Annotated in this window: 46 protein-coding genes, 1 riboswitch and 1 other annotated feature (1 of these 48 running past the window's edge); of the genes, 15 read left to right on the plus strand and 31 right to left on the minus strand. The window is 41.5% G+C overall.

Annotation, left to right across the window (positions count from 1 at the left end; genetic code table 11):
• Positions 1 to 420: 420 nt before the first annotated feature.
• Both R2B72_RS13995 and R2B72_RS14000 read left to right on the plus strand, forming a co-directional pair.
• Positions 421 to 1494 (plus strand): glycosyltransferase family 2 protein, encoded by a 1074-nt coding sequence (locus R2B72_RS13995; RefSeq protein ID WP_318617253.1) that lies wholly within the window; start codon positions 421 to 423, stop codon positions 1492 to 1494.
• Positions 1495 to 1736: 242 nt separating this feature from the next.
• A complete protein-coding gene (locus R2B72_RS14000; RefSeq protein ID WP_318617255.1) occupies positions 1737 to 4493 on the plus strand; it encodes an exosporium glycoprotein BclB-related protein in 2757 nt (918 codons plus the stop codon).
• A gap of 52 nt (positions 4494 to 4545) precedes the next feature.
• On the opposite strand, the gene leuD is transcribed toward R2B72_RS14000, so the two are convergent.
• The 14 genes from leuD to R2B72_RS14070 form a co-directional block, all read right to left on the minus strand.
• Positions 4546 to 5139, minus strand: coding sequence for a 3-isopropylmalate dehydratase small subunit (gene leuD, locus R2B72_RS14005; RefSeq protein WP_318617256.1), 594 nt, complete (start codon positions 5137 to 5139; stop codon positions 4546 to 4548).
• A 17-nt stretch (positions 5140 to 5156) separates the two neighbouring features.
• Positions 5157 to 6566, minus strand: a complete 1410-nt coding sequence (gene leuC, locus R2B72_RS14010) for a 3-isopropylmalate dehydratase large subunit (RefSeq protein WP_318617258.1) — start codon at positions 6564 to 6566, stop codon at positions 5157 to 5159.
• A gap of 231 nt (positions 6567 to 6797) precedes the next feature.
• On the minus strand, positions 6798 to 7898 hold the full coding sequence (gene leuB / locus R2B72_RS14015; protein WP_318617259.1) for a 3-isopropylmalate dehydrogenase: 1101 nt from the start codon (positions 7896 to 7898) through the stop codon (positions 6798 to 6800).
• Positions 7899 to 7917: 19 nt separating this feature from the next.
• Positions 7918 to 9471 (minus strand): 2-isopropylmalate synthase, encoded by a 1554-nt coding sequence (locus tag R2B72_RS14020; protein WP_318617260.1) that lies wholly within the window; start codon positions 9469 to 9471, stop codon positions 7918 to 7920.
• Entirely contained in the window at positions 9458 to 10492 is a 1035-nt protein-coding gene (gene ilvC / locus R2B72_RS14025) for a ketol-acid reductoisomerase (RefSeq protein WP_318617261.1), read from the minus strand. The genes R2B72_RS14020 and ilvC overlap by 14 nt, the downstream gene beginning before the upstream one ends.
• Before the next feature lie 241 nt (positions 10493 to 10733).
• Positions 10734 to 11252, minus strand: a complete 519-nt coding sequence (gene ilvN / locus R2B72_RS14030) for an acetolactate synthase small subunit (protein WP_318617262.1) — start codon at positions 11250 to 11252, stop codon at positions 10734 to 10736.
• Positions 11249 to 12970 (minus strand): acetolactate synthase large subunit, encoded by a 1722-nt coding sequence (gene ilvB, locus R2B72_RS14035; protein WP_318617308.1) that lies wholly within the window; start codon positions 12968 to 12970, stop codon positions 11249 to 11251. The genes ilvN and ilvB overlap by 4 nt, the downstream gene beginning before the upstream one ends.
• A 289-nt stretch (positions 12971 to 13259) precedes the next feature.
• Positions 13260 to 13507 (minus strand) — a binding site (T-box leader).
• A gap of 52 nt (positions 13508 to 13559) precedes the next feature.
• Positions 13560 to 15227, minus strand: a complete 1668-nt coding sequence (gene ilvD, locus R2B72_RS14040; RefSeq protein WP_318617263.1) for a dihydroxy-acid dehydratase — start codon at positions 15225 to 15227, stop codon at positions 13560 to 13562.
• A gap of 405 nt (positions 15228 to 15632) precedes the next feature.
• Positions 15633 to 16403 (minus strand): ABC transporter ATP-binding protein, encoded by a 771-nt coding sequence (locus R2B72_RS14045; protein ID WP_318617264.1) that lies wholly within the window; start codon positions 16401 to 16403, stop codon positions 15633 to 15635.
• A complete protein-coding gene (locus R2B72_RS14050) occupies positions 16393 to 17385 on the minus strand; it encodes an iron ABC transporter permease (RefSeq protein ID WP_318617265.1) in 993 nt (330 codons plus the stop codon). The genes R2B72_RS14045 and R2B72_RS14050 overlap by 11 nt, the downstream gene beginning before the upstream one ends.
• 19 nt (positions 17386 to 17404) lie before the next feature.
• Positions 17405 to 18268, minus strand: a complete 864-nt coding sequence (isdE, locus tag R2B72_RS14055) for a heme ABC transporter substrate-binding protein IsdE (protein ID WP_318617266.1) — start codon at positions 18266 to 18268, stop codon at positions 17405 to 17407.
• Positions 18269 to 18324: 56 nt separating this feature from the next.
• Positions 18325 to 19236 carry an NEAT domain-containing protein gene (locus tag R2B72_RS14060; protein ID WP_318617267.1) on the minus strand — a complete coding sequence of 304 codons (912 nt, stop codon included), beginning with the start codon at positions 19234 to 19236 and terminating at the stop codon, positions 18325 to 18327.
• 194 nt (positions 19237 to 19430) lie between these two features.
• Positions 19431 to 21296, minus strand: a complete 1866-nt coding sequence (locus tag R2B72_RS14065) for an NEAT domain-containing protein (protein WP_318617268.1) — start codon at positions 21294 to 21296, stop codon at positions 19431 to 19433.
• 23 nt (positions 21297 to 21319) lie between these two features.
• The gene (locus tag R2B72_RS14070; RefSeq protein WP_318617269.1) at positions 21320 to 21961 is read right to left on the minus strand and encodes an NEAT domain-containing protein; all 642 of its coding nucleotides are present in this window, start codon (positions 21959 to 21961) and stop codon (positions 21320 to 21322) included.
• A gap of 225 nt (positions 21962 to 22186) precedes the next feature.
• On the opposite strand from R2B72_RS14070, the gene R2B72_RS18695 reads away from it, so the two are divergent.
• Positions 22187 to 22417, plus strand: coding sequence for a DUF6612 family protein (locus R2B72_RS18695; protein ID WP_412177859.1), 231 nt, complete (start codon positions 22187 to 22189; stop codon positions 22415 to 22417).
• Between the two features lie 54 nt (positions 22418 to 22471).
• Here R2B72_RS18695 and R2B72_RS14075 read toward each other — a convergent pair whose 3' ends face one another.
• From R2B72_RS14075 to R2B72_RS14090, 4 genes are all read right to left on the minus strand, one after another.
• On the minus strand, positions 22472 to 25309 hold the full coding sequence (locus R2B72_RS14075; RefSeq protein WP_318617270.1) for an S-layer homology domain-containing protein: 2838 nt from the start codon (positions 25307 to 25309) through the stop codon (positions 22472 to 22474).
• 775 nt (positions 25310 to 26084) lie between these two features.
• The gene (gene ptsP, locus R2B72_RS14080; protein ID WP_318617271.1) at positions 26085 to 27800 is read right to left on the minus strand and encodes a phosphoenolpyruvate--protein phosphotransferase; all 1716 of its coding nucleotides are present in this window, start codon (positions 27798 to 27800) and stop codon (positions 26085 to 26087) included.
• Positions 27800 to 28066 (minus strand): phosphocarrier protein HPr, encoded by a 267-nt coding sequence (locus R2B72_RS14085; RefSeq protein ID WP_318617272.1) that lies wholly within the window; start codon positions 28064 to 28066, stop codon positions 27800 to 27802. Before R2B72_RS14085 ends, ptsP begins: the two co-directional genes overlap by 1 nt.
• A 78-nt stretch (positions 28067 to 28144) precedes the next feature.
• On the minus strand, positions 28145 to 29731 hold the full coding sequence (locus R2B72_RS14090; RefSeq protein ID WP_318617273.1) for a transcription antiterminator: 1587 nt from the start codon (positions 29729 to 29731) through the stop codon (positions 28145 to 28147).
• A 187-nt stretch (positions 29732 to 29918) separates the two neighbouring features.
• Here R2B72_RS14090 and R2B72_RS14095 point away from each other — a divergent pair, with 187 nt between their 5' ends.
• Complete coding sequence (locus R2B72_RS14095) at positions 29919 to 31067, plus strand: polysaccharide deacetylase family protein (protein ID WP_318617274.1); 1149 nt, start codon at positions 29919 to 29921, stop codon at positions 31065 to 31067.
• A 44-nt stretch (positions 31068 to 31111) separates the two neighbouring features.
• Here R2B72_RS14095 and R2B72_RS14100 read toward each other — a convergent pair whose 3' ends face one another.
• On the minus strand, positions 31112 to 31798 hold the full coding sequence (locus R2B72_RS14100; protein ID WP_318617275.1) for a hypothetical protein: 687 nt from the start codon (positions 31796 to 31798) through the stop codon (positions 31112 to 31114).
• 293 nt (positions 31799 to 32091) lie between these two features.
• Here R2B72_RS14100 and R2B72_RS14105 point away from each other — a divergent pair, with 293 nt between their 5' ends.
• A complete protein-coding gene (locus R2B72_RS14105; RefSeq protein WP_318617276.1) occupies positions 32092 to 32220 on the plus strand; it encodes a sporulation histidine kinase inhibitor Sda in 129 nt (42 codons plus the stop codon).
• Between the two features lie 55 nt (positions 32221 to 32275).
• On the opposite strand, the gene R2B72_RS14110 is transcribed toward R2B72_RS14105, so the two are convergent.
• The 5 genes from R2B72_RS14110 to R2B72_RS14130 form a co-directional block, all read right to left on the minus strand.
• Entirely contained in the window at positions 32276 to 33667 is a 1392-nt protein-coding gene (locus tag R2B72_RS14110) for a S41 family peptidase (RefSeq protein WP_318617278.1), read from the minus strand.
• A gap of 602 nt (positions 33668 to 34269) precedes the next feature.
• Positions 34270 to 35598 carry an MATE family efflux transporter gene (locus R2B72_RS14115; RefSeq protein ID WP_318617309.1) on the minus strand — a complete coding sequence of 443 codons (1329 nt, stop codon included), beginning with the start codon at positions 35596 to 35598 and terminating at the stop codon, positions 34270 to 34272.
• A 260-nt stretch (positions 35599 to 35858) separates the two neighbouring features.
• Positions 35859 to 36413: a TetR/AcrR family transcriptional regulator gene (locus tag R2B72_RS14120; protein ID WP_318617279.1), complete on the minus strand. Its 555-nt coding sequence runs from the start codon at positions 36411 to 36413 to the stop codon at positions 35859 to 35861.
• Positions 36414 to 36530: 117 nt separating this feature from the next.
• The gene (locus R2B72_RS14125) at positions 36531 to 37409 is read right to left on the minus strand and encodes an ROK family protein (protein WP_318617281.1); all 879 of its coding nucleotides are present in this window, start codon (positions 37407 to 37409) and stop codon (positions 36531 to 36533) included.
• Between the two features lie 118 nt (positions 37410 to 37527).
• A complete protein-coding gene (locus R2B72_RS14130; protein ID WP_318617282.1) occupies positions 37528 to 38025 on the minus strand; it encodes a competence protein ComK in 498 nt (165 codons plus the stop codon).
• Between the two features lie 251 nt (positions 38026 to 38276).
• Here R2B72_RS14130 and R2B72_RS14135 point away from each other — a divergent pair, with 251 nt between their 5' ends.
• From R2B72_RS14135 to R2B72_RS14150, 4 genes are all read left to right on the plus strand, one after another.
• On the plus strand, positions 38277 to 38771 hold the full coding sequence (locus R2B72_RS14135) for a sigma-70 family RNA polymerase sigma factor (RefSeq protein ID WP_318617310.1): 495 nt from the start codon (positions 38277 to 38279) through the stop codon (positions 38769 to 38771).
• A 72-nt stretch (positions 38772 to 38843) separates the two neighbouring features.
• Positions 38844 to 39707 carry a YitT family protein gene (locus R2B72_RS14140; protein WP_318617283.1) on the plus strand — a complete coding sequence of 288 codons (864 nt, stop codon included), beginning with the start codon at positions 38844 to 38846 and terminating at the stop codon, positions 39705 to 39707.
• 939 nt (positions 39708 to 40646) lie between these two features.
• Complete coding sequence (locus tag R2B72_RS14145) at positions 40647 to 40865, plus strand: DUF1659 domain-containing protein (RefSeq protein WP_318617285.1); 219 nt, start codon at positions 40647 to 40649, stop codon at positions 40863 to 40865.
• Positions 40866 to 40905: 40 nt separating this feature from the next.
• Complete coding sequence (locus tag R2B72_RS14150; protein WP_318617286.1) at positions 40906 to 41124, plus strand: DUF2922 domain-containing protein; 219 nt, start codon at positions 40906 to 40908, stop codon at positions 41122 to 41124.
• Positions 41125 to 41682: 558 nt separating this feature from the next.
• A riboswitch (cyclic di-GMP riboswitch) is annotated at positions 41683 to 41766 on the minus strand.
• 446 nt (positions 41767 to 42212) lie between these two features.
• On the opposite strand, the gene R2B72_RS14160 is transcribed toward R2B72_RS14150, so the two are convergent.
• From R2B72_RS14160 to R2B72_RS14180, 5 genes are all read right to left on the minus strand, one after another.
• A complete protein-coding gene (locus tag R2B72_RS14160; RefSeq protein WP_318617288.1) occupies positions 42213 to 43784 on the minus strand; it encodes a BCCT family transporter in 1572 nt (523 codons plus the stop codon).
• A 92-nt stretch (positions 43785 to 43876) separates the two neighbouring features.
• Complete coding sequence (locus R2B72_RS14165; RefSeq protein WP_318617289.1) at positions 43877 to 44992, minus strand: mandelate racemase/muconate lactonizing enzyme family protein; 1116 nt, start codon at positions 44990 to 44992, stop codon at positions 43877 to 43879.
• A 158-nt stretch (positions 44993 to 45150) separates the two neighbouring features.
• Entirely contained in the window at positions 45151 to 46296 is a 1146-nt protein-coding gene (locus R2B72_RS14170) for a mandelate racemase/muconate lactonizing enzyme family protein (RefSeq protein ID WP_318617291.1), read from the minus strand.
• Positions 46297 to 46365: 69 nt separating this feature from the next.
• A complete protein-coding gene (locus R2B72_RS14175; RefSeq protein WP_318617292.1) occupies positions 46366 to 47022 on the minus strand; it encodes a GntR family transcriptional regulator in 657 nt (218 codons plus the stop codon).
• Positions 47023 to 47487: 465 nt separating this feature from the next.
• Positions 47488 to 48396 (minus strand): GNAT family N-acetyltransferase, encoded by a 909-nt coding sequence (locus R2B72_RS14180; RefSeq protein ID WP_318617294.1) that lies wholly within the window; start codon positions 48394 to 48396, stop codon positions 47488 to 47490.
• Positions 48397 to 48867: 471 nt separating this feature from the next.
• Between R2B72_RS14180 and R2B72_RS14185 the strand changes: the two genes are divergently transcribed.
• Together R2B72_RS14185 and R2B72_RS14190 are read left to right on the plus strand one after the other, a co-directional pair.
• Complete coding sequence (locus R2B72_RS14185) at positions 48868 to 49086, plus strand: DUF1659 domain-containing protein (protein ID WP_318617296.1); 219 nt, start codon at positions 48868 to 48870, stop codon at positions 49084 to 49086.
• A gap of 40 nt (positions 49087 to 49126) precedes the next feature.
• Entirely contained in the window at positions 49127 to 49345 is a 219-nt protein-coding gene (locus tag R2B72_RS14190; protein WP_318617297.1) for a DUF2922 domain-containing protein, read from the plus strand.
• Between the two features lie 276 nt (positions 49346 to 49621).
• Here the strand turns inward: R2B72_RS14190 and R2B72_RS14195 are convergent, their stop codons facing one another.
• Positions 49622 to 51112: a CAP domain-containing protein gene (locus R2B72_RS14195; RefSeq protein WP_318617298.1), complete on the minus strand. Its 1491-nt coding sequence runs from the start codon at positions 51110 to 51112 to the stop codon at positions 49622 to 49624.
• A gap of 763 nt (positions 51113 to 51875) precedes the next feature.
• Positions 51876 to 52517 carry an SH3 domain-containing protein gene (locus R2B72_RS14200; RefSeq protein ID WP_318617299.1) on the minus strand — a complete coding sequence of 214 codons (642 nt, stop codon included), beginning with the start codon at positions 52515 to 52517 and terminating at the stop codon, positions 51876 to 51878.
• 606 nt (positions 52518 to 53123) lie between these two features.
• Here R2B72_RS14200 and R2B72_RS14205 point away from each other — a divergent pair.
• The 4 genes in view from R2B72_RS14205 to R2B72_RS14220 are tightly spaced (at most 45 nt apart) and all read left to right on the plus strand, a layout consistent with a single transcriptional unit that may run on beyond the window.
• Positions 53124 to 53714, plus strand: coding sequence for a TetR/AcrR family transcriptional regulator (locus R2B72_RS14205; protein ID WP_318617300.1), 591 nt, complete (start codon positions 53124 to 53126; stop codon positions 53712 to 53714).
• A gap of 45 nt (positions 53715 to 53759) precedes the next feature.
• Complete coding sequence (locus tag R2B72_RS14210) at positions 53760 to 55097, plus strand: cytosine permease (RefSeq protein ID WP_318617301.1); 1338 nt, start codon at positions 53760 to 53762, stop codon at positions 55095 to 55097.
• Positions 55094 to 56185: a DUF917 domain-containing protein gene (locus R2B72_RS14215; protein ID WP_318617302.1), complete on the plus strand. Its 1092-nt coding sequence runs from the start codon at positions 55094 to 55096 to the stop codon at positions 56183 to 56185. Before R2B72_RS14210 ends, R2B72_RS14215 begins: the two co-directional genes overlap by 4 nt.
• 1 nt (position 56186) lies before the next feature.
• Positions 56187 to 57671, plus strand: partial view of a hydantoinase/oxoprolinase family protein gene (locus R2B72_RS14220; protein ID WP_318617303.1) — the 5' portion only. It continues 78 nt past the right edge of the window; only the first 1485 of its 1563 coding nucleotides appear in the window; the start codon lies at positions 56187 to 56189; its stop codon lies off the right edge, out of view.

A 57671-nucleotide genomic window follows, 5' to 3' on the forward strand; every position in this document is an offset into this window, starting at 1 on the left:
CATATACGATATCGTTTCATCAACATCACCTCCGTACAAATCCTTTACCCTTTGCACGGAAAAATAGGCATGCTATCAATAGACTTTTAACTATTTTCATAGTTTTTTATATGCAGTCCTAGTGCCCCTTTTTGACATTATAGTTGTAACCGTTTTCACAGATGTTACGAACATAATAAATTTCAACTTTACCTAAGATAACATCTTTCAAACACCAAGTAAACTTTACGGACAACTCCGAATTGCTTAGTGAATTCACAATAGACGACTAATAGTGATTCCTTTTAAAACGGCAAAAACACTCTTTTTTCCCCTCATCCCAGTCCCATTATTTTTTTATAAAATAATATATACATTCATAACGGCTAACATACTATCCCTTCTTGCATATATATAGTGTGAATGCTCGGAGGGATAAAAATGATAACAATAAGTTTATGCATGATTGTTAAAAATGAAGAAGAGGTCATCGGAAGATGCTTAGAGTCGGTTAGTGGGCTAGTCGATGAGATTGTTATTGTAGATACGGGATCCAATGACAGAACAAAAGAAATTGTAAAAAACTATACGGACCGTATTGTTGACTTTCAGTGGATTGATGATTTTGCAGCAGCACGCAATTTTTCATTTCAACAAGCTACGAAGGACTACATTCTTTGGTTGGATGCTGATGACATTTTTACAAAGGAAGATCAGCAGAAGTTCACATTGCTGAAACAGTCATTGTCGCCTTCAACCGATGCGGTTTCATTTAACTATCATTTAAGTTTTGACGATATGGGAAATGTAACTTCCCGCTTGAGACGATATCGCTTAGTTAAAAAAGAAAGCAATTTCCAATGGATTGGCGCAGTTCATGAGTTTCTTTCAGTATCTGGAAATCTAGTGGATAGTGATGTCGCCGTCACCCACCTCCCTTTAAGTCATGATCAGGAACGCAATCTTAGAATTTATCGTAAGTTAATCGAATCCGGAGAAACACTCTCCCCGCGAGATACATTCTATTACGCTAATGAATTGACGGATCATGGTCTTTTTGAAGAAGCTAGCAATTATTATAGAAAATTTCTAGATTCAAAATTAGGCTGGGTGGAGGATAATGTTCGGGCATGTTTGAAGCTTGCCGATTGCTATTATGAATTAAATGACAAAGACAGTGCTCTACTCGCAATTTTACAAACTCTTATTTATGATGTTCCGCGCCCCGAGACTTGTTGTCGACTTGGCTATTATTTTATGGAACAGGGCAAAAATGAAGCAGCTATTTACTGGTATCATCAAGCGTTGCTGTATGAAGAACAACAGCAGTTAAGTTTTCAAAACACTGCATTTTCGACTTGGCTACCCCATCTTCAATTATGTGTCCTCTATGATAGATTGAAACATTACGATAAAGCCTATCACCATAACGAGTTAGCCCGGAAGTATAAACCGATGGATGACAGAATAACGGGTAATAAGAAATATTTGGAAACAATTATTAAACTAGATTGATTACTGTTTCTGACGGACGCGGGATTGGTTGCACACTCGGCGCGTTTCGTTGCAAACTACGAAAACAAAACATCACATTCATGAATATTCAAATAAATAATTATATCATCATCCGCCTTTTTAATTGAAACGGGTAATTTTAGAATTGATTGATTTGATATAAGTATTTTGAAGACAAGTAGTTGATTGCCCCTCACTTCATACATCACCAGAATAGGATGTTACAGATAGGAGGTGAAAAAATGGAGTTTTATAGTTATGCAAGACATGGTTTTAATCACTGTAATGAACGTAAGAAATGCGAGGGTTGTTATAGCTGCAGTATTTGCTGCCAAAGTTGTCAAGGAGCCACTGGAGCGACTGGCGCACAAGGACCTCAAGGACTCCAGGGTATTCAAGGCGTTACTGGCGATACGGGACCTCAAGGAATCCAAGGCGTTACCGGCGATACAGGACCGCAAGGAATACAAGGTATTCAAGGAGTGACCGGTGATACGGGACCGCAAGGAATTCAGGGTATACAAGGAATCCAAGGCGTTACTGGCGATACGGGGCCTCAAGGGCTTCAGGGTATTCAAGGAATACAAGGCGTTACTGGTGATACGGGGCCTCAAGGGCTTCAGGGTATTCAAGGTATCCAAGGCGTAACCGGTGATACGGGGCCGCAAGGAATTCAGGGTATTCAAGGAATCCAAGGCGTTACTGGTGATACGGGACCGCAAGGAATTCAGGGTATTCAAGGAATCCAAGGCGTTACTGGCGATACGGGACCTCAAGGTATTCAGGGTATACAAGGAATTCAAGGCGTTACTGGTGATACGGGACCTCAAGGTATTCAGGGTATCCAAGGAATCCAAGGCGTTACTGGTGATACGGGACCTCAAGGGCTTCAGGGTATTCAAGGAATCCAAGGCGTTACTGGTGATACAGGATCGCAAGGACTTCAAGGTATACAAGGAATCCAAGGCGTTACTGGTGATACGGGACCTCAAGGGCTTCAGGGTATTCAAGGCGTTACTGGCGATACAGGACCTCAAGGAATTCAGGGTATACAAGGAATCCAAGGCGTTACCGGTGATACGGGACCGCAAGGAATTCAGGGTATACAAGGAATCCAAGGCGTTACTGGTGATACAGGACCGCAAGGACTTCAAGGAATTCAAGGGGTAACTGGTGATACGGGGCCTCAAGGGCTTCAAGGTATTCAAGGAATCCAAGGCGTTACTGGTGATACGGGACCGCAAGGAATTCAGGGTATACAAGGAATCCAAGGCGTTACTGGTGATACGGGACCTCAAGGGCTTCAGGGTATTCAAGGAATTCAAGGCGTTACTGGTGATACGGGACCGCAAGGAATTCAGGGTATACAAGGAATCCAAGGTGTTACCGGTGATACGGGGCCTCAAGGGCTTCAGGGTATTCAAGGCATCCAAGGCGTTACCGGTGATACGGGGCCGCAAGGAATTCAGGGTATTCAAGGCGTTACTGGTGATACAGGACCGCAAGGAATTCAAGGTATTCAAGGGATCCAAGGCGGTACTGGTGATACGGGGCCTCAAGGAATTCAGGGTATTCAAGGTGTTACTGGTGATACAGGACCGCAAGGAATTCAAGGTATTCAAGGAATCCAAGGCGTTACTGGCGATACGGGACCTCAAGGTATTCAGGGTATACAAGGAATTCAAGGGGTAACTGGTGATACGGGACCTCAAGGGCTTCAGGGTATTCAAGGAATCCAAGGTGTTACTGGTGATACAGGACCGCAAGGAATTCAGGGTATTCAAGGTGTTACTGGTGATACGGGACCGCAAGGAATTCAAGGTATTCAAGGCGTTACTGGTGATACGGGACCTCAAGGGCTTCAGGGTATTCAAGGAATACAAGGCGTTACTGGTGATACAGGACCTCAAGGAATTCCGGGTATTCAAGGCGTTACTGGCGATACAGGACCTCAAGGAATTCAGGGTATTCAAGGCGTTACTGGCGATACAGGACCTCAAGGAATTCAGGGAATTCAGGGTATCCAAGGAATTCAAGGGGTAACTGGTGATACGGGACCTCAAGGGCTTCAGGGTATTCAAGGCGTTACCGGTGATACGGGGCCGCAAGGACTTCAGGGTATTCAAGGCGTTACTGGTGATACGGGGCCTCAAGGGCTTCAGGGTATTCAAGGAATTCAAGGCGTTACTGGTGATACGGGACCTCAAGGAATTCAGGGTATTCAAGGAATCCAAGGCGTTACTGGTGATACGGGACCTCAAGGAATTCAGGGTATACAAGGAATTCAAGGCGTTACTGGAGCTACGGGACTTCAAGGGCTTCAGGGTATCCAAGGTATAACTGGAGCTACAGGAGCTACAGGAGCTCAAGGGCTTCAAGGCATTCAAGGTATTCGGGGAGCAACTGGTGTAACTGGAGCTACAGGGTCAACTGGAGCGAAAGGAGAAGATGGAGAGAAAGGTCAAACCGGGGCCCAGGGAATTCAAGGCATACCAGGCGCCAGTTCGATCATACCATTTGCATCAGGAACTACAGTCGTCACATTGAATACAATAGCCCTAGGATTAGTTGGCACCCCAGCTCTTGTAGGATTCGGGACTTCTATGGCAGGCGTCTCAATTGCCAGTGGTTCATTCACTCTACCGGCTCTTAGTAACTTTGGATTTATGGTCCCTCGAAATGGAACGTTGACAAATATATCTGCATTCTTCATCAGCACCGTAGGACTAAACCTTCCATTGTCTACACTAACAGTTCATGCAGAGGTCTATCGAGCAACCGGAAACAGTAATGTCTTTAACGCAACCGGAGTGACTGTCAGTCTAGCTTTCCCAAGTACCATCTCAATCGGTACCATAGTGACTAACACCGCAAGTTCTTCTCCATTCAATGTCAGTGCGGGCGACCGTTTACTGATGGTGTTTTCTGCAACTGCTAGCGGCGTGAATCTAGTAAATACGTTAACAGGCGCAGCAAGTGCGGGACTAACCATCAATTAGGACAAACACATAAAAAGCCCCTTTCATCTCGATAAATGAAAGGGGCCCTCTATTATACTGATTGTTTCACTCGTTCTTCATACTTCGCAATATGCTCTTCATATTGGAATGTCAACGAGATTTCATCCCAACCGTTTAACAACATCTGTTTATAATATGGATCAATGTCAAACGAATACGTCTTACCATCCTGCCCTGTCACCGTCTGCTTTTCCAAATTAACCTCCACTGAATAAGGCTGCTGTTGACCATTCGCCAATAGCTCTTCTACTTCAGAAACAGTTAATTTAATAGGCAGCAAGCCGTTCTTCATACAGTTGTTGTGAAAAATATCCGCAAAACTCGGGGCGATGACGACATTGAATCCATAATCCAAAATGGACCATGGCGCATGTTCCCTAGAAGAACCGCAACCAAAGTTTTCATGAGCAACCAAAATTTTAGAGCCTTTGAATCGCTCATCGTTGAGGACGAAATCTTTCACTTCACTACCATCCTCATGAAAGCGCCAATGATAAAATACATACTTACCGAATCCAGTACGTTCAATCCGTTTCAGGAATTCTTTCGAGATTATCTGGTCTGTGTCAACATTTTTACGATCAAGTGGCGTCACGACACTGACGACTTTATTAATGGGTTCCATACTCTCATCTCCCTCCGTTATGCTTTTGTAGCTTGCAATTCTCTGACGTCAACGAAATGACCCGCAATTGCAGAAGCCGCAGCCATTGCTGGACTCATCAAATGTGTACGCGCACCGGCACCTTGACGCCCTTCGAAGTTACGATTTGATGTCGAAGCACAGCGTTCTCCAGTTGGTACAACATCATCATTCATTGCCAGACACATACTGCATCCCGACTCGCGCCACTCAAATCCAGCTTCCAGGAAAATAGCATCCAGCCCTTCCTCTTCCGCCTGTTTTTTAACAGTACGTGAACCAGGGACGACAATCGCAGTAACAGAGGAATGGACTTTCTTGCCTTCAATCACTTTGGCAGCAGCGCGCAAGTCACTTAATCTCGCATTTGTGCATGAGCCTATGAAAACATGTTGAATGTCAATCGAAGTCAAAGGTGCGCCTTCTTCAAGGCCCATATAAGCAAGTGCCTGTTTCAAAGCCTCTTTATCCGACTCAGATTCAAAATCCTTCGCATAAGGAACATGTGATGTAATACCCGATCCCATAGCAGGGTTCGTTCCCCATGTCACAAATGGCTCGATTTCATCCGCGTCAATTTCAACAACTGTGTCATACGTCGCGCCTTCGTCTGATGCAAGGGCTAGCCACGTTGCTGCCGCCTTATCGAATGCGTCACCTTCTGGTACATGCTTGCGACCTTTTAAGTAAGCGATCGTCGTTTCATCCGGGCTGATTAAACCAGCTTTTGCACCCGCTTCAATCGACATATTACAAATCGTCATCCGTTCCTCCATCGTCAGATTGCGGATGGCTTCGCCTGTATATTCAGCGATATGACCTGTTCCCATATCAATGCCAAACTTTGCGATAATCGCTAAAATAATATCTTTCGCTGTCACACCGAAACCAAGTTTGCCATTGACACGAATTTCCATCGTTTTCGGCTTAGTTTGCCACAACGTTTGCGTTGATAACACGTGCTCGACTTCACTCGTTCCAATACCAAATGCAATGGCTCCAAACGCTCCGTGTGTGGACGTGTGGCTATCTCCACAGACGATTGTTTTTCCAGGCTGTGTCAGTCCAAGTTCTGGCCCAATAATATGGACAATCCCTTGATCTGGATGATCCATATTGGCAAGCTCAACGCCGAATTCATCACAGTTGGATTGCAAGGTATTAATTTGCTTGCGGGCAATCGGATCTTTAATGGCATCCCTGTTACGCGTTGGCACGTTATGATCCATCGTTGCAAAGCACAAATCAGGTCGACGCACAGTCCGATTCGCTAATCTTAACCCCTCAAAAGCCTGTGGAGAAGTCACTTCATGCAATAAATGAAGGTCGATGTAGAGCAAATCCGGCTTCCCCTGTTCTTCATAGACGATATGCTGATCCCAAATCTTTTCAATAATATTTTTAGCCATGTGTGCTTCTCCTTTCTATAATCAATCACGCCTTGGCGTGATTGCGTCCGGATTTTTTTCGAGCTTGCTCGAAAAGTTTCCCTAGAAATCCGTGACATCCGCCGGAGGCTTTATCAGTGGGGAATTGAACTTCATTCCTCACTGATAAAATATCTAAGAGGGAAAACAGGTGTAATACCCTTCCCCTCTCCGATTCAATGTACTTATCAATTCCGCCTCTGCGGAACTAAATCAAACATATGAAAACATAATACTATTGGAAACGGATTGTGTATCTAATTCATCCACAACTTTGTCCGTCCATTCTTTTGTCGATAATACCCGTTGGCCCTCCGCCGCAAGATCCGCTGTGAAGAATCCATCCTCGAATACCGTATTGACCGCAGCTTCAATGGCTGCCGCCTCCGTTTTCAAGTCAAAGGAATACTTCAACATCATTGCTACCGACAAAATCGTTGCAGCGGGGTTAGCAATCCCTTGACCCGCAATTTCAGGCGCAGAGCCATGTACCGGCTCATACAGTCCGAAATTGTCACCATTAATACTGGCAGATGGCAGTACACCAAGTGAACCTGTAATAACAGATGCTTCATCACTCAAAATATCACCAAACATGTTTTCCGTAACGACAACATCGAATGTTGCTGGATTCGTAATCAATTTCATCGCACAAGAGTCAACCAATGCGTGCTCCACTTCGATATCTGGATACGCTTTTTTCTTCTCTTCCACTACTTCGCGCCATAGCTTGCTCGACTCCAGTACGTTCGCTTTATCAACTGACGTCACTTTACCTCGACGCAATCTAGCTAATTCAAAGGCTTTTTCCACGATACGTTCAATCTCTTCTCGTGTATAAACCAATGTATCCACAGCTGATTTCTCTGTCCGCCTGCTCGGTTGGCCAAAATAGATGCCGCCCGTTAATTCACGCACAATCATCATATTGACATCTCTAGCTACTTCTTCTTTTAGAGGAGAGGCATGGAGCAAAGATGGTACAGCTGCTACTGGACGAAGATTAGCAAATAGGTCAAAATGTTTTCGAATCGCAAGCAGCCCTTTTTCTGGCCGTAGCTCCGATGGATTTTGATCCCATTTTGGTCCACCTACTGCTCCAAGGAGGACAGCATCACTCTCTTCGCAAAGTTTAATTGTTTCAGCCGGAAGTGGATTGTTAAATTGGTCAATCGCATTGCCGCCGATTGCCCCGTATTCAATATGAAATGTATGATTAAAGCGTCTTCCAATCGTTTCTAGCACCTTCACTGCCGCTGCTGTCACTTCTGGACCGATTCCATCGCCTGGTAATACTGCTACTCTCTTTTCCATAGGAACTCTCCTCCTTGTTTTAATTTGATTCCGTCACAACAGCTGCTCTCACTGGCGACGCTGTTTTCATCAAATGTCTGTTAATAGCATTCAAATAAGCTTTCGCAGATGCCTCCAACACGTCCTGGGCAACATCGCGGCCAATCGATACTTCGCCGTCAATGCTTAAATTGACAACCGCTTCCCCAAGTGCATCGCGCCCTTTTCCAATAGAAGTTACGCGATAATCGAGAATATGGACTTCCCCTGTGACAAGCTGTTCCAATGTATTGAAAATGGCTTCCACCGACCCTGCACCCGTCGCGGCGACAGTGATTACTTCACCACTTGGTTCAACTGCTGATACAGTCGCCGTTGGAATATTAGCCGTGCCGTATTGCACTTGGACATTCTTCAATTCATAGACAGGTGTATCTTTATATTTAATTTGCTGATCTGTGAATAAAACGAACAGATCATCTTCAGTAATTTCTTTTTTACGGTCTGCCAGTTTTTTAAACTCTGCAAACGCTTGATTTAATTTCTCATCATTTAATTCAAAGCCCATTGTAATGGCGCGGTCTTTGAAGGCATGGCGCCCAGAGTGCTTACCGAGTGCCAGTGGCTCTGTTTTATCACCGATTAATTCTGGTGTAATAATTTCATACGTTTGACGATTTTTTAGGTAACCATCTTGGTGAATTCCTGATTCATGTGCAAAAGCATTTTTCCCGACGATTGCTTTGTTCGGTTGGATCACAACACCCGTCAATTGGCTAACGAGCTGACTTGTGCGTTTAATTTCCTGTAAATTGATGCCTGTTTCAAAACCATAAAAATCTTTGCGGATATGTAGTGCAACTGCAATTTCTTCGAGTGCTGCGTTACCCGCTCGCTCACCGATACCATTGATGGTTCCTTCAACCTGTTCTGCACCGTTTTCAATCGCAGCAATCGAATTGGCAACGGCCATTCCTAGGTCATTATGGCAATGTGCCGATAGCTTAACCTTGTCGATTCCTGTCACATTTTCTTTCAAAAATTTGAATAGGGCACCGTATTCCTTAGGCGTGGCATAGCCGACTGTATCGGGAATATTAATAACTGTTGCGCCCGCTACAATGACTTGATTGATAATACGGACGAGGAATTCCCAGTCTGAGCGGAATGCATCTTCTGCCGACCATTGCACTGTCGGGAAAAATTTACGTGCATATTTCACAGCTTCTACTGCAATATCCACTACTTGATCAGGCGTTTTTTGCAGCTTGTATTCCATATGAATGGGTGATGTTGCTAAAAAGACGTGTAGATGAGGTTGTTCCGCACCACGAAGTGCTTCCCACGACGTTTCAATATCGCTTTTCATCGCCCGAGCAAGACCTGTCACTGTCGAATTCTTTACCGTATTCGCAATGCGTTGAACCGCTTCAAAATCACCCGGGGATGAAGCAGGAAACCCTGCTTCAATAATCGTTGCCCCGAATCGTTCAAGCTGTTTTGCAATTTCTAACTTCTCAGCCGTATTTAGATTAATGCCGGCTGATTGTTCACCGTCCCGAAGTGTTGTATCAAATATGTCAATTCGTCGCACTACCCACCACTTCTTCCTCTTTTGATTTTGCACCTTCATTCACAAACGGCATCATCGCACGAAGTTTTTGACCGACTTCTTCAATTTGGTGTTTCGCTTCTTCTTGTTCAATGCGATTGAAGTTTGGACGACCATTTTCGTTTTCCGCAATCCATTCTGTTGCAAATTTACCTGATTGAATGTCTGTCAAAATATCTTTCATGCGTGCTTTTGTATCTGCATCGACAACGCGTGGGCCTGATACGAAGTCGCCCCACTCAGCTGTATCCGAGATTGAGTAGCGCATGCCTGCCATTCCGCCTTCATACATCAAGTCAACGATCAGTTTTGTTTCGTGCAATGTTTCAAAATAAGCAAGTTCTGGTTGGTATCCTGCTTCTACAAGCGTTTCAAATCCTGCTTTCACGAGTGATGTTAAGCCACCACAAAGGACTGCTTGCTCACCGAATAGATCCGTAACTGTTTCTTCTTCAAATGTTGTTTCAAGAACACCACCGCGCGCAGAACCAATCCCTTTTGCGTATGCAAGTGCAACGTCTTTCGCATTACCAGATACGTCTTGATAAATTGCGAACAATGCAGGTACACCTGCGCCAGCTTCAAATGTTCTACGAACGAGATGTCCTGGTCCTTTTGGTGCTACTAGGAATACATCAACATCCGCTGGTGGTTTAATTTGACCGAAGTGAACGTTGAAACCGTGTGCGAATACAAGTGATTTCCCTGCTGAAAGAGCTGGAAGAATTTCTTCTTCATAGACTTGTTTTTGTCTTTCATCTGGCAATAGAATCATGATAAAGTCCGCTTGTTCTGAAGCTTCTTTGACAGTTGTTACTTGCAATCCATCTTGTTTCGCTTGGTCGAAAGATTTACCTGGACGTACGCCAACAACTACATTAAATCCTGAATCTTGCAAGTTGCGAGCATGTGCATGACCTTGTGAACCGTAGCCGATAATTGCAATTTTCTTATCTTGTAGAACTGCCTCGTTGATATCTTGGTTATAATACATTTTTGTCATAATAATTTCCTCCTAGTGGGTTGTTTGTTTTTTATTTTTATATGGTGTTGCAATGAATCACTTTTATCTGTGCCAGATAAAGCCTCCGGCGGATGTCACGGATTTTTAGGGGTGCTTAGAAGGCAGTCTAAATGCGCGACGTCCTGTCGCAACGACTGCATGACCTACTTCCTGTAGGCCCCAAGCTCGAAAAAAATCCGGACGCAATTACGCCAAGGCGTAATTGATTATTTGTAATTGATTATTGTTTCAAAATAGAAAGCTGTGGCGATTGGATTTTTTGCATATCGCGCGTCATCGCTGTTGCACCTGTTCGCGTCAATTCCTTGATGCCGTATGGTTTCAGCAGTTCAATGAACGCTTCAATTTTCTCCGGATGACCGACAACTTGGTAGGTAACAACACTCTTACTTGAATCCAAAATTCTCGCCCGGAATGGCTCGATGATGCTGTTCATTTCACTTCTAACATGTGGCGGTGAAATGACTTTCACGAGCGCTAGCTCCCGCATCACAATGGAGTTATCCGTAATGTCATTGACCTTGAGCACATCAATCTGTTTGGACAGCTGTTTGACGAGCTGCTCGATTTTCTGCTCATCTTCCACATGGACGATGAATGTCATTTTCGACATGCCAGGCTGTTCGGTGTGACCGACAGTAATACTTTCAATATTGAACTGTCTTTTCATCAGTAGACCCGTCACCCGATTCAATACACCACTTTGATTGATCACCGTTACTGTAATGACTCTTCTCATTTCCGGCTCACTCCAATCATTTCATGTACGCCTTTACCTGGCGCCACCATCGGATAGACGTTTTCCAACTGCTTCACGCGACAATCAATAAGAACCGGTTCATCCGATAATAGTGCTTCTTGGAACACTGTTTCAGCTTCTTCCAAAGTTTCAATGCGGTATCCTTTGATGTCATACGCTTCTGCCAGTTTGACAAAATCCGGTTGTACAGGAATCAATGATTGTGAGAAGCGTTCTTCATAGAACGTTTCCTGCCATTGACGAACCATACCGAGCGCTTGATTGTTCAAAATAACGACTTTGACAGGAATACGAAGTTCTTGTAGTAAAGACAATTCCTGTGCAGTCATTTGGAAGCCTGCATCGCCAACAATGGCTACGACTCGTTTGTCTGGTTTTGCCAGTTGAGCGCCAATTGCTGCTGGGAAGCCGAATCCCATTGTTCCAAGCCCTCCGGAAGTGACCCAGTGATCTGGATTGTTGAGCGGGTAATATTGCGCCGCCCACATCTGATGCTGCCCAACGTCTGTCGTTACAATGGCATCACCATTCGTTACTCGATGGATAATCTCAACTGCTTGTTGCGGAAGTACCGCCTCATCATCCGTGTTATACCATAAAGGATACTCGTTTTGAGATTCTTCCAAGTATGTCATCCACTCTTCTGTTTCCGTCAGCGTAATTTCTTGCTGTAACAATGCTTGCAGTGCTTCTTTAGCATCTGCCACAATCGGAATGTCTGTTGGTACATTTTTGCCGATTTCAGCTGGATCGATGTCGATATGAATGACTTTGGCATTTGGCGCGAATTTCTCTAGATTGCCCGTTAGCCTGTCATCAAATCGTGCACCAATATTGATGAGAACATCACATTGATAAAGAGCCATATTGGCAGTAACCGTTCCGTGCATGCCTGCCATTCCAAGGAACATGTTGTGAGCACCGTGGATACTACCTAATCCAAGAAGTGTATTCGTTACTGGGATTTGATGTTTTTCCACAAACTCTTTCAATTCGTCCATTGCCTGTGCATGAAGAATACCTGCGCCTGCAAGGATAAGCGGTTTTTTCGCTTGAGAAATCGCTTGTGCTGCTTTTTGTATTTGTAAAAAATTCGGCGTCGTCGTCGGCTGATAACCTGGTAAATTAACCGGCGCATTCATGTCATCCGTCGATAAAAACAAGCTCGTTGCAATATTTTTCGGGATATCCACAAGAACTGGACCTCTTCGTCCTGTTGAAGCAATATGGAATGCTTCTTTGATAATTCTTGGTAAATCCGACACGTCATTCACCTGGTAATTATGCTTTGTGATGGGTTGTGTAATACCAATAATATCCGCTTCCTGGAAAGCATCCGTTCCAATAACTGATGTCGCAACTTGGCCTGTGAAAACAACAAGTGGTAGTGAATCCATCATGGCATCCGTAATGCCTGTCACTAAGTTTGTTGCTCCAGGACCGGATGTGGCAATGACAACACCAGGTTTTCCAGAAACACGTGCATACCCTTCAGCCGCATGAATCGCACCTTGTTCGTGGCGGGCAAGTACATGGGAAATTGGGTTTTGATACAAAGCATCATAAATCGGTAAAACAGCCCCTCCAGGATAACCGAAGACAACTTCGACACCTTGGTCCTTCAATGCTTGAATAAGAACAGCTGACCCATCTTTCGGTTGGCTTGTTTGTTGTTCTGTCACAGTCTCTAGGGCCATTTCGTTGGTTACTTGCTTCGCTTGAACGCCTGCATTCATCTACAAACTCCTCCTTACTGTTTTATGGTTATGAATAATCAATCAATTCTTCTTGTAATCAATTATGCCTTGGCATAATTGCGTCCAGATTTTGAATCGAGCTTGAGGCCTACAGGATGTAGGTCATGCAACCATTGCCGCAGGACGCGGCGAACTTAGGTTGCCTTCCTTTATATTCATCCAGCAGGAACTTTCTGCTGGGTGAATATAAAAAAGTCTTTTCACCCACGCAAAGAAATAGTCTTCTTTACATAGGGATGAAAAAACTTTTCATGGTACCACCCTTGTTCGTAGCAAATTCGCTACCTTATGAATAGACGAGTCTATTCGTTGCTAACGAGCACAGATTTCTCTACGCCCGAGATTGCCTATTGTTACACGAGTTTCAGCAATCCACTCCGAGGGGATGTCGCAGTTGGTTGTATTACCGGCTTCCAGCACGACCGGCTCTCTGTGAATACGAAGTTCCAACTACTTTTACCTCATCAACGAGTTGTTATATTCAATTTGATCATTGCGTCGGAGGATAACTTAATTTGACAGAATTAAGTTAAATTTTCATAACGCCGCCAGTACTTGCAGAAGTCACAAGTGCTGAATATCTAGCTAACCAGCCTTTTTTAATCTTCGGTTCGAACGGTTGTAATTTCGATTGACGCTCTGCTAACACTTCATCAGTAACTTCAAGCTCAATTGTTCTATTTATCAAATCAATAGCGATAATATCGCCATTTTCAACAAGTGCAATTGGTCCGCCATCAGCAGCTTCTGGAGAGATATGTCCGATTGAAATACCTCGGGAAGCCCCTGAGAAACGTCCGTCAGTAATGAGGGCTACCTTCGTGCCTAAACCACGTCCTTGAATCGCGGATGTCGGCGCAAGCATTTCCGGCATTCCTGGTCCACCTTTTGGTCCTTCGTAACGAATCACAACGACATGGCCTTCGCGTACAGTACCATTATCGATATTCTCTTGTGCATCATCTTGCGATTCAAAGACGATTGCTTCACCACGGAATTCTTTAATCGATGGATCGACAGCTCCCACTTTAATAACTCCACCGTCCGGCGCAATGTTACCGAATAATACGGATAAGCCGCCGACCGGACTATGTGGATTATCTTTTGTACGAATGACTTTGTCATTGAGAATCGGATAATCTGCGACATCTTCAGCAATCGTTTGGCCGGTTACGGTAATACGATTGGGGTGAATGGCACCTGGTATTTTTGTCAATTCATTAATAATTGAACTGACGCCGCCCGCTTTAAAAATATCATCCATTGACACGTCTGAAGCTGGCATAATTTTCGCTAAATAAGGAACGCGCTCTGCCACCACATTAATATCATGAACGTTATAATCAATTTCTGCTTCATGTGCAAGGGCTAACGTGTGCAATACTGTATTAGTTGAACCACCCATTGCCATATCTAAAGCAAACGCATCGTCAATCGCTTCTTTTGTCACGATGTCACGAGGTTTTACATCGTCTTTTATCATACGAATTAAATGCTTTGCAGCTTCTTTAATCAATCTATGTCGTTCATCTGAAGTGGCTACGATTGTACCGTTACCAGGCAACGCCAGACCGACCATTTCCATCAAACAGTTCATGGAGTTTGCGGTGAACATTCCTGAACAAGAGCCACATGTTGGACAAGCGTTGTTTTCAATGTCTAGCAATTCTTCAGCTGACATTTTGCCTGCCTTATAGGCGCCAACTCCTTCAAATACTGAAGTGAGTGACAGTGGCTTACCTTCTGCAGATACGCCCGCTTCCATTGGACCACCTGAAACAAATATGGAAGGTACATTCGTACGAACCGCTGCCATTAACATACCGGGTGTAATTTTGTCACAGTTCGGTATGTAGAACACGCCGTCAAACCAGTGCGCGTTAATAACAGTTTCTGCCGAATCGGCAATGAGTTCACGGCTTGGCAATGAATAGCGCATGCCGATATGTCCCATCGCAATTCCATCGTCAACACCAATGGTATTGAACTCGAACGGTACTCCACCAGCTTCCCAAATCGCTTCTTTAACGATTTCCGCAAATTTGTTCAAGTGTTTATGCCCCGGAATAATATCAATATATGAGTTACATACGCCGATGAACGGCTTTTCTAAATCTCTTGTTTTAATGCCAGTCGCGTAAAGCAAACTTCTGTGAGGTGCGCGATCCACACCTTTTTTGATCATGTCACTTCTCATAGCACTCTCTCCTAATCAAATCACTCACACAATAAGGAAGAATGTAGTTCAATTCTTCATTGCTCGCTTATTTTGTCATCTTGCACGTTTACGTTTTGCAGTTTGTGATTTGAATCACGAACTAATATTGGATTGATGTCATCATATCTTGGATTTCTACTAGAGTCAACTGTCTTTTTTAAATAATTAGCCAATTACAAATAGTCCATTTTAATGAATCCGCTTACAAATCGCAATGTAGCGCGATATATTGCATACACAAAATTTATTTACAAATTTAAATTTTTTTTTGTGAGTCTATTTTTCTACACGCACGGGTTGTGCTACGCACCACCCTTTGCGCGCAGGGCGCGCAAAAAAAAAGACACCATCTCGATAATTGAAATGGTGTCTACCTATTTAACTTCATATGCCTACAGGAACAATATACATCCCCGCTTGCTCATCTGTTTTCACAACAACATTGACGCCGTAAATCTCTTTAACCGTTTGCGTGGTAATCACTTTGCTTGGCGCACCTTTGACAACGATTTCGCCGTTTTTCATCGCAATGATTGTATCGCTATAACGAATTGCTTGGTTAATGTCGTGCAATACCATAACAATCGACATGCCATGCGTGCGATTTAAGCTCTTGATTAATTCCAATAGCTCAAATTGATAATAGATATCAAGATAAGTCGTTGGTTCATCCAAAAATAAATACGGTGTTTTTTGCGCTAACGCCATTGCAATCCACACACGTTGCATTTGTCCGCCCGACAATTCGTCGATCGGTACTTTTCTTTTATCCAGTAAATTCGTGCATGCAAGTGCCCACTCTACGGCCTGCTCATCTTCATCAGTTGTTGAAGAAAATAGGTTTTTATAGGGGATTCTTCCATAGCCCGTCAGCTTTTCAACGGTCATGTCTGAAGGCGCGTTATTTTGCTGATGCACGACAGCTAATTTCTTCGCCAGTTCCTTCGGTTTGAAATCAGTAAGTGCTTTGCCATCTAATAAAACATGTCCACTTTGCGCAACATTATTATTCGACATCACGCTGAGCAACGTCGATTTCCCACAGCCGTTTGGTCCAATAATCGTTGTGATTTTCCCACTTTCAATCGTACTCGTGACACCATGCAGCGTATTGACTTTTTTATCGTACGAAAAAGTAATATCCTTAATGTCCATAAATACGATCACTCTTTCTCAGTAAGAATATGAGGAAAGGTCCTCCGATGACAGCCATGATAATAGAAGCAGGTAGTTCATTCGGCGCGATAATCGTTCTGCCCAGCGTGTCTGCAGTTAAAATCAGCAACGCCCCCGCCAATGCCGAAAATGGAATGAGGACTTTATGATCCGTACCGACTAGCGAACGTCCAATATGCGGGATCAGTAAGCCAACAAATGCAAATAACCCGGCAACGGATGTTGCAACAGATGCCAGCAACACTGCAATTAGCGAAATGGCAAAGCGTGCCAAATTGACATTGACGCCTAAATTTTTCGCTGTTCGATCTTCCAACGCTAAATAATTACACCATGCATACACACCAAACGACAACAGAAGTCCAATCGTGCCATATAAAACAATGACATCGACATCACTCCACTTTTTCATCGTTAACGTCGAAGTCATCGTCTGGCTCATTGATTGCGTTAATGCGCTGCCACTGAACCCGAGTCCTTGACTCAGCCCCGTGAACAAGGCATTAACCGCAATCCCGATTAAAATCATACGCAGTGGGTCGAGTCCCGATTTCCAGGATAATGAGTAGACAAGGAAAAACGCCAATGCCCCGCCTAAAAATGCAAATAAAGGCACAAAGAAATACAGCGTTGGGAATAAAGCCACAAACACTATCGACATAAACCCTGCACCCGCAGAAACACCGATAATTCCTGGATCTGCCAAAGGATTACGCATAACAGCTTGCAGTAGCACCCCCGCCACCGATAATGTTGCACCCGCAAACAAAGCAATGATAATGCGCGGTAATCGCAAATCTTTAATGATTGCTACGTTATCATTCGTTCCTGTGAAGAGCCCTTGAATTAATTCAAACGGCGTAACTTTTATGCTACCCGTAATGGCTGATTGAATAATAACAACTACAAGTAGTACAATCACGCTGACAAAACTAAGCATTTTTTTATTTTTTGCAAACATCCTATTCCCTACCTTTTACTTATGGATACAACATTTTCTGCAATTCATCCAACGCTTCCACAGCCGCTAGATTACCTGTTGTTCCAAATAGAAGTTCGTCTAAATCATAGACGCGATCATTTTTCACGGCTTCAAAATGCTTCCACACATCGTTTGTTCGGAATTCATCATCAAACATTTTCACAACTTCATCAGGCATGCCATGTGCTGCCCTTAAAATGATATCTGGTTTAGCTTGCTGTAAATATTCTGTATTGGATGATAAAAACTCGACATCTTCCCCAGTGATGACATTTTTCCCACCACTGCGCTTCACAAGGTCACCGATATAAGAATGCTCGGTTGCAACAAGATAACTGCCTGGTATCCCCATCAAAATTAGAACGGACGGTTGCTCTTTTCCTTCCACCGTCTGTTCAATCTCCACTACTTTTTCTTCAAATTGATCAACAATCGCTTGTGCTTGCGCCTGTCGATCGTATTTTTCACCTAACTTCAAAATTTCACTGTGCATTGCGTCGATACTTTCCAAATCGACATAAGTCATATCGATATTACGCTCATCAAACATCTCTTGCAAATCGTATTGTAATGTTGTGACGGATAGTATTTCCGTTGGTTTCAACGATAACAGCATTTCCATATCAGGGCTCATCGGATTGCCCACTTCTTTTGCGCCTTCATAGCGCTTCGGTAAATCTTTGTAGCTGGATGGTATGCCGACTAAATCGAGTTCAAGTGCATCCATAATTTCCGTCAAAGCGACTGTCGTCGCGACAATCCGATCTTCCGTTGGATCAATTACTTCAGCCTCATCTTGTGATGAACAACCCGCCATTATGACGACTATCAACAGGCACAACATATAGTTAAATTTCCGCATTTTTTAGGACAACTCCTTAAAGAAGGGTCTTGATGTCGAATCAAGGCCCTCGTTAGTTATGATTTTCGTTTTCTAGTGAATAGTAATACCCCGCCGGCAAGAACAATTGCAACAATAATAAAGATCCATATTGGACTAGATTTCGATGTTGAATCTGCCTCAACTTCTTCAACCGCCTGTTCTTCTATCACTTCAGGCTCTTCTTCAATTTCTATATCTTCCTCTTTGGCATCATCTTCATTTGCTGTTGCTTCAGAATCTTCTTTAATGGTTGAAGCTTCGGCATCTACAGGTTCAGTTTGTTCGACTGTTTCAGTTGGTGCTTGCCCTTTTTCCACGGCAGCTACTTCTGTTTTCTGACTAACTGCTTCATCTTTAGCTGATGCCGGTTTTTCTTCTACTTTGGGCGTTACTTCTTGTTTCTTCTCATCTTTCGTAGATGGTTTTTGCATTGGTGTAGAGGTCGCTTTTTCTGTTTCGGCAGGTTTAGTTGTTGGAGTAGGTGCCGGTTTTTCAACAACCGGTGCTAAAGGAATATTCGTGCTGTTAAATTTGAAGCGAATATCGTATTTATTGTCATAAGTAAATCCGGGAATCCCCGTAACAATGATATGAATTTTAGCACTGACCAATTGATCGAGGTCTTTCACTTCAAACTTCACAACGCGCTTGTCATTAGCCTCGTCTTCACTTACCACTTGTACCTCAGTGCCGTTCACTTTAAAATACTGCCACCATGAGCTGTTATTCAACGTCATGATTACATGCATATTACCATTTTGGACAATCAATTTTGCTGGATTAACAACATATTCTGCAGTTGCAGAAGGTTCACTACCTGTGTCTTTTAACACACTAAACGGCACTGTGTACTCGCCGTCGGCATAAGGTGAAGCTGCCTGTGGGGCTACTGCAGGGACTATTAGCATGAATAGCATAGCTACTATAATAATAACATTCTTCTTCAAATCAAAATCTCTCCTCTAATAAGGAATATATTCATGGGCAATCGCTACAACGCCGGCGTCACTACGTATAGTGACGCCGGCATTGGGATTACTATTATTGTCGATTAAAGCGTTGAGGTCACAGGACCAACTGCCTTAATTTCCGCAAAGAACGCAGAAATTAAGGCAAATCGAACACTTCGCTGTTCGATTAATTATTGAATTTTTTCTAATAGGAAATAAACCATTTTAACAGCATGCGCACGTGTTGCGTTTGCTTTTGGTTCAAATACCTTTTGACCTTTTACTTCTTTACCGCTGATGATGCCAAGACCTGCTGCCAAGTCAATTGATTTTTGCGCATCAGCAGTGATATTTTTTGTATCTGCAAATGAAACTTTGTTTGTTACGCCCTCTAATGCAGTTGCTTTTTTGAAGTCAATTGCACGGATAATCATTGTTGCCATTTGTTGACGTGTAATTTTTTCGTTCGGATTAAACTTGCCTTTATTTCCTTTAATAATACCTGCACGGCTTGCTGCTTCAATATCAGCTACAATTCCGTCCATCGCTCGTGTTACGTCAGAAAATGTTCCTTGGAAATCTTGTTTCGGAAGTTCCAGTGCACGGGACAGCATCACTGCAAATTGTGCTCTTGTAATATCGTCGTTCGCAGCAAAAGTTGTAGCTGTTTTCCCTTTAACGATTTGTTTAGCTGCAAGTGCTTCAATATACGGTTTTGCCCATGACTTTTCAATGTCTGTAAATGTAATAACCTCTTCAGTTGCTACCGCCTTGATGCTAGCTTTATCAAATGCAAGACGAACTGTGTAGTTACCCGTGTGATTTGCTGCTGCTACGAATACTGTTACTTTTGCATTCATGATCGCAGATAGGTCTGCTACTTCAAACTCAACTACGCGTGTGTTTGCTTTTTCGTCTGTGTGTACAACTGTCGCATCGACGAATTTACCATCTTGTTCAACTTGGAATGCTGTAATTTGTTCGTTGTTTGTTAAAGTAAGTGCTACAAGGTTTTTACCATCTTTTACTGCAAGCACTGCTGGTGTTTTGATATATCTTGTCATAGAAGATTCTTTATCTTCCTTTTCATGCAAAGCTTTAAAGTCGATTGTAAATGCGCCGTCTTTTGCTACTTCTGGCGTTTCTTCAACTTCTTCTTTTACTACTGCTTTGATGCTTGTTGGATCAAAAGCAAGGCGCACTACATGGTTACCTGTATAGTTTTGCGCTGGCACAGATACGGTTACTTTTGAATTCATAATCGCAGTAAGGTTTGCCACTTCAAATGACACAACGCGTGTGTTCGCTTTTTCGTCTGTGCTCTCAACTGTTGCGTCTACAAATTTACCATCTTGCTCTACTTGGAATGCAGTAATTTGTTTATTGTTTGTTAATGTTAGCGCAACAAGGTTTTTACCATCTTTCACTGTAAGAGCCGCCGCTGCATCGATATATCTTGCCATTGAAGAGTCTTTGTCTTCTTTTTCATGCAAAGCTTTAAAGTCGATTGTGTATACACCATCTTTTACTGCCCCTGGCTTCACTTCTGGTTTTACCTCAGGTTTTACTTCTGGTGTTGTAGGTATTTTGCTACCATCAAATTTTAAACGGAGGTCATAACTATGATCATACTGACCGATTCCTGGAATACCCGTTACAATAATATGTGCTTTGACATTCAATACTTTTGTAACATCCCGAACTTCAAATTTAACAAGTCTAGTATCCGCTTTCGTATTTTCACTCACGACTACTGCATCTACAAAGTTAGCTTCTTTGAATGTACCTGGTTGTGTTGCCTGAACTTTTAGCGACTGCCAAAACTTTGCTTGCTCTAGTGTCACGTATGCAAATGTCTTGCCGTCTTCAATAACAATCTTAGCTGGACTTTTTACAAAGTCGCCCGCAGTAGACTTGTCATCGCTATCTGCTTTCAATACGTCAAATGCTACCTCAACTTCTTGTTTCGTTACTTTTGCTGCTTGAGATGGAAGTGCTGGGAATACTGAAAATACTACAAGTAGTGCTGATAATAACATCATAATTTGCTTCTTCATTTGATTACTCCTTTATTAGTGCATTATTTTTTGGATGAACTAAATTTACGTATAGTGATAATAATAGCTACGGCAAGTGCTGCCATAAGTGCATATATCCATGCCTTACTTTCCGTTCCCTCATCAACGATTGATGGAACAACAACAGCAGGTGCGTCTGTTTCCTGCATCGTCTCCAAGTCAAAATCCAAACGAACGGTATATTTATGGTCATACGCTGGCACCATATCTTCGATCACGACATGCATTTGCATCCGTACAGGCTGTGAAATATCACCATCCACCTTAAACGCAATGACCCGTTGATCATTTTCGGCATCTTCACTCACAACATCCACGTCGACAAATGACTCTCCATTGGCAGCTGCGAGAATTTTAACCCATTTACTACGGTTCACGGTGAATTGTATATACTGATCACCGTTATCGACAGTAAGTGTCGCTGGTTTCTCGAAATAATCATTGGCAATGGATACAGAATCATTGTCAGCTTGTAGCATCTCGTACTCAACAACATATGTACCGTTTGAAAAATCAGCGGCAACAGCTTCTGGTAGTTGAATAACAACTAACAAACACCCTAGTACAGCCGCGACAAATGACAACGCAACCATTTTCTTCACAAACGATACCTTTTTACTTCCAACGAACTTTGCAGTAGGCAAACTTCCCTCTCACTCCCTTCCTAATAAGGTTTTTTTCCACACTCAACCTATATATATTGAGAATGATTATCAGTGAATAACTCTTCCTAATAATAACTGATAGAATACTAATGTCAACGAGTCCTTAGACCTTTCACAAACTGTTCACATTGTTTATTTGATTTCATCAGATAAAGTCTCCGGCGGATGTCACGGATTTTTAGGGGAGTTAAGAAGGCAATCTAAGTGCGCTACGCCCTAAAAACATCGGTTCCACTCACTACATCCAGCATTACCCACCTTACAATTGAGATGGGAGAAGATTCACTTTCAATCAAACAAAATATCACTGGTGTATACAGCAACTTTAACGCTATAAAAGAAATTACAGTTCCTGCTGATATCATCAGAAATACCATTAGCATAGATGACTACTTTAATTCATTAATAGAGCTAGAAGCAACGAAATTAGGATAGTAAAAAGCGGAACAAGCTCGTTAGGAGCCTTGTTCCGCTTTTTGGTGTAGATTATTATGGTTTTGTAACAGCTACTTTAACGCCTGCTTTTTGAGTGTTTTTAGCTGAAGTTTTGTCTGTAATTAATGTCGATACTTTTGTTTCAATTGTCATTTCTTTTGTTAAGTCTAGTACAGTTGCACCATTAACAATGTTGTCGACAATTGTAAGTCTCACTTTTGTCGGGACACCAGATACTTCTTTAGCTTCCCACGCTGCATCTTTTAAAATAACAGCCGTTGTTCCTTGCATGATTGTGAAATCAGCGCCTGCATTGCCAACAGCTAATTGAACGGCTTCATTATAAGTCAATTCAATTGTTTTATTGTCAATAGCTTTTGCACCGACAAGTACTGGAGCCATGTTGTCTGCAACAGTTACTGTACCTGTATATGTGTTCAATGCTTTACCAGTTGTAGATTGGATGTTAGCAACTGTAAAGATCACTGCTTGATCATCTTTGTCCACAGATTCTGCTGGTAAAGTGATCGTTGCTACTTTTTGTGTAGCATCTAATGTAATCGTTGTTCCAGCCGCTAATGGTTTACCTGCCAATGTATAGTTAGCTAGGTCTGTTGCAGAGTTTGCAACTGCTCCACCTTTAACTGCTTCAGGGAATGTAACAGTGATCGCATTGTTTGTTGCTTCGGCTGAAGTAACAGAGAATGTAGTTTCTGTTTCTACTTGACCAAAGTCAATTGTATAGTTGAATGCATTTGATTTGTTAGCAGTTTCTGCTTGGTCAGATACTAATTCTTTTGCAAATGAGAATGTGAATTTGCCAGATACTTTAGCAGGTTTCTTCGCTTCATAAACTACTTTTGTAGCTCCAACTGTTACTGGTTTAGCCGTTAATCCACCTAAGAAAGCATTCGCTCCCGTGTTTGGAACAGCAACACCATTTTCATTGACAATCGTTGGTAAAGTAAGTGGCGTAACAGCTAGACCTTCGCTAAAGTTCACTTCAACTGCCGTCACTTTACCGTCGTTATCTTTCATAACTTTATAGCCTGTTGCTACTGGCTTCACAGTGTCTTTTGTAAGCGTAACATTTTGTGTAGTCGCAGCAATTTTGTTGCCTAATTTATCTTTAATAGCATCTGACAATACAACCGTGAACGTACGGCTAGCTTTATCGGCAAAAATCGCTGTTTTAGTTACTGGAATTAGGAACTGTGTATCGTTTACAGCTGTTACTGTGCCTGTTGATACAGCATTCAATGCTTCATCTTTTACTGCGCCATTTTTCAATGCTTCGATAACAGAAGCTTTGTCCATTGATTTATTGAAAGTAACAAGGATTCCTTTTTCACCTTGTGCAGCAAGTGTAGCTGCTGGTACAGTTGCATCAACGTTCACTGTGAAGTTTGCTGAAGTTGAAACTGTTTTGTTTCCAGCTAAATCTTCGATGTTAATAAGTTCAACAACGTGCGTTTTTCCAGTTTCAAGCGAAAGTCCATCAACTGTCATTGTAGTTTTATCGCTACCTGTGAAGTTTGCTGTTACATAAGTACCATTAACTTTTACAAGTCCAGTACCTTTAATTGGTTCTGAAACGTTGATAGTCAAACTTGTTGCAATTTTGCCATTTGTAGTCGACTCAACACTTGCAATCACTGGAGCTACTACATCTTTGTAAGTCATCATTGAAATATATTTATCTGTTTTTACTTTCGCATCTGCTTTTGTTTTAATTGGATCAACATTCACAGTTGCTTTGACAACGTCAATTTGCTCACTAGCAGTCGCTGTAAGAACCTTGCCATCTGCTGATAAAGATTGCTTGGTGAATGTTACACCTTGGATTGTTAATTTCCCAGCAATATCATTTACATCTACTGCAACGCTGAATTTCACTTCAACCTGTGTAGCATTCAATGCATTTACTTCAGTAACAAAGCGATCGTCTGCTGCAAAATCAAATGTCATAGCAATTGTTTTTTCAACTTTCGCTTCACCTTTAGTAAGTGTAACAACGTAGTCTCCTGCTGTTTTTCCAGCAACTACTGTTGCAACTACATCTTTTTCAGTAACAAGTGATGTCACATACGCTTGAACTGCTGCAAGTTTGTTTGCATCCGTTGCAAATTCTCCGCGTGAAACTGTTACAGCTCCAGCTACTACTTGTTTAGCAGCCGCATCTACTGCTACTTTATCCGCATTTGGTGCTTTTACAGCAGAGTAGTCTGTGTTCATTGATTTATGAAGGAACGTTGCGAACTGGCCGCGAGTTGTCGTATTTTTAGGGTTGAAGTTTGGTGCAGCTGGGTTCGTAATATTGAAGAAATCAAGAACGTCGATAGCTGGACGTGCTTCTGCTTTCGCTTTTCCTAGGTCAATAACGTCTTTTTTGAAGTCTTGTGCTTTAACGTAAGTGACAAGATCCATGTCATGTACTTGATCAAACGCACGTACAAGGACGACTGCCATGTTTTCACGTGTGATGTTGTCGCCAGCTAATAGACGACCGTTACTACCATTGAATACTTTGTTGTCTTTCACAACTGCCGCATATTGTAATAGTTCATCATTTGATTTTGCAGTCAAATCAGTGAAACGCATGTTAGTTTTGTAGTCTGCTGGAATTTTATATCCTTCAGCTACTAACCATTTACCCATCAATTTAACAACGTCAGAACGTGTCAATGTTTTGTTTGGTAGGAATGAGCCATCTGGGTAACCAGTGATAACTCCTGCATCAGATAGTGCATCGATTGCTGTTTCATGCGTGTTGCCTTTTGTATCATTGAAATCTTTCGCACTTGCTACTGGTGCTACTGCCGTTGCTACTAGCGCAGCAGATGCCGCCCCTACGAAAAACTTCTTATATTTTGCTGAGTGATTATTAGTCATGAATTAATTTCCTCCCCGTGAATAAGTAGAAATGGTACCGTTTATGTACCTTGCTTCTTGCACCTTTTATAGTAGCATGGTAGCCAGTCTCTATTAGCGTCCAATTTTTGGTTGTTTGCTATTTACTAGAATAATAGGAGGGGGGATGGTTGGCTTTTGCGCGCGGGGGAAGTATGTAATGCTTTTATAGAAGGTAACAACGTAGCCAGCCCACCTCACAACGTTTCCGCTAAACTATGCAACACTTTCTACAAACTAAACAACGTTCCCGAAAGTTCACAACGTTACCAGCTTTCCTCACAACGTTTCCCACGAACTATGCAACACTTTCTACAAACTAAGCAACGTTCCGGAAAGTTCACAACGTTACCAGCTTTCCTCACAACGTTTCCCACGAACTATGCAACACTTTCTACAAACTAAACAACGTTCCGGCAAGTTCACAACGTAGCCAGCTTTCTTCACAACGTTTCCCCCAAACTATGCAACACTTTCTACAAACTAAACAACGTTATGGAAAGTTCACAACGTAGCCAGCTTTCCTCACAACGTTTCCCCCAAACTATGCAACACTTTCTACAAACTAAACAACGTTCCGGAAAGTTCACAACGTAGCCAGCTTTCCTCGAAACGTTTCCGCCGAACTATGCAACACTCCCAACGAACTAAACAACACTCCAAACAAACTATGCAACACTCAATAATCCACCACACAAAAAAAGCAGTACCCCCGAATGATTAATCACTCCAAGGATACTGCTCGCCATATTCAATTTCACAAACTAGTACGTGCCTTAACTGCTTCCACAACTTCTTCAGCTGTTCCCATCTGAAGTGCTTCATTCACAAGTTCAACCATATCGCTCTTCTTCAAATTCTTAATTTGTGTGCGTGCTGGTAGGATCGACGTAGCGCTCATTGAGAATTCGTCGAGTCCTAGGCCAATCAATAATGGTACAGCGATTTCGTCGCCTGCCATTTCTCCACACATGCCAGCCCATTTGCCTTCCTTGTGAGCAGCGTCGATAACCATCTTCACTAGGCGTAGAATTGCAGGGTTATAAGGTTGGTACAAGTATGAAACGCGTTCATTCATACGGTCTGCTGCAAACGTATATTGAATTAAATCATTTGTTCCAATGCTGAAGAAATCGACTTCTTTCGCAAATACATCCGCTTGAACAGCAGTCGATGGAATTTCCACCATGATGCCGACTTCGATATGATCTGCAATCGTTGTGCCCGCTGCAAGTAGCGCTTGTTTCTCTTCCTCCAAAATTGCTTTTGCTTGGCGGAATTCACCGAGTGTTGCAATCATCGGGAACATAATTTTCAAGTTACCGAATGTGCTTGCCCGTAACAATGCGCGTAGTTGCGTGCGGAAAATCTCTTGCTCTTCTAAACATAGACGAATAGCGCGGAAACCTAAAAATGGATTCATTTCCTCAGGCAATTGTAAGTAAGACAGTTCTTTGTCTCCACCGATATCAAGCGTACGCACAACAACTGGCTTACCCGCCATTCCTTCAAGAACTTTTTTATAGGCTTCGAACTGCTCTTCTTCTGTTGGTAGCTTGTCCCTACCCATATATAAAAACTCAGTGCGGTAGAGTCCAACGCCTTCTCCACCATTATTGACAACGCCTACCAAATCTTCTGGCGTACCGATGTTAGCAGCCAATTCAACCTGATGGCCATCAGCTGTCATCGTTTTTTCATTGACCAGCTTGGCCCACTCTACCTTTTGCTGCTCGAATTGTTGCTGTTTACTTTCGTAGGTAGCAACCACTTCAGCGTTAGGATTAATATGTATTTCTCCATTTAATCCATCGACAATGACTAGATCACCGTCTTGAATTAACTTTGTCGATTCTTGTGTGCCGACAACAGCTGGAATTTCTAACGAGCGAGCCATAATTGCGGAATGGGATGTTCTTCCGCCGATGTCTGTCGTGAAGCCTTTGACAAATTGACGATTTAACTGTGCAGTATCTGACGGCGTTAAATCTTCTGCAATGACAATGACCTCTTCAGAAATCATGCTTGGGTTAACCATTTTAACACCAAGTAAATGTGACAGCACTCGTTTCGTAACGTCTCGAATATCCGCCGCACGTTCTTGCATATATTCACTATCCATTTGCTCAAACATCATAATGAACATATCTGTCGTTTCTTTCAAAGCAAATTCAGCATTAACGTTATCCGCTGTAATTTTCTCTTCAATCGGTCCAATTAACTCTGGATCTGTTAATACTAAAACATGCGCATTAAAAATGGCTGCGTCATCTGCACCTAGTTCTTTTTCAGCGATATCACGAATGGCTTCCAATTCGCTTTTAGAAATGGCAAGTGCCGATTGAAAACGTGCGACTTCAGCCGCACTATCTTCAATCGTCTTTTTGCTAAAGGATAAATCAGGCTCAACTAAACAGTATGCTTTTGCAATGGCAATACCACTTGATGCAGCAATTCCTTTTAACAAGCTCATTATTCTGCCAGTCCTTCAGTTTTCAATGTTTTCGCTAACTCATCAACAGCAGCCTGTGCATCCGCGCCATCAGCATTTAGTTTGAACGTTTCGCCAAAGCCAATCCCTAAAGACATAACCCCTAAAATAGATTTCAGGTTAACATTTTTCCCAGCATAATCTAGGTTGACATCTGATACAAATTTGTTTGCTACACTTACTAACATTGCTGCCGGACGTGCGTGAATACCTGCTTTATCTGTTACCGTAAATTGTTGTTCAACCATCTTAATCAAACTCCCTCATTTTATAATTGATAATTCTATCCTTAGAATACTTTTTTTATTGCCAAAATACAAACTTCGTTACTTATTTTTACCTAGCCGATTGAGGTACTGCTGCAATTCTCTTGTCAGCAACTGTTCATCATGAATCACTGCATGTTTTTTCATAATTGTGATCATGTCATGTATATTCACTTCAGATGGAATATAACCATGCAAATCAAACAGTACTTGTTTCCGCAGACGAGATTTATCTTCATATTTAAGGAACGAATTGGCTAGATACAGCCTTTTATCTGTTTCCAAAAAGAACGGCGAGAATACGATATCGTAATCGAGATTGGAATCATGAAGCTCCCTAAGCGATACGATATCCAGGAATATAAATTCCGGAAATAGCTCACGTAATTCATTAAACATAACCCACGGAACTGCAATATCGGTTGGGCAAACAACAATCGCCTTAACCTTTTCTTGTAAATTATCGCCTTGTTTCCTTAACCAGCCGCCGATTAACATCGTTAAATAGGCCATTTCACTGTCTGGAATTGCACTGCCAATTAATGCGGCAAGTGGCTTTGTCGATTGACTGACCAAATGATACAATTCCTTATACTCATTTTTCATGAGCGCGTAGCCTACATCATTCATTTCAGTTAGCTGGTATTTAATGCGATAATATGCTGGTTTTAAATGAAGTAATATTCTATTTAATAATTGTTGACGATCCTGCAATTTAACAACCGCACTCGTTTCAAACAAACACAGCATTTCATCCAACGCTTGAGCTAAATTAGGAATGGGTTCTTCCGATTGCGCTTCGGACCAATAGACATTCGTTGTCAACAGTCGCAAAGTGATAAATAAGCGCTCTTGTACGGGGATATCTTGCATGTCGAACAAAATTTCTTCGGTCGCTTGATACTCCTTCGTATCCGATAATTCCTCGTATTGAATAGAAAATGATGTTTCTATTTCGTTATCCTTCACTCTACGTAAAACGAGTAAAAGAGAATACGGCAGCGTTTCTATTTCTTCATCCGCAAACTTTAAATTCAATTTTCTTTCAATCTTTTCGAGTCGAACCCTTAGCTCTTCCAACTCTATTTCTTGAATATGTGCTAATTCTCTGAGTTGCTTTTTTCCGTTCGGAGTTGCTAATACTTTATAAATCGTATTGATCAAGAGCCTTCGAATGGAAAACTCTTCTCCTTCCAACAGATAGCCTTCTCTGCGCGAATAACGAATCACAAGGTCATATTCTTCCACCCAAGCTCGCGCTTCGTTTAAATCGCTTAACACGGTGTTTTTACTCACGTCTAATGCTTTCGTAAAATGAAAAAGGGAAAGTTCCTCTTGCTTACTGAGAAGCATCAGGATAATCATCTGAACGCGCTGTGTTTCAGATATAATCGTCAATTCTGATGATGCAATCGTTGCACCACTTCCATAGTTTAGAAAAATGGAATGGTCGATAATGAAATGCCCTTGCCTAGTTCGTTCAATAATCGGAAGACTTTTAGCTTGTAGCCAGTCATTGATTTTATCGAAACTATACCCTAACTGCCTGCGAGTTAAACTATATCCTGCTTCTAACTCTTTGCTAGTAGTGCTAGGATTCCCTATCAATTCATCAAAAATCATACGACTACGACTATCGAGCTGCATACTTACCCTCCCTTCTTGTTTAGTATATCACAATAAATCCAAATGTTGCACACTCTTTCATCACAATTTATCGGAAACACTTTGTACATCACTGTGCTCAAACTCACGTAGCCATACCGCTCTTGCTAGTTCCTTTGTTTCTCTTTATCATATAGATAGAAACAAGACTGAAGGAGCATATTTTAAATTGAAGAAATTAGTTGCACTACTACTATTAGCCGTCATTGCATTTCCATCTTTCTCCGAAGCCTCTGCCATTAAGTCCATTAAGATTACCGAAACAACCCCTGTTTTCGATGAAAAGCAGAAGGTAGCGGTCTTCCAAAAAGGCACTTCTCATACCGTGATGAAAGAATCAGATCTCTATTACTACACAGTGATCGGCAATGACGAAGTTAAATTTTCAAAGAAAAAAGGGAAGGTCACCAAAGAGCAACCCGAAAGCTGGAAAGGTGCGCATCCTGTAAGAGCTAAAACATCGACGTATGTACAAATTGTTGATCGCCCAACAAAAAATGCAACTATCGTTGGACAAATTCAACCAAATATGACCATTCAAGTACAACGATTAAAGGGAGACTATTTCCCAATTATCATGGGTGGGAAAACCGGATATATACATAAGAATCAGCTGCATATCCAAGCAGGCATTCCCGTTTTAATGTATCACGATATTTTGCGCACAAAAACAGACGACAATACGTCTACATTGGAAATTGAAAAGTTTAAAAAGCAAATGGACTACTTGAAGAACAACGGCTGGACAACCATCACGCCGCAGCAATTAGAACAATGGGTAGCCAAAAAGACGACGCTACCTAAAAAATCGGTCCTCATCACATTTGATGATGGCTACCAATCGACCATCGATTTGGCTTATCCCATTTTGAAAGCGCATGGATTCCAAGCGACATCATTCCTGATCACAAGTCGTATTAACCGACCAAACACCGTTTCTGAGCTTGGTATGATCCAAACACAGGATGTCTTTTCCTATCAAAGTCACACACACGCATTCCATATGTTTAATTCGCAAACGAATACGAGCCTTCTCCAACATGAAACAGAGTCGGCAATCTTTCATGACCTTGAACAAGCAAATAGCTCCATTGAAGAGATTCTCGGCTATAACTACCGTGTGACCACTTTAGCTTATCCATATGGTAAACGGGGTCCCGAAGCTATCAGCGCCTTACAATCGGTCGGACTAACGAGCGCCTATACCATTGACGAGGGCAACGTTTTTCAAGGCGACCCCCTGTTCGAATTAAAACGGCAGCGCGTCCATTCCAGCATGACACTACAAAACTTTGCCGATAAGTTAGAAGGTAAATAAATTAACAAGCCCCTCATAAACTTTGAGGGGCTTGTTGTATCTCATCATCTATTGCCAAAAACCACGTAGCAAACCGAGGAGATGATGCCGAAAATGACAACATACACAACAAGGCTATATAACGGATCAATGATTGATGTATCTTGTTTCAACAGTTTTGTCAGTATGTATAGCGGAACAAGCAATAATGTAAATAGAAGGGCGAATAGGAGAAGTAGGTTTCCGATGGTGGTTACTTTTAATAGAAGAAGTAGGTATGCGATGACTACGAGGATAATGGATGAGATAAGATGTGTGCCATAAATACTAACAAGCTTTTTGATGGATTGTTCAGGTCCTACAAACAACACCGTTATATACAATGAACCGAGGACAATCATCATCGCCAAGATGGCATACGCGATTGCACCGCCAATCGCTAACAATGAAGGTGATTCCAAATCTTTGGCAAGCCCGGCAACAATCGTTAGCAGTCCAATCGTGACAAGTCCATGGCTGAACTCCTTTTCGCCTGCTTCAAATATTTCAACAGGCCGCTTCAAATACTTCACAACATAACGCCAGTACTGCGTCGATAGGGCTTGCATCTTTTTAGCATAGCCACTCGATTGCGGCTTCAATTTCACAGCCCTCGTTTCCATTACCCCCGCCAATCTATCTCCAATGACAGTCCCACAGCTCGCACAAAACTTCCCTTCCCTTTGATGATGTCCACAATGTATACAATACAAGTCTTTCCTCCCCCCATTTTTAGCAATTAATACAAAGAATCGTTCGACAAAATTCTCGTTTTCCACGACTGTGGATAAGTTTATAAACATTGTAACTATTACACCCTATGTATCCACAACCCTTATAAACAACTTAACCACAGCTTATCCCCCGTTCGCTGTGGACAAAAGAACGGTTGTTCTAAATGTTCTTTTTTGATAGATTAAGAGTAGATCATTATTACTTATCACTTTATGCATTCACGGTTGATTTTATGACGACGTACACTACTAAATTGGAGGTGAAATCTCAGATGAGTAAACTACCCGATGACTTACTAATTCAGTCCTATGCAAAAGCAAAAGCCTCCAATCTTAATCCTCTTTTTATTAATTTACTAGAAGCTGAAATTCGCCGTCGCTCATTACTTGTCAAAATTTAATTTACTTTCAAAAAAGCAGCAGGTTCTCACTAAACGCATGAGAGCCTGCCGCTTTTCATTTCACCGTTATATCCACATAAATTCCTTGCTTCATTGAATGGTCGTTGTTGCCTTTCCAACGTGGATGGATAGCGAGAACGTATGATTCGCCTGATACTAACGGTTTTTTCGGGGTGACAGTTAATGTGCGATCATCTGTTACTTCAATTGTTACTGCACTTTCTGCCCCGCCTAATTGAATGAGCTGAACAGCGCCTTTGTCGAGATTGTTCCAATTCATTGCAGCATTCATTTCAACTGTAAATTTCTTAGTTGTAGCAACTTTCGATAGTTTCGGAAACGCTTTATAGCCCTGCCATTTTCCGACTAATTGAGCATGATGCGAGACTTCTAGTTCAGCTTCTTTTTCTGTTATCACATCTGGCTTCACACCGATTTTATCAACAGCCTGACCACCTGGGGAATAAAATCTGGCAGTCGTTAATTTCAAGACACTGCCATCCGTAAAGTCGAACATCGATTGCATCGTACCTTTGCCGTAGCTTGTTTGACCATATAAAGTAGCCAACTTTTGCTCTTTCACTGCTGCCGCAACCATTTCTGATGCACTCGCGCTATAGGCGTTTATCAACAAATGAGTGGGTGCCGAAAACTTATTTGGCTGAGCAATCGCTTTATAGGAGATTGGCTTACCTTGCTTTTCCTTTATTCGAAAAGCGCCTACTGCTTTCGGGAAAAATCCCGTCATTTCCTGTGCAACGGTTATATAGCCGCCACCGTTATTGCGCAAATCTACAATCCATCCTTCAGCGCTAGGCAACGATTGAATGGCCTGATTGACTTCTGTTGCAGATTCAGTTGCAAAACTGTTCAGGCGAATATAACCGATATTACCACCAAGCATAGTCGACTCGACATTCGCCATCGTAATGACTTCTCGTGTAATACTCATCGTTATCGGCTTCGTTTGCCCTGCTCTTTCAAGTACAAGACTGACCGTAGTACTTTCCGGACCACCAATCCAAGACACCGCAGTCTGAACTGACTTACCAACAAGACCCCGTCCCTCTACATGCGTAATCACATCGCCAGGTTGGATGCCCGCCCGTTCTGCTGGCCCTTTCGGAATGACAGACGTCACCTTAATGCCCTTAACATCTTCTTTCAGTACAACACCGATACCAATAATTCGCTGCTCTATTCCGTTGACAAAACCTTGGTATTCCTTCGCACTCATATAGACAGAATAGGGATCTAAATGCTTTGTAATCTCCTGCGCCGTCTCTTGCTGTAATACCGATTCTGGCACATCATCGACATAATAATTACGGATAAGTTGCCGAATATCCTCAAGCGGCTCTGCCGATGCCGACGCTGATGCTGCGAATGGTAATAAGACAAATAACATTGCGAATAAAGGCAGTAACCATCTACTATTGTTCTTCAAAATTATGATTCCCCCTCTCGTCTGCGTAACTATTTCTTTATTATACTATTCATTTTCATATTAATGAATAATCTTTATATGTATACACATTTTTTTCGGAGGTGATGACGTCTGGCTCGGGAACTGAGCGACCCTTTGGCGAAGCTGGGTTACCTTGACCGTAAACTGTCCGACCCCGAAGTGAAACTGGACGACCTTGACCGCAAACTCGGCGACCCTAAGCAAACTGTACGACCCCGAGGTGAAACTGTACGACCTTGACCGCAAACTCGGCGACCCTAAGCAAACTGTACGACCCCGAGGTGAAACTGAGCGACCTTGACCGCAAACTCGACGACCCTAAGCAAACTGGACGACCCCGAGGTGAAACTTAGCGACCTTGACCGCAAACTCGACGACCCTGGGCAAACTGGACGACCCCGAGGTGAAACTTAGCGACCTTGACCGTAAACTCGACGACCCTGGGCAAACTGGACGACCCCGAGGTGAAACTGAGCGACCTAAACCGCAAACTCGACGACCTTCAGGGGAAACTATGCTACACCTCCCCGAAAAAAACGACAGATTCTCAATGAGAACCCGCCGCCTTTTCTTTAGCCACTTTAACTATTCCACTTTCGATGATAAATAAAAATCGTCAAGAGCACAAACAGCTCTGATACGGGTATTGCCAGCCAGACGCCTGTTAAACCAAATAAGCGTGGAAGAATCATCAGTAAAATGAGCAAAATCACGATTTCTCGTGATGCTGTAATCCATGTTGCCATCCGAATTTGTCCGATGGATTGGTAATACGTCATCATAACAAAATTGGTGCCCATGAAAAGATAAGCGATGAAAAATAGCTGAATGCCTGGAATCGCATATTCCATGACCTCTTCAGGGAAATCACCGAACAAGCCGACAATCGGCCCCGCTGCAAATAGCCCAATGAGGAAGAATAATATGCCTGCCCCAACAACGGTTCCAATCGCCATCCGAACAGTCTTTTTCATCCTTGCTTCATCTTTCGCACCCTTGTAATAACTAATGAGCGGTTGAATCGCAGACCCCATGCCTAAAAAGAGCAGCAACATGACACTATGCACATAATTCAATATAGTAAAGGCGGAGACACCCGCGGTTCCGGCCATATGTTCAAACGTAACATTATGCGAAATCGTAAAGACTGAAATCCCCACCTCCGCAAGAAAACTAGGGAATCCAATAATAGTGATGAGCAGGAAAAGCTTACGATTGAACTTGAAACGGACAAAACGCAGATTGCTTTTTTTACGGAAAAAATGTGTACTCAATAGTACAAGTCCAACAAATGCCCCGATAATCGTTGCCATAGCCGCACCCGTCACACCTAAATCGAGCACGAATAAGAAAATATAATTCAAACCGATATTGACAATAGCTGAAGTGACCAATGCAATCATTGATAAATTGGGTCCTCCATCATTTCGAACTAATATACTCAGTGCATTTTCAACCGTGAAAACAAATCCGAACAGCAATAAAACATTCATATATTCCGTAACGTATGGAAATGTATCAGCATTTGCGCCTAAAAAATAGGCAATTTCCGTTCTAAAATAATAGGCGGATAAACCAATAATTGTTGTGAAAGCAAATATAGCAATGATGGCATGCGAAAAAATGACACGTGCTTCGCCAGGATTTTTCGCACCCATCGCCGCTGAGTAACGAGTCGCCGCACCGATTCCAATCCATAGCGACATTGCTACAAATAAAGTATAAACAGGTCCCGCGATACCTACTCCAGCAAGCGCAGTCGGACCTAAGCGGTTACCAACCATAATGCCATCGGCCACAACATTGATAGCCATCAACAGCATCCCGACCATCGAAGGAATCAAATACCTGAAAAACGACTTACCAACAGGATCCGTATCCAAACGATTGACAGCTTGTTCTTTTTTCATATCCATTTCAATTCCTTATCTTTTTATCGTTTTCGGAAAACAAATCAATTGCGCTTAAGGACTACAGGGGGAAAGGATTGAACTGCATCCTTCCTTGTAGGTCATGCAGGCGTTGCCACAGGACGTGGCGACCTTAGCCTGCGTTCCACTAATCAACAGGGAGTTGAATTCCCTGTTGATCCAAAGAAAACGATTTTAGTTTTTTAAGTTTTATTCAATCAAAAAATAAACTGGCAACTACAGTGCCAGTATTCCCATTTTTACTGCTCTTGCACCATTCCCGTCAATAAAACATCCACAATCGTCTCAAATGCTTCTGTCACAGAAATGCTATTCGCTAAAAAAAACTGCCGATCCATCGTTGTATTGGTAGCATCAATGATTAATCTCATTAACAAATCGATATTGCCCTTTTTAATAACACCCGTGCGCATTCCTTCTTCTAGAAGCTCCTTTAGATCATCCCACTGATGCATCTCACGATTGACCCTTTCCCACTGTGCAGGGTAAGAGCGCTTCAGCTGTTCTAAAATACGCAGGTCGTAAAACTCATTATATTCCGGTACGACAGCAATAACTTTACGAATTTTCCCCAACAAGTTCAGTGCAGGATCATTCAGGATACGACGTGTCTGTTCGTCGAACTCGGCAAGTGTGATGTCTATAATGGAGTCTAAAATATCGACTTTCGATGAAAAATGCTCATAAAGCGTACGCTTACTAATGCCAAGCCGCCTCGCCAAATCATCCATCGTAAACTTGATGCCATTATTTCGCGTTTCCTCAATAAAAGCATTGATGATGCGTGTCTTCAACCTCTAATCCCCCCTAAAAACTCTGAACACATTTACAGTTTTACTAGTTCAATCCTATATAATAAAAGGGCTGTTTGTCTAGTATAACGACACGCACCCCTTCTTTCACTTTACACATTAAAACCGACTAGCAGCACCACGTATTCCAGCTTCGCCTTTGTATCGGCTTGCTTCAATGCGTTGTTCTTTCCCTTGCAATAGCGGATGAGTCAGATAGCTCGCGACCTCTTGACGCACAGCTTCGACCAGCTTCGGATGGTGATTAAAGACGCCGCCACCAAGGACGATACAATGTGGATCTGCAGCAACGATAATATGATAGACTGCTTTCGCTAACGTAGTCACAGCTTCGTTAATAATCGGTAAAACTTGTTCATCGCCTTGGTAATAGCCTTCCATCATTTCTTTCAGCGTTAGCGTCGGATTATCAAACACCCGTCTGCCTCTCTCTTCCATAGCAGGGCCAGAAACAAGTGATTCCAGCGTTATACCAGGCTTATCCGTCAAATTAAAACCCATTTCCCCCGCCATACCGGCTCCACGTAAAAACGTACTGTTATGGATCGAGCAGCTGGAAATCCCTGTACTTAATGTCATATAGACAAACATTTCCTTTGTAAACTCGCGGGCCTTGTACTCCCCCCATGTCGCCATATAGACATCATTGTCCACGACGATAGGCATATTTGGAAACTCGGTAGCTAGTCGATCCTTTAGTGGGAAATCCCGCCAAGGCAAGTTATTTTGCAAGATCGCTATCCCTTTTTCCACATCAATAATGCCCGGCAATCCAACTGAAATGCCTATAACATCAGCAATCGCTATACCCGCATTCGAGCAAATGTCCTTGAATGAATCGATTAATGATTGCAGTAACTTTTCACCATCATTTTTTTCACTTTTTATTTCATTCGCAACGACTAATGTACCATCTACTTTAAATAGAGCTGTTGCTAGTTTAGTTCCGCCGATATCAGCAGCAAGTATGTATTCCATGCCCAGTTCTCCTCCGATTTTAACATCTATTATTCTTTCATTGTAATACAGCAAAGTTATTAAGTCATCTGAAAATTACAATAAAAAAAGCCCGACATCAACGCCAGGCCCAGTCTTGTCAAATCATCATTTCTTCCTTCTTAACGATATAAATTTTCTTTTCACGTCCCATAAGAGACGAAATGTTCAATAAAGCGTGTAAGCGTAGCTGTTGTTTTAAAATCGTATGTCTGGAGGCTTTCACATAAATAGAAGTGCCTTCCATGAATGTCACAATTGATTGGCCTTTCCCGACTTCAGTCACCGTATAACGATGATTAAATAGCCACACACAATCGGCATTTTGAGGTGATGCGGTTGGACACACACCTAATTCATTGGGTGCAATAAGAAATGGTGGCTTCTTGTCATAATTTAAAAGAATTGTCGCGGCTTGAATACGGCCCTTCATCGTCGAAAAATGATATAGACAGGCCTTGTTAAGTAACTGATGCGGTGATAGTTTGGAAAAATAATTGCCATGGGTTGTAATGATTTTTGATTTGTAATCTCCAGTGAAAACTGATTCTAGCGCCAATGTTCGTGTGTCAATCAAATAAGAATCACAGTGTAGCAATACAAAATCCCCCTTTTGCGATTATATATCTACAGTACCATTCTCCCTTCTATTTGAATAGACTAAATTCACCAAAAATATGGAGTATTATGGATTAAATTGTCACATACGTAACAGAGGTTCATATCTTACATACTGTTTGGCGCTTCAAACATCACAAATGTGCATTGGTGTCTCTAATTCTAATGCACTACGATGAAGTCACCCGGGAATACAAAGCATCGTGCACGGTCGGGAAGGCCGCCAACTTGATGATTTTTGAAGATGTATTAGAGCAATATGAACCGATGATTTCTGCCTCAATTCGAAAATTGAATATCTATCGTGACCACGAACAGTATAGACAAGCAGGCCGCGTCGCCTTATGGCAAGCATGGCATCGCTTTGATGAAAACAAAGGGAATTTCACAGCATTTGCTTTCCGCAGTATACGTGGCGCCATGTTGGATGAATTGAAAAAAGAAAGCCGATTCGAAGAGCATAATATGCCAATGGAAGATGAATTAGTCGAAAACGTCGTAGATCTAACCATTTTTTCGGACTGTGAATGGTCTGACGGTCTCGCCGAGGCACTCGCTTTATTGTCCAACGCCGAACTCGAACTCGTCCATTGGTTATTTGTCGAAGGACTCTCCCTTGCAGAATGCGCTACCCGATACGGTATCACAGTCGCTGGCATTAAAAAACGTAGAGAGCGCATGTTGGTTAAATTGAGGAATTTGTTGGCACATGACAAGTACCAGTAGTTTACACGAAAGGAGAAGAAGGGTTATTATTAGATAGGTACAAATCTATCGACAAAGGATTGTCTGTTACTTATGAAAAAAGAGCATAAAAAAGAATCGCGCTTACACTTGGTATTTCGTTTTATTTTTATGATGCTGGGGGCTACTATGGCCGCGGCGTCCATCGAATTATTTTTGGTGCCTAACTCCATCATTGACGGCGGCATCATCGGGATTTCACTCATTCTCAACTTTATTACCGGTATTCCATTTGGTATTTTAATTCTTGTTATTAACTTACCTTTTCTGTTCTCCGGTTATAAATATATCGGCAAAAACTTCTTCATCTCATCTACCTTTGCCATTATCGCATTAGCACTCATTGAAGCACCTCTTAAATCAGTCGGTCCTTTTGTGACAGACCCACTGTTAGCAGCTGTTTTTGGCGGTTTACTGCTAGGTGCTGGTGTTGGGATTGTTATTCGTAATGGTGGGGCTTTGGATGGTACGGAGATACTCGGTATTTTATTGACGAGGAAAATTCCTTTCTCCGTTGGGGAATTTGTGATGTTTTTCAATATCTTCATCTTCGGATGGGCCGGTTTTGTACTTGGCTGGGAGCATGCGATGTACTCCATCCTGACTTATTACATCGCCTCCAAAACAATCGACGCAGTCATTCAAGGGTTGGATGAAACAAAAGCGGTCATCATCATTTCTGATGAATTTGAGGAAATGGGCAATGCCATTAGTCATCGCCTAGGTAGAAGTGTCACCAATCTAAAAGGCTACGGCGGTTATAGTAATCTAGAAAAAGACGTAATTTACGTCGTTGTCACACGCTTGGAGATCACCAAGTTGAAGACAATTGTCTATGAAACAGACCCAAATGCCTTCGTCACAATCATGGCTGCCCAAGAAGTACATGGCGGACAGTTTAAGGTGCCGATACATTAAAATCACCCCTCTTCTATGTGAAGGGGGTGATTTTTTTATTTTGTTGGAGGGGTTGGCGAGAGAAACGTTGGTTAGTTTTAGCGGAACGTTGCTTAGTTCCGGTGGAACGTTGCAAGGTTGGCGGCTTGCGTTGTTTAGTTCTGCGAATACGTTGCATTCTCGCGCGAACGTTGGTTACTTTCGGCGAAACGTTGTGAGGTTAGCGGCTTGCGTTGTTTAGTTCCGCGGATTCGTTGCATACTCGCACGAACGTTGCTTAGTTTCGGCGAAACGTTGCAAGGTTCGCAGCGTGCGCTGTTTAGTTCCGCGAATTCGTTGCATACTTGCACGAACGTTACTTACTTCCCGCAAAACGTTGCAAGGTCCGCAGCTTGCGTTGTTTAGTTCTAGGAATTCGTTGCATTCTCGCACGAACGTTGCTTACTGACACACTACTTGTATAAGTGGCACCGGCAAATCTAACTGAACGCAAGAAAAAACCAGACAGTCGTCAACTTGTCTGGTCTGAATTTCATCATTATACAATCGTAATGAATTATCTGAGTAGTTTCGCACCTGAAATTCTTAGCCGTTTTTCCGAACATGTCCACAACGAATACAAGAATTCGAGTGATAACACATCCGATGATAACCTGTCAGCTTACACTTCATTTTCCCAAACCATTTTCTGATGAGAATCCCCCCCATATAAGCAATAATAACGTTGCGATTTATTAGAATATTGTATCCACATTATACATTCAATATGCTTATTTTCCTACTACTTTTTATCAGAAAGTTAAAATATATATTTTCATGTATATTTCGACCTATATCGACACAAATAAAAGCTACCTATACTTGACACAAAGACATACAAAAACATTTTCAACAAAACTTCGGATCATGTATCCCTTTTCCTCCTTCCCTTCTATATAAAGGGTGAGAGGAGGTGATGACATGGTGACAATCGAATTTAAACAGGCAGTTGGGCGGGTTTACTTGGATGGCGGCTTGACGGAAGACGGCAAACTGATTCGTAAATCGAAGACGTACCGTAACATCGCGAAAAACGCAGATGCGGACAGCTTATACAAAGCGCTCGAGCAACTTGCGCAGTTATCAGATTTTCCATTTATCGGTGCAGAGAAAGTGGAAACATCTAACGTCATTAACTAATTGGCAAAGGGCAATTTGACGAAGAAAGGAGGGATGGAGGATGGCAAAAGTCTTGCAATTGAATTTCAGTACAGCAGCCGGCAAAAAGGTGATGCTGACGGTGGATGAACCCCGTGCAGATTTAACGGCATCAGCCGTGGAGAACGCGATGCAGGAAATTATCGCATCAGGCGTGTTCGTAGTGGAAGGATCACCACTTGAAACGTCAAAAGGCGCTCGTATCGTCGAGCGTAATGTGAATGAACTCGTACAGGCATAACTAACTGCAAAACCGGCTCCTCAGTTTTCTGACTGGGGAACCGTTTTTTTTAGTTCATCACAGAGAGGAGAAAACGGGATGGAACAGAGGATGAATCTCATACAGGAAATCGGCTTTCTGATATTCGTATCATTCTATCTCTTGCACCGGCTCGAAACAAAACTCGTCGCGATACACGATGTACTTCTTTCATTGAAAATAAAGTGAATGGGCCAGTTTTTGTGAATCAAATCTCGGCGTTTTTTAATCAATGTGTAAAAAAGTAACCTCCTCTGCGACCTTCAAAGGGTTCCCTGGGTGTCGGTGCAACGTCACCTCGACAAATATTATAGAACCCCAAAATAAAAAGCACTCATTTGAGTGCCTCAAGTTGCCTTATTTTCGTCAGATGATAATCCATTTTCCTGTTTATCTGCTTTTTTATTTCATTGCACAAACAATCCTGGATAATAACATAATGATAGCGATACCGTAAAGAATGCCAAATAAACCCGATGGTTGCTAATTTACGCATGTAAACATTACCGTCCCCTGGTCAATATTCGTACGGAGGTCCGTTATGGCAACTGGCTGGCATAGATATGATCGTTAGCCCCTTTAGTTTTGCGTCACTACTTTTCAATAGTTTTGCCCTCATACGTTAAACTACAAGTAGTATATCTCAAATATCCAATGAGGCATATAGTACCATATGTCCAATTTTCAATTAATTCCAAGTACTAGGTACTAGGCTCTAAGACAATTCGGGAATCAATAAGTACCTGGCACCAAAAAAATTACACTGACAATGTATCCTTATCCGTTACTAATTACTCACACGATTTGGTTTGTTGGACATTACGCCGTTCGTTGGATGCTTTTGCGAAACTGTTGAAAACTTTAATGATATTCTTTGACGCATAAAAACCACCGCTAACCGCCTATATGCTTCATACAACTACTGTTTTTATTCTATTGCGGTTGCGGTAATATTAAAAATAAAAATATCCGGGTTTGTCGCCTCAATCAGACGACATTCGGATATTTTCATTTTACTATCGATGTAGGGTATCATGTTTTTACGTAATTTGGAATGCTTGTACCCATTATTATTCTTTCAATTCGTCTTCTCCCGCCTGTCTAATTCCAGCGACAGATATTTGCTCAATTTTATCAGCTGGAATATGACCGAAGTCTTTTTGCATCCACCTCAACCATCCAACAATCATGACAATCATGATAAAGATGACCGGAACACCCGTTATAATCGCACTTGTCTTAATCGTATTCAAATTCGCACCGATAAAGATCATTGTTAATGGTACTAATGCTAACATTACACACCAGAAAAGACGGTGCATCGGATGTGGTTCTTCGTTTTCTTTTAATTTCGGGGTTGCAGTGGAAGCCATTGTAAATGCCGCTCCATCCAATGTAGTAGCAAGAAATAAAAGAGAAACAACACAAAATAGAACCATGAAAATACTACTTAGAGGTAATGTTTGTAACACTTCAATAATCGCACCCTTATCCTTGCCCGCTCCTAACATCCCAACAACATCAACCACTCCTGTTAATTGTCGATCGATTGTTAAACTGCCAATAATACCAAAGAAGGAGAAACAACCTACACTACCACTAATTAATGTATTCGAAATAACGGAACGAAGCGTTCGACCTTTTGAAACTTTTGCAATAAAAATCCCTGTAAATGGTGCATATGTTATCCAATATAACCAATAAAAGATTGTCCATGATTGTGGAAATCCAGATTGACCGATTGGATCTGTAAACAAACTCATTTGTACAAAGTTTTGCAACATTAACCCGATGGCATTCGTACTATTTGCGATGATAAAAAAGGTCGGCCCAGTGATTAGAACACCGATACATAAAATTATCGCTAATTTCGTCGTCCAATTTGAAATTCGGGCCATTCCTTTTTGTAAACCAATATAAGAACTTAATGAATAAACGATAGAGATAACCAGAATTAATATGATATTCATCATAAATGATGGTTCAATTCCAAGTACACTACTTAGCACTTCGTTCACTAACGGAACTGAAACACCCAATGTTATGCTTAAACCGCCAAAGCAAATAAAGATAAACATGATATCAACAATTCGCCCAATAACCCCATTTTGCTTAATTCCAGTTATTGAGCTAATAATCGAACTTAAACTAAGTCCTTGATTTTTCCGAACGTAAAAATGGTAACAAACTGGAACTCCAACTAACGCATATAAGGTCCATGCGCTAAAACCCCAGTGAAACATATTATAAGGTAATGCCATTTCAAAAGCTCTTTGAGAATTTGGTTCAATGCCGAGTCCCGGAGTTCCAATATAGTAAGCCCATTCAATAAATGCCCAATAAACTGTAGCAGATCCTAATCCACAAGCAATCATCATTGAAATCCATTTAAAGGTTGAGTATTCAGGTGTGGTATTTCCTAAGCGGATTTTGCCGAATTTACTAAATGCAACAAAAACAAGTAGCAAAAATCCTAAAAATGTAAATAATAGAGCACCTGAACCAAACCATTCTGTCATTTTCCCAAAAATAACATTTGCAGTAGCTTGAGATTGGGTCGGTTGAAAATATAAAAATCCTACGACAACAAGTACAAGTGCAACACTTAAAGAGATTAATAATTTATCAACTTGTTTTGTCATATCTATTCCCCGTTCTAGTAGTTTATGTTTATCTTCAATGCATTCATCCGATTAAGTTTCGGATAGTTTATTTGCAAATTACATATTCATTGTTACATTCTATACTTTTCAATTAAGGTTTCATCCAGCTCGACACCTAATCCAACTGTATCTGGAACTTTTATGAAACCGCTTTCAATCGGAAGTATATTCTTCACTAACTTTGTAAATAAAGGACTTTCGCTTTGAGAGTATTCCATTAAGTCACCGTCTTTTATTGACGCTAGAAACTGAACAGTAGCTGCTAAAAGAATTCCTGTACTAAAGCCATGTGGAATCATTTTGATGCCATTCATTTCAGCCATATTGTTAATAATGCGCATCTCACTTATTCCACCGCAACGAGTAATATCCGGTTGGATAATATCTGGTTGAGCTTGTTTTATAAAATCATCAAATTCATATCTTGTAGTCAAAGATTCTCCACCAGCAAGTTTCGCTCCAGATAGTTTCGATAATTTACGATAACCTTTCATATCATCAGCTAACACTGGTTCCTCAATCCAATTTAAATTAAATCGTTCAACCTTTTTAAACATATCTGCTGAATGGCTGTACGTTTTCCATTTAGAAGCTAAATCAATTTGCAGTTCGAAGTCCTCACCTAGTTCTTCTCTAACTGCTTTAATGATTTCATAATCGGTACGGGGATCATCCCCTAAAATTCCTCCACCGAATTTCAAGCTCGTGAATCCTTTTTCTTTTAGTTTTCGAGCGATTATTTTATTTTCATCAGGAGTATCTGCAGGGATAAACGTACCATATGCTCGAATTTTATCTCGATACTTCCCACCTAATAGCATGTAAATCGGGACTTGATAATATTGAGAAGCGATATCCCATAAGGCAATATCAATCGCGCTCATTGCATGGATTCCTACTCCACGCCTTCCTAAATAGTTCGACGACCAATACATTTTATCCCATAGTCTTTGAATCTCTAAAGGGTTCTCACCTAGTAAAAGCGCCTTTAATCCCGAGCAGTAAAGATTTGAATTCGGCGCTTCGATGACTGCCCTAGCAACTAAGGGAGACGTATCACTTTCGCCAATTCCTACAAGACCTTTGTCTGTAATCACTCGAACGATAAACGCATCTTCCCCCCATTCACAAGCTTGGTCGATTGGTGGAACCCTAAGAGTAATTACTTCTATATCTATTATTTTCATCAGTAAACTTCCTTTATATAAAAATTTTCTGAACTCCATCGGTATAGTAATTTCTACATAATAGATTCAATCCATTTTCTAGTATGTTATAATACATTTTGCAGAATCCCTTAAAGTACGAATGGTTGCCCCCATCTATTTTAATGTGGATTCTGTTTTTATTCTGACCAGCCTGCTTCATCGAAAGACAACTTGTAAATAGCCGTTTTTTCAATCAAAGACCAATCCATTTCAATGCCTAGTCCATTCCCTTCCGGAGCATGAACATAACCTTCCCGGTCAGTTCTAATTGTAGTTATTGCACCAAATTCCAATGGTTCTACCGGAACTGCTTGCTCAAAATATTTGCTATTATTACAGGCAAGCATCAAATGTAAATTAGCTGCTTGTGATAGCGTATAACCCCATGACTGGAGTTCAACTGTCATCGAATTGGCTTCTGCAATCCCCATTATTTTTTTAGTTTGCGTTATCCCACCTGCAAGAGTGGCATCTACACGCACACTTGACCAGCAACTGTTTTGAATCCCTTGTTCAATTTGATTCAAACGGAGCAAGGTATTCCCAGCTGCAATAATCGGAATATCAACTCGGGATTTCAGTTCTTTATAGCCTTCCAGGTCCGTATCTGGTAAGGGTGCCTCAAACCAAATATAATCGTATTTTTCCAATATCCTCGCTGCCTTTAACGCCTCTTCCCTGGTATAAGCTGTTTCCACATCCAGCATAAATTTTAAACCAGAATCCTTAAACACCTCATGCATCGCTTTTACCAAAGCCATATCTTCTTCAAACGTGCACCACGTATGAAATTTAATCACTTTATACCCTTGCTCTTTTAATTGCTGAACATGTTCGATATAGTCTTCAATACTTGGTAAAAACGGTGTACTTGCATAGGACTGAATTTTATTTCTTGCACCACCTAACATCTGATACAGCGGCATTTCCGCATATTTAGAGACTAAATCCCATAACGCAATATCAATCGGCGATTGAGCCTGAGGTGTCATTTGGACACATCGACTTGCCATTAATGCATAAATTTCTTCTCTGTTAAATGCTGATTTTCCGATTAAGAATGGAATCAGATGTCGGATGGACTCGACCAAACTTTTATCCATGCCTTCTTCCGTCCAAGAAATTGCACCACCAAATCCTTCGTAACCATCGCTAGTTTGTATTTTGACAATTGTATTGGTGATTGTCAGGTCAGAATAATGAGATGATGTTTTGTATTTTGCATCAGGTCCAGTTACAACAAACACTTCTACTTTAGAAATCTTTAGTTTGGTCTTCTTCAAAGCGATATTCCCCCTTTAATTTTTGATTAGTTTAAGTTTGCGCATCCCCCCTTTCAATAAATTGATCTCTCAATCTAATAAATATACGTCCGGAATGTTCGTATCAATAATATGTTTTCTCAATGATTCAACGGCTAGTTCTAAAGATTTCCCATTAATGAGAATGTCAATCAGCTCCTCATGATCGACGAGCCATTTTTCCAGTGTACCTGACTTGCTATTCTGATATAAAAAGTGAAGTCTAATTCTATGAACAATGCTTTCCCAAATTCGAATCACATTATCGAGTTTGGAAGACATTACAATTAACTCATGTAATTGAATATCCAGATCAATGAATGTTGGATAATCTTCATAGTGAATTGCCTTTCTCATATTTTCAAGGATCAGTTTAAATTGTTCATTCGTCTCATCGCCCCAGGTATCAAACCCCTTTTTTAAAGCATATGTTTCGATATGAAGGCGCATTGGAATTAATAATTCAAGCACTTCTTCCTGTGAGATAGTCGTTACCCTTGTATCCTTATAAGGTTCAGATATAAGCAAACCCTCCAACTCTAAAAGTAGCATCGCTTCACGAACGGATGTTCTGCTAACACCTAAATCCTGTGCCACTTGCAACTCCGTAATTTTCTCACCTTGTTCCAATTTACCTTCAAATATAGACTTTTTTATTTGTTGTGCTATTTGGTGTTTTAATGAATTTTTAGAGAAGTTAGCATTCACTTAGTTACTCTCCTTTTAAATTTTGTCTAATTGTCGACAATCTATTTATACAGTTATTATATTTCGAATAATATCAATTGTAAATACCCTTTCTATAATTAGTTTGCGAACATCAAGTAACACCAGAAACAATATTAATAGCAGTGCGAATCAATGCCATTAACAAATAAGGACCCAAACACGAAAAGTGTAGATCATTATTAAATGTTGTAATACAATTCCAATCGTTTTAGCCCCCCCACCGTGAAGACTAAGAACTGAACTGACCAATACACTATTTTTTTGTTATGCGATATATAGCTAGCTCCTGTTATTAAGCATCGAAAAACCTCTCATTTATCAGTCGCATGAGAGGTTTTTGGGATTCCGTTATTCAAGTTTGTATAGGTACTAGGTGCCAGTCAGTCAAACTTTATTTGATTTGTTGGACACCCTAAGCATTGGTCTTATTAGTGGACCTTATGATTAGAAACTCGATGTAGTCAAATCGTATCTATAACATGCAACCGCTTCGACTTGTTTAAAGCCTTCTTGAATATATAACGCCTTTGCTCTCTCATTGTCGGCATTCACACAGAGGATAGTCCTATCATAAGATTTTTCCTTCGCAAAACGTAACGAAGCCCTCAGTAGACTTCTACCTAAGCCTTTCCCTTGATACTCGGGTAAAATTGCAATGGGCCCGATATTCATAATTAATGAATTTTCATATTCGTCATCGGAACCCCTGATGACCCCAATCGGCCGGTCTCCATGATAGAGAATCATTGATCCGCCTTCTATATTATCTTCATCTGCCATCATCTTCCGCACCATTTCCGGAGTGATTGGCGTTTCACTACCTTGCAGCTTTGCAAAGCCTGCATTCCGGACCTCACACCAAATCTCTTCATCTCTTCCCGATTTGAATGGCTTAATCTCATAATCCTGTGGTAAGCCTAATTCAGGCACCTCTATATCCTCTCTGACAAGCACGAAAGAATACCTCTCCACAGTAAACGCCAATCCTTCAATGAGCCCAGCTAATTGATTATTGACGGTCGGAACAAACAAGAAGACCTTATCCAGACCAGCTGTATGTTTTAAAACAGTTTGCATCATCATGGAATAGCATTCAAGATTCCCGATTTCCGAATGGAATATCCGAAAGCGTGCCTTCCTTCCCCGTTTACTATAATCATCGATCATGAGCGAGACTGCGCCTATAAGATCCCCTTGCTGGCCAGTAACGATATACGTTGGATTTTCATCATTCAGCTCGAAGTCCCGCAAATCTTCATCATACAAATATGAATCATCCAGCTCCATCCTATGCTTCTTGCAGTACTCCAAAAAGTCATCAATCCGATCATTTTTCAAAGCTTCGATTCTCATTTTCTCTACTCCTTTTTTGAGGGATGTCAGTCACTTGAATAATCGGTACCTGTGGAACAAAACAACTGAATAATACCATGCGCAGATACCTAAAATTTAAGATATAGTGCTGACCTCCCCCGATATTAACATGCCAGGGCAAAAAAAAACACGGCTTTATAAGGGCGAGCTTTTATAGAATTTAGCCATTCAAGCCCTCCATATTTCCGTGCAGTCATCGAAGCATAAAAACATCCGAAATCTAGCTGGCTACTACGCTGGTGTCTTGCGTGAACTCATTGACATGGCGTTATTTTGTGAGATTTTCAAAGAATAGGATATGCCTTTGGAAGCTTTTCTCCTTAGATAAACAAAGTCGGCCGTTGTTGCTTAACAGACATTACGTATCGAATCTCTTTACAACAAAATTTGTGGATCATGTATCCCTTTCCCTCCTTCCCTTCTATATAGAGGTTGAGAGGAGGTGATGACATGGTGACAATCGAATTTAAGCAGGCAGTTGGGCGGGTTTACTTGGATGGCGGTTTGACGGAAGACGGCAAACTGATTCGTAAATCAAAGACATACCGTAACATCGCGAAAAATGCAGATGCGGACAGCTTGTACAAAGCGCTTGAGCAACTTGCGCAGTTATCAGATTATCCATTTATCGGTGCAGAGAAAGTGGAAACATCTAACGTCATTAACTAATCGACAAAGGACAATTTGACGAGGAAAGGAGGGATGTAGGATGGCAAAAGTCTTGCAATTGAATTTCAGTACAGCAGCCGGCAAAAAGGTGATGCTAACGGTGGATGAACCCCGTGTAGATTTAACGGCATCAGCCGTGGAAACTGCGATGCAGGAAATTATCGCATCGGGCGTGTTTATAGTGGAAGGATCACCACTTGAAACGTCAAAAGGTGCTCGTATCGTCGAGCGTAATGTGACTGAACTTGCACAGGGATAACTAGATTTACAAACCGGCTTCCCAGTTTCCCGACTGGGGAGCCGGTTTTTTGTTCATCACAGGGTGGAGGTAACGGGAAGTACAGAATTTTACCCAACAGGAGCTCTGCTGGCTGCTGGAAGGCTTGTCTATTCAACAGCCAAAAGCGATTCAAGCACCATCCAAATCATCATTTTATGTTGGAGTATCTGTAAGCAAAGAAAAAACAGAGGGGTGCGATACCCCACTGTCTGTTTAGTTCTTTGGTGTGTAGATTTTTTGAAGGAATCTACGTTGTTAGTACCTTACTTTTTGAGATGCTACAAAAGCCTCGTGACGTTGAAGGAATGCCGATACTTGTGCTCGTGTTAAGATTTGGTTTGCGTTGTAGTCTTTTACCGTTGTTGCTGACGTTAGTTTGTTCTTAATCATGAAGTTAATCGCTGTCGCCTCAGTCACCTGCTGACCTTCATGCATAGATACTAAGATTTGTGCTAGTTTACCCCGTCTGATACCTTGAGTTGCCGCTTTTTGCTTAGTAGTTGATGACTCGTTTGCTAAAGTTGGTAAGTTGTACTTTTTAGCGATTTTGTAAGGTACGTTGTATGCCCATTTAGATGATGCTTTGGTTGAACCGTACTCATCAGAAATCATGTAACGGAACATAATCATTAAGAAGTGTGCCTCAGTCAATTGATTTCCTGGTTTTAAGTGTGTCTCATGCTTTTTAGTTTTCGGATTCAGTACGTTACTGTAACCTGAAATGTAACCCCGTTCAACGGCCCAAACCATGTCTGCTGCCCACCATGCTTTAGGGTCGAAGTCAGCGAATTGCTTAGAGTATTTGCTGTAGTCGGTTGCTGTTGTTACTGGTGGTTTTGGTGGTGTTTGAGTTGCGGTACCTTCTGTTGTGAATGACCAAGAGTAAGAGTCTTTAGTCTCGTTGATATCATAGTAAGTAACAGCCACAGTGTATTTTTCACCTTTTTTCAACTCAGCTTTTGGTACTAGGTACATTATATTTCCACTTGTGTCAGGTACGTTATTCTTGTTATGAGTCGGAACAATTGCTCCTTTACTATCTTTTAAAGTCATTACTCCTTCAGTAAACCAACTTATCGCTTTTCGAGGGTTGTAAGAAATCATGTAACCCGATGTTTTTACCCCGTATTTTTTAAGTGGGTCCGGGTCTTCCTTTATACTAAATAATGTCGGTGCGTCTTTCTGTCCGTTATACGGATAAGAAACTGCTTTGTTCCCTACCCCATCGGAGTTGTCCGTGACAACAACAATTGCCCCACCATCTATACCAATTCCAACAGTATCATAGGATGAACTTAAAACCACTTCTCTATGGTGTATACCTTCAACAAAGTTACTTATTCCTTTTTTAACAGTCATACTAGTACCGTAAGTAACTCCCTCGGTTCCTGAGCTAATAGTGTACCCTGCTGATTTTGCTCTATCCCGATAAGTAATCCCAGTAAATCCTGATTTACCTGATGTTTGGTCATGGGATGCAGTTTTTACGTGCGTTACTAGGTATTTTGCATGCGACTCAGCCGATTTTGATAAAAATGGGTCGATTTTGTATGGTTCTAAACCTACTGAAGTTCGATATTTGTTGATTTCGTTAAAGGCTTCGACTACCTCTGCTGAGTAGGTGTACCCATCGATTTGGGTGGAACTTGCGTGTACTGCATGAGGTTCTTGAACTGCGTCTACTGCAAGGAAACCTCCCGTGAATACTGCTGCGATTGCGAATGAACGTATTAAATTTTTGGGCATAATTATTACCCCTCCTAGTTTGTTTAGCGTCTACGATTTACTTTCCCTACAATTTCTTTGAGCGACATCTCCAATATGTATTCATCAATTTACATTTCCAAAATTTACACCATACACCATGAATACTACCATTTCATTTATTCAAAGTCACTAGCGTAGCATAAACATAGATTGGATTTCCAAATACATAGTTAACAATATAAAAAAAGGTAAATACCTAATAGGGGCAGCATTGTTCATTTGGTAGTTTTATACAACACAGTCAGGGGCGACAGATCAAAAGGATTACTCCTTACGGAACATCAGTGTTCTCAAAACGCCGCAGCCAATGTCGTGCCTCTTTCCAAATCGTCACGGTAAATGCGCGTCGAAAAGCAAGTAACACAGACGGCGTGGGAATTTTACACCTTGTCCGACACTATTTATTGGAGCCATGGGAGAAGGTTTCGGAAGAATTAAACCGTAAAAAAAAGCCAAGTAGGGGAAGACAAAAAGCGCGAGACAGACCAATAAAAGAACTAAATTTGGGTGAAGATTTTGGGATAGTAAGTCCGATTTCTTAAGAACATTTAAAAAAAAAGAATTAATTAATGCAAAAAAAGGGAACTAGTTGTCATGCTACTAGATTCCCTTTTTGTTTAGTTACTGGAGTAATAATACTTTAAAGAAATTTAATTTAATTCAATTCACGCAAGGCTATTGGGTATCTAAAATCAACAGAATTTGGCACCTTGAATTCTATTGCTACACATAATGAGCATACTTATCTCTTTTGATAATCACCATCAAACATAATATTTGAACCTCGGAAAGCTGAACAACCGCCAAATTCAATTGTTGAATCTTCTTTAATAGTAACACCTGTCTTTGTTTTTTGTATCGTCATCTTACATTGTTGATCATACTCATCTTTAAAGTTAACTATCGCTTTGTCCCCATTGTAATTTGCATACCCTTCAACCCCACCATTAAAATAATGAGCATCTTGATATGAAGATCCAACCTCTAGTGAAAAGTAGAAATTCGTTTTAGTCTGCTTAGTTACCTTAATAGAACCTGCATAATAACTATCACCAGAACTCTTATCAAATGAATAGTTACCGTTCCATGCAACAGCAGCTGCTTTTGGCAAATTTAACCCGCTTGTTGCAACAAACGATGCCTTTTTGTTGTAACGAATTTCTGACCATCCACCTGGTTTAGTACTATACACATAAATAACTGTCCCTTTTTTAAGAGTACCTACTTTTTTAGCTTTTGGACTTGGCTTTTCCTTAACTTCTAAGGTTATACTTTTTACTGTTCCCTTAGTAGGTACTGATGTAGCACTAGCTACTATTCCCAGTTGTGTTAAGACCAGAACTAGAATCATTGAAAATACTACTAAAAAACGTTTTAATAACATATAAATCCTCCTAATTAGGTTGTAAGATATAATACAATATTACCATAAATTATTTATATTTGTAGAATTTAATAGATTTTAGGATGTCAATGCATACTTCGCAAAATGGTGTGTTTGCGGCTTAAGCGAGTTCTTGTTTAACATCCATTAAACCTTCAAGTTCGTTATATTGGTCTAATGTTATACGATTACCCAATAAAAACACATCCGATTTCTTCAACATATCGTCCCCAAAAATCTGAATACACTTCACGAACAATTGGTTTCGGGCAAAGGGATTCGGAATAATAATTCGCTAAGGGTATGACGCTAGATTCACCATTTTCTTTAAATGTTTCAATCCGTGTCGTGTTCTTTAAGTTTTTTCACGCACCTTAAATTTAGTCATCATACACTGACATCTACAACCATCCATGAGGTTGTGGATGTTTTTCCCGTAAAAATTTTTAAAATTATTTGGTGTTTAATGAATCCTACACTCACAACGTTGGCGGCGCTTTCATTCAAACGCTAAACATATTAATGTATTGTCATATTTCAGAAAGTTGTTGCCTTTCTATATTTGGCTCATTATAATCAACCTAACAACTGTTAGGTGGTGAGAATTTGAAACGACAAGAACTGATTGATGCTGCCCTTCTTCATTATTCCTTATACGGATATCAAGGGGCGACTATGAGAAAAATTGCAGCTGAAGTTGGAATAAAACCTGCTTCAATCTATTTCTTTTATGAGAATAAAGAAGCATTGTTCACCGCTTCCTTTAAGCAATTACTAGACAATCATTTCACTATCATGAAAAAAATCCTTCATGAACAACAGGACGCGCCCGTTGATAAGATCTTTTCTGCGATGTTTCAAGGGATTGTTTCTCACCATACTGGAGATCTCCAATCAACAAAAGCTTATGTTTCTCTTGTTACTTCTCCAATTCCGGAAATTAAAGTGTACTTGCAGAAGCATATGCGCAATTTTGCTAACTGGCTCGTTGAATCACTTGAAACTGCCTTAAGGAGAAGTTATCCACTTATTCCTGAAAGTGAGGTTGACCGCATCATTAAGCAATTTGTACTTTTGGGTAACGGCGTCTTTTGGGGTATCTTTCTTTACGAGGGAGAAGATTTTGAGGAGCAAGTGGCGTTAGCCGATCAAATGACCCAATCACTCTTTAACCAGTTAAAGTTGCAATACAAATAGTCGTAATATTCACTAAAAACACACTAAGAAGTGAGGGAAAAGACAATGGGTAATAGAAATGAAACTAATTTAGTTCAAGACTTCGAGCTTGAACCAGTTCCACAAGATAAACGGAAAGGATGGGGTAAACTTTCGATTGTTTGGATTGGAGGTATTGTCGCTCTTTCTGCTACGGCGCTCGGCGGAGCACTTGGTGGCGGCCTTTCGATGACAGATGCTGTAATTGCTTCGTTTATTGGTTGTTTCATATTAGCAATCGTCAGTGCGCTGTGCTGTGTGGTAGGTGCAAAAACAGGTCTTTCAACATCTCTTGTATCGATGTTTGCCCTGGGTCGTTATGGCTCGTACGCTGTATCAGTCATCGTTGCAATTGCTCTATTCGGCTGGTTCGGTGTTCAGCTTGATCTTTTCGGCACAAGTTTGCATAATGTTTTGGCTGATGTATTTAATCTATCCATTCACCCTAAAATACTCGTTGTCATCGGTGGGATTTTAATGACAACGACTGCATTTATAGGCTATAAAGCGATTGAAAAGCTCAGTCTAATCGCTGTTCCACTTCTCGGAATTCTATTAGTTGGTTCATTGGTTAAAGTGATGAGCGGCAAATCATTATCTGAAGTAACCGCTGCGCCTCTAATGGGAGAGCCATTAACGATTGGCCTATCCATTTCACTCGTTATCGGTTCCCTTGCAATCGGAGCAATCATTGGACCCGATATTTCACGCTATGCGAAATCATCGAAAGACGCTATTATTGCCTCATTTGTTGGATTTTTCGTCGGGTTTAGTATTGTCCTCATTATTGCGGCTATCTTAGCAAAAGCGACAGCACAAGTAGATATCGTTTCGATTATGATAGGCCTTGGTTGGGGAACGGGCGCGATGCTTGTCCTCATTCTCGCACAGTGGACAACAAACGATAATAATTTATATTCTTCAGCACTTGGCTTTTCTGTTATTTTCAAAAAAACGCCTAAATACATTTTAACCATTGCCGCAGGATTTATTGGAACAATGATGGCTGTTGGAGGCATTTACGATAATTTTATCCCGTTCCTTGTTTTTCTAAGTGCTTTAATCCCCCCAATCGGTGGAATTTATGTGGGCGACTTCTTAATGAACCGAAAGAAATATCATTTTGAAAATCTTTCAGCCATGAAGAATTTACACCTCGTTAGTATTTCAATTTGGGTTGTTGCAACACTTATTGCATTCATGACGACTCCTTCCCCAAATGGGTTTGGCTTATTTACTCTAACGGGTGCTTCCGGGTTTGACGCATTTATCGTCGCCTTTGTTCTTCAACTGATCGCAGGAAAAGTGATGCAAAGTGCAAATGAGCAACTGATTGCAGCACCTCAAAGGAGGAAAATTTCATGAGATTTATCGGTAAAGAAGAAATAGAAAATATCGCAATTGGAGCGGCTCTACTTGGTACAGGGGGTGGCGGTGACCCATATATTGGTAAACTAATGGCACTTCAAGCAGTCGAAGATTATGGGCCCATTCGCCTGTTAAGCATTGATGAAGTTCCGGATGATGCGCTTATCGTTCCTTCTGCAATGATGGGTGCCCCAACTGTAATGGTCGAAAAAATTCCAAATGGCGAAGAGGCCGTTGCTGCTTTTAAAGCGATGAAGGAGTATCTCGGTAAAGAAATCTTCGCGACCATGCCAATTGAAGCGGGAGGAGTTAACTCCCTACTCCCACTTGCTTTGGCTGCACGACTTGGTTTACCCGTCATCGATGCGGATGGCATGGGACGTGCTTTTCCAGAGCTACAAATGGTGACGTTTTACTTGGACGGTGTTTCTGCAACGCCAATGGTTTTATCGGACGAAAAAGGAAATAACCTTCTCCTAAATACAATAAATAATATGTGGGCAGAGCGAATTGCAAGGACTGCAACGATCGAGATGGGTGGTTCGGTCATGCTTTCGATCTACCCGATGGATGGTAAAACAGTAAAACGATCTGCAATCCATCATATTTTAACGTTGGAAGAAAAGATTGGTCGGACGATCCGTGAAGCGAAGGAACGTAACGAAGACCCGATTGAAGAAGTGCTGAAGTTAACGAACGGTCATCGTCTTTTCAAAGGAAAAGTCACGGACATCAATCGTAAAACAGAAGAAGGCTTTGCAAAAGGGACTGCAACCATCGAAGGAGTAGAAGACTATAAGGAAGATGAGTGCTTCCTCCATTTCCAAAACGAACATTTACTTGCAGAAACAAAAGACAAAGTTTTATGTTCGACGCCTGATTTAATTACCGTGCTTGACTCAGATACAGGTATGCCGATTACAACTGAAGGACTCAAATATGGCGCCCGTTGTGTTGTCATCGGCATGCCAGCGAATCCAAAATGGCGTACACCTAAAGGAATTGAAGTAGCGGGTCCTCGGTATTTCGGCTACGACCTAGATTTCACGCCACTTGAAGATCTTGTAAACAAGGAGTGGAACTAATATGACAAATTATCGAATCGGCATTGACGTTGGCGGAACACATACGGATGCAGTCATTTTAGATGAATTTTATAACGTTATTTCAGTAGTGAAATCGCCCACAACAGAAGATGTAAGTACCGGAATCTATGCGGCAATGAAAGACGTAGTCGCATCGGCTGGCGTTCCTGTCGAAAAAATCAAGTTCGCAATGCTTGGAACGACACATTGTACAAATGCGATTGTCGAACGAAAACGGTTGAATAATGTTGCCGTTATCCGAATTGGTGCTCCCGCAACACTTGCCATTAAACCACTTGTCGGTGTGCCAGAAGATTTAAAGGCAATCCTCGGAAAGCATGTCTATATCGTCCGTGGCGGCCATGAATTTGATGGTCGTGAAATCGTCGAGTTGGATGAGCAGCATGTTTATGAGATTGCAAACGAAATGAAAGGAAAAGTCGATTCCGTCGCAATCACATCTGTCTTTTCCCCTGTCGTAAATAGCCATGAAACACGAGTAGCTGAGATTGTAGCGGAAGTGCTCGGAGATGATGTAGCTCTCTCATTATCCAATGAGATTGGGAGTGTCGGATTAATCGAACGAGAAAATGCAACCATTTTAAACGCTGCCATTGTTAACGTAGCTAGATCCACCGCTGATGGATTCGTTCAAGCGTTACAAAAAGAAGGCATCCATGCGAAAGTGTTTTTCGGGCAAAATGACGGTACATTAATGTCAGTTGAATATACGGTGAAATACCCCATATTGACAATTGCATGCGGTCCAACAAACAGTTTAAGAGGAGCTTCCTATTTGACCAAACAATCCGATGCGATTGTCGTTGATGTCGGCGGAACAACGACCGATGTTGGCGTACTGATCGGGTCATTCCCACGCCAATCTTCGCTTGCAGTTGAAATTGGAGGTGTGCGAACGAATTTCCGTATGCCGGATATTACAGCGATTGGTCTTGGCGGAGGAACCATTATCCGAATCGCTGACGATGGAAGTTTCCAAATCGGTCCGGATAGTGTCGGTCATTTACTGCATAAGAAAAGTTTGATTTTCGGCGGAGATACACTGACAACAACCGATGTCGCTGTTGCACTTGGCAAAGTTGAGCTAGGTGATTCAAGTCTCGTCAACCATTTAGACAACGCATTACTTGAAAAAATTTATAGCCATATGATTGAAATGGTAGAGGAAACGGTCGATAAAATGAAGACCAGTTCGGATCCAGTCCCAGTCATTTTAGTTGGAGGAGGCAGCATTTTATTCCCCGCCGAGTTGAAGGGCGCTTCCGTTGTTATTAAACCAAATAACTCAGGTGTCGCAAATGCAATTGGTTCCGCTATTTCTCAAGTAAGTGGGCAAATTGAGCGCATTTTCTCCATGAACGAACTAGGAAGAGAAAAGACACTTGAATTAGCAAAAGAGATGGCTCGTCAAGAAGCGATCCATGCAGGAGCAGATCCAAACGAACTGGTCATTGTTGACTTTGAA

Origin of the sequence: Sporosarcina sp. YIM B06819 (assembly GCF_033485175.1) — a bacterium.
GTDB lineage: Bacteria > Bacillota > Bacilli > Bacillales_A > Planococcaceae > Sporosarcina.

What these genes read in the sequence shown, in the direction of transcription:
- R2B72_RS13995 (WP_318617253.1), top strand. Translation starts at nt 421, where the DNA reads ATGATAACAATAAGTTTATGCATGATTGTTAAAAATGAAGAAGAGGTC.
- R2B72_RS14000 (WP_318617255.1), top strand. Translation starts at nt 1,737, where the DNA reads ATGGAGTTTTATAGTTATGCAAGACATGGTTTTAATCACTGTAATGAA.
- leuD (WP_318617256.1), bottom strand. Translation starts at nt 5,139, where the DNA reads ATGGAACCCATTAATAAAGTCGTCAGTGTCGTGACGCCACTTGATCGT.
- leuC (WP_318617258.1), bottom strand. Translation starts at nt 6,566, where the DNA reads ATGGCTAAAAATATTATTGAAAAGATTTGGGATCAGCATATCGTCTAT.
- leuB (WP_318617259.1), bottom strand. Translation starts at nt 7,898, where the DNA reads ATGGAAAAGAGAGTAGCAGTATTACCAGGCGATGGAATCGGTCCAGAA.
- ilvC (WP_318617261.1), bottom strand. Translation starts at nt 10,492, where the DNA reads ATGACAAAAATGTATTATAACCAAGATATCAACGAGGCAGTTCTACAA.
- ilvN (WP_318617262.1), bottom strand. Translation starts at nt 11,252, where the DNA reads ATGAGAAGAGTCATTACAGTAACGGTGATCAATCAAAGTGGTGTATTG.
- ilvB (WP_318617308.1), bottom strand. Translation starts at nt 12,970, where the DNA reads ATGGCCCTAGAGACTGTGACAGAACAACAAACAAGCCAACCGAAAGAT.
- ilvD (WP_318617263.1), bottom strand. Translation starts at nt 15,227, where the DNA reads ATGAGAAGTGACATGATCAAAAAAGGTGTGGATCGCGCACCTCACAGA.
- R2B72_RS14045 (WP_318617264.1), bottom strand. Translation starts at nt 16,403, where the DNA reads ATGGACATTAAGGATATTACTTTTTCGTACGATAAAAAAGTCAATACG.
- R2B72_RS14050 (WP_318617265.1), bottom strand. Translation starts at nt 17,385, where the DNA reads ATGTTTGCAAAAAATAAAAAAATGCTTAGTTTTGTCAGCGTGATTGTA.
- isdE (WP_318617266.1), bottom strand. Translation starts at nt 18,268, where the DNA reads ATGCGGAAATTTAACTATATGTTGTGCCTGTTGATAGTCGTCATAATG.
- R2B72_RS14065 (WP_318617268.1), bottom strand. Translation starts at nt 21,296, where the DNA reads ATGAAGAAGCAAATTATGATGTTATTATCAGCACTACTTGTAGTATTT.
- R2B72_RS14075 (WP_318617270.1), bottom strand. Translation starts at nt 25,309, where the DNA reads ATGACTAATAATCACTCAGCAAAATATAAGAAGTTTTTCGTAGGGGCG.
- ptsP (WP_318617271.1), bottom strand. Translation starts at nt 27,800, where the DNA reads ATGAGCTTGTTAAAAGGAATTGCTGCATCAAGTGGTATTGCCATTGCA.
- R2B72_RS14085 (WP_318617272.1), bottom strand. Translation starts at nt 28,066, where the DNA reads ATGGTTGAACAACAATTTACGGTAACAGATAAAGCAGGTATTCACGCA.
- R2B72_RS14090 (WP_318617273.1), bottom strand. Translation starts at nt 29,731, where the DNA reads ATGCAGCTCGATAGTCGTAGTCGTATGATTTTTGATGAATTGATAGGG.
- R2B72_RS14105 (WP_318617276.1), top strand. Translation starts at nt 32,092, where the DNA reads ATGAGTAAACTACCCGATGACTTACTAATTCAGTCCTATGCAAAAGCA.
- R2B72_RS14115 (WP_318617309.1), bottom strand. Translation starts at nt 35,598, where the DNA reads ATGAAAAAAGAACAAGCTGTCAATCGTTTGGATACGGATCCTGTTGGT.
- R2B72_RS14125 (WP_318617281.1), bottom strand. Translation starts at nt 37,409, where the DNA reads ATGGAATACATACTTGCTGCTGATATCGGCGGAACTAAACTAGCAACA.
- R2B72_RS14135 (WP_318617310.1), top strand. Translation starts at nt 38,277, where the DNA reads ATGATTTTTGAAGATGTATTAGAGCAATATGAACCGATGATTTCTGCC.
- R2B72_RS14140 (WP_318617283.1), top strand. Translation starts at nt 38,844, where the DNA reads ATGAAAAAAGAGCATAAAAAAGAATCGCGCTTACACTTGGTATTTCGT.
- R2B72_RS14145 (WP_318617285.1), top strand. Translation starts at nt 40,647, where the DNA reads ATGGTGACAATCGAATTTAAACAGGCAGTTGGGCGGGTTTACTTGGAT.
- R2B72_RS14150 (WP_318617286.1), top strand. Translation starts at nt 40,906, where the DNA reads ATGGCAAAAGTCTTGCAATTGAATTTCAGTACAGCAGCCGGCAAAAAG.
- R2B72_RS14160 (WP_318617288.1), bottom strand. Translation starts at nt 43,784, where the DNA reads ATGACAAAACAAGTTGATAAATTATTAATCTCTTTAAGTGTTGCACTT.
- R2B72_RS14165 (WP_318617289.1), bottom strand. Translation starts at nt 44,992, where the DNA reads ATGAAAATAATAGATATAGAAGTAATTACTCTTAGGGTTCCACCAATC.
- R2B72_RS14180 (WP_318617294.1), bottom strand. Translation starts at nt 48,396, where the DNA reads ATGAGAATCGAAGCTTTGAAAAATGATCGGATTGATGACTTTTTGGAG.
- R2B72_RS14185 (WP_318617296.1), top strand. Translation starts at nt 48,868, where the DNA reads ATGGTGACAATCGAATTTAAGCAGGCAGTTGGGCGGGTTTACTTGGAT.
- R2B72_RS14190 (WP_318617297.1), top strand. Translation starts at nt 49,127, where the DNA reads ATGGCAAAAGTCTTGCAATTGAATTTCAGTACAGCAGCCGGCAAAAAG.
- R2B72_RS14195 (WP_318617298.1), bottom strand. Translation starts at nt 51,112, where the DNA reads ATGCCCAAAAATTTAATACGTTCATTCGCAATCGCAGCAGTATTCACG.
- R2B72_RS14200 (WP_318617299.1), bottom strand. Translation starts at nt 52,517, where the DNA reads ATGTTATTAAAACGTTTTTTAGTAGTATTTTCAATGATTCTAGTTCTG.
- R2B72_RS14210 (WP_318617301.1), top strand. Translation starts at nt 53,760, where the DNA reads ATGGGTAATAGAAATGAAACTAATTTAGTTCAAGACTTCGAGCTTGAA.
- R2B72_RS14215 (WP_318617302.1), top strand. Translation starts at nt 55,094, where the DNA reads ATGAGATTTATCGGTAAAGAAGAAATAGAAAATATCGCAATTGGAGCG.